Consider the following 57019-nt stretch of genomic DNA (forward strand, 5'->3'; position numbering starts at 1 on the left):
TTGGAGATGGCCCAGACCTTGAGGTTGTACTTCTCCAGCACGGCCAGCTTGGACTCGACGTAGCCGGGTTCGTCCCAGCGCCAGGCGTCCAGGTGGTCGCCGGAGACGGCGATTTCCAGGCCGTCGTAGCCCCAGCCGGAGGCCAGGCGGGCGACTTCCTCGAAGGGCAGGTCGGCCCACTGGCCGGTGAACAGGGTGTACGGGCGGGGCATGTCAGGTTCCTTCGGTAATCGTTTGGGTGGTCCGTGCGGACGGGGTGAGCTGGATGAGTGAACTTTTGGCCGCGGCGCTTTCCTCCACGGCGGCGAGGATCCGCTGGACGCTCAGGCCGTCCTCGAACGACGGCGACGGCTGGGTTCGGTTGCCCACCGCGGTGAGGAAGTCGCGGATCTCGTGCGTGAACGTGTGTTCCCAGCCGATCACGTGGCCCTGCGGCCACCATGCTTCAAGGTACGGGTGCTCGGGTTCGTTGACGAGGATCCGGCGGAAGCCCTGTTCGCGGACCGGCAGTGTGGCGTCCAGGAAGCCGAGCTCGTTCAGGTCCTCCAGATCGAAGAGCAGGGCTCCCTTGTCGCCATAGATCTCCAGCGTGAGCGAGTTCTTCCGCCCGGCGGCCACCAGGGAGACCTCCACCGAGGCGATGGCCCCGGAGGCGAGGGTCAGCGTGGCCCAGGCGGCGTCGTCGACCGTCACCTCCTCCAGCCCGGCAGCGCCCGGGCGTCGCGGCGTGAAAGTGTGCAGCCGGCCGGAGACCTCGGTGACCGGCTCGCCCAGGAGGAACAGCACCTGGTCGATCGCGTGGCTGGCAATGTCGCCCAGCGCCCCGGATCCCGCGGTCTCCTTGTTTAGCCGCCACGTCATGGGCGACTCCGGGTCCACGAGCCAGTCCTGCAGGTAGGCGGCCCGGACGTGCCGGACGGCGCCGAGCCGGCCCTCCGCGATCAGCTCCCGGGCCAGTGCCAGGGCCGGGACCCGGCGGTAGTTGAAGCCGATCATGGACTGCACCCCTCGCTCCCGGGCTGCCTGCGCTGCCGCGGTCATGGCCTCGGCCTCGGCCAGGGTGTTGGCCAGTGGTTTCTCGACCAGGACGTGCTTGCCGGCGGCCAGCGCGGCGATGGCGATTTCCGCGTGCATGAACCCCGGCGCGCAGATATCGACGATGTGGATGTCATCCCGGGCGATCACTGCGCGCCAGTCCGTGGCGGACTCGGCCCAGCCGTACTTTGCGGCCGCCTCGGCGACCCCGGCCGGGTCGCGGCCGACCAGGACGCGCCGTTCGAACGCCGGGACGTCGAAGTAGCTGGCAACATTCCGCCAGGCGTTCGACTGGGCCTTGCCCATGAACGCGTACCCGATCATGGCCACACCCAAACGTGAACCGGCGGCGGGGCCGGGGGTGGTTTCGTGGGAATTCATTGCTGGTCCCTAGAGTGTGGAAGCGGTGGGGTCCCAGTCCTCGGGGAGGGCTGCGGAGGTGCGCGCGGAGCTTTCCACATCGATGAACGTGCCGGAATCGACCGACTCGGAGATCGAGACCATGGTGTCCAGGACGTGGTAGGCGAGGTTGCCGGTGGCGCGGTGCGGAACGCCGGCGCGGATGGAGCGTGCCATGTCCAGCACGCCCATGCCGCGGCCCTGGCTGGGGCCGGTGGCCGGAATAACGGTCCATTCCTCGTCGCCGGCGCGCCAGAGCTTGATGTCGCCGTCGAAGTAGTTTGGATCGGGCAGCGAGATGGTGGCCTCGGTCCCGGTGATCTCCACGAAGCCCATCCGCAGCCGCGGGGACTCGAAGCTGAACACGCTGTGGGAGGACGCGCCGGACTCGAACTGGGCCGTGGCGGAGACGTGGGTGGGGACCTCGACCGTGAATTCCTCGCCGGCCTTGGGGCCGGAACCGATGACCCGGACCTCCTTTGCCTTGGATCCGGTCGCGGCCACGCGGCGCACAGAGCCGAACGTCTGCACCAGGGCTGTGAGGTAGTACGGGCCCATGTCGAACAGCGGCCCGGCGCCGTGCTGGAAGAGGAACGCGGGGTTGGGGTGCCACGATTCCGGCCCGGGCGTCTGGAACGTGGTCATGGCCGTCAGCGGGGTGCCGATGTCGCCACGTTCGATCAGCCGCCGGGCAGTCTGCAGCCCGGCGCCCAGGAACGTATCCGGGGCGCAGCCCAGCCGCAGCCCCGCGGCGTCGGCCGTTTTCAGCAGGCCCAGGCCCGAATCGCGGTCCAGCGAGAACGGCTTTTCCGTCCAGACGTGTTTGCCGGCATCGACGGCGGCCGTGGCCACTTCCACGTGCGCGGCCGGGATGGTCAGGTTGACGATGATTTCGACGTCGGGGTGGTTCAGGGCGGCGTCCACCCCGCCCCACTCCGGGATGCCGTATTCCTTGGCCCGCGCCCCGGCCGCCTCCTCGAAGAGGTCGGCGATCACGTGGACCTTAAGGTCGGGGAAGACGGTCAGGTTGTCCAGGTACTGCTTGCTGATGTTGCCGGCGCCGATGACGGCGACGCCCACGGGGCCGCGGCCGGCGGCACGGTTCGCTGCTACAGGGTTCGGTGCGGCGCTCATGCGTTCACGCCCTGCGCGCCGGCGGAACCGCTTTGCAGGTAGCCCAGGCTCTGGGCGATGCCGTCGAAGATGTCGCCGGAGTAGTCGTCGAATTCCACGACGCCGACTTCGAGGGACTGCGCCGCGGCGATGACGTCCCGCACGGCGATCTTGCCCTGCCCGGCCGGCTGCTGCGCCTTGGTGTCCGTGGAGACGGGGCCGTCCTTGATGTGGATGAATCTGACCCTGTCGCCGAGGCGCTGCAGCAGCTGCACGGGGTCCTGGCCGCCGACGGCGGCCCAGTAGGTGTCCACTTCCAGGACGAGCTCCGGGTCCAGGAGTCTCTCGAAGTACTCCAGGGCGGTCTGGCCCTCGATGCTGGACTCCAGCTCCCAGGCGTGGTTGTGGTAGCCGACGCGGATGCCGTACCCGGCGCCCTTCTTGGCGGCGGCGTTGAGCTTCGCTGCGGTGGCCTGGATGTCCTCGGCGGACTGCCAGTGCTCGGCCGGGAGGTAGGGGTCGATCACCGTGGTGATGCCCAACTCCTTGGCCGCGGCGAAGATTTCGTCCTGGTCCTGGCTCAGCAGCGGGGCGTGGCCGGACGGGGCGGTCAGGCCGTTCTCCTTCAGGGCAGCGCCGAGCTCAGCGGCCGTGGCGACGAAGTTGTAGGGCTCAACCTGGGTGAAACCGAGTTCGGCGACCTTTTTGATGGTGCCGGGCAAGTCTTCCTGGAGGGCGTTGCGGAGGGTGTACAGCTGGATTGAATAAGACACGGGATTCCTTTGCACGAGTTCGGCTTCGAAGGTGTGAGGGTCAGCCCTGACGGCGGGAAGGGGCGTCCATTCCGTTTGATTCTGCGCGAAGTAGGACTGCACGCCCATGGGCAGCGAGATGGTTTGTCTGGAGCGGAGGAACACGATGGCTCCAAACTAGGGAGACTTTTGCCGGGCGTCAAGCAAAAGTTGGAAACTACGTGTCAATCTTTGTGAAGCGTGACATGCAGAAGATCTTCGTGCTATCACTTACTCATGAGTACGCCCACCGGCACCGAGCCCGCAACCCCCGAGGCCGGCGGCAGCCTGTCCCGCGCCGGAGACCTCTTCCAGCTCCTGCGCGACGGCAAGGCCCGGACCCGCGCGGAGCTGGCCCTGACCACCGGGCTCGCCCGGTCCACTGTCGCTTCCCGCATCGACGCGCTGATGGTCTCCGGGCTCGTCGGCCCCGCCGGGGAGGCGAGCTCCAGCGGCGGCCGCCCGCCGTCGCGCTTTGCCTTCAACCCGGCGGCCCGCGTCGTCCTGGCGGTGGATGTCGGGGCCACCCACGTGATCATCGCCGTCACGGACCTCGGCGGGACGGTGCTCGCGGAGCGCCGGCTGGCGCAGGATGTCGCCGACGGCCCGGTGGTTGTCCTGGACCGGGTGATCGAGGAAGGGCTGCAGCTGCTCGGCGGGGCCGGCCGGGGAATTGGGGACCTGGCCGGCGCCGGCATCGGGCTCCCGGGGCCCGTGGAACACGCCACAGGCATGCCGGTGAAGCCGCCAATCATGCCCGGCTGGGACGGGTTCGACGTCGTCCGCCACGTCCAGCGGTCCCTTCCGGTGCCGGTCCTGGTGGACAACGACGTGAACATCATGGCGCTGGGGGAGCGCACGGCGCACTGGCCTGACGACGAAAACTTCCTGTTCATCAAGGTGGCCACCGGCATCGGGGCGGGCATCATCAGCAGCGGCCAGCTCCAGCGCGGAGCCAACGGGACGGCCGGCGACCTCGGACACGTCCGGGTTCCGCGTGGCGATGACGTGCTGTGCCGTTGCGGCAACTACGGGTGCCTCGAAGCCCTGGCGTCCGGGCCCGCTGTCGCCAAGGCGCTGACGCGGCAGGGCCTGCCGGCGCACGACGGCGGCGATGTGTTGCGCCTGGTCGCCGAAGGGAACCTGCAGGCCATCCAGGCGCTGCGGCAGGCCGGCAGGGACCTCGGCGACGTCCTCTCCATGGTCGTGAACCTGCTGAACCCCTCGGTGATTGTGATCGGCGGCAGCCTCGGCCAGGCCGGGGAGCATCTGATGGCCGGCGTCCGCGAGGTGGTCTACCGGCGTTCGCTGCCGCTGGCCACGGCGCACCTGCGGATCGGCGTGTCCCGGGCCGGTGACCAGGCCGCGATCCTCGGCGCCAGCCAGATGGTCACGCAGCACGTGCTCTCACCCGCGGTCATTGAGGCGACCCTGCAGGCCGTGGGCTAGGGGTGTCCGGGGAAGCGGCGCGCCCGGCAGGGGTGTCCCGGAAAGCGTCACATTCCGAAGGCGCGGCCGGGGCCCGTGATAGCAATGGGACTGATGAAATCATATTTCTGCCCGGCCGCCGGGCTACGGGCCGCCCCATGAGCAGCGTGGCCCGGGCGCCGCGCGGCTGGCTCCTCATGCTCGCGATCGGGCTGATCGCGCTGAACATGCGCGGCCCGTTGGTGGCGGTGGCGCCGGTGATCGCCCAACTGGAGGACGATCTCGGGTTCACCCCGGTGGAATTGGGATTCCTGACCGGCATCCCGGTCCTGTGCTTTGCCCTGGCCGCGCCCCTGGCCTCGCTGGCCGGGCGCAAGTTGGGGCCAGAATTCGCCATCACCCTGACCCTGCTCGGGGTGCTCTTCGGCGTCGTGGTCCGCTCGGCCGGCGGGGGTGCACTGGTCATGCTGGGCACGGTGATCCTCGGCGTCGCCATTACGATCGGCAACATCGTGGTCCCGCTGATCATCCGCCGTGACTTCACCCCCGCCCGGCAAGGCGCGGCGATGGGCACCTACACCGCGGCACTGAACATCGGCTCGTTCCTGACCTCCATGGTGTCGGCGCCGCTGGCTGAACTCCTGGGCTGGCGGCCCGCGATTGCCGCCAGTGGCCTGTTCGCGGTGGCGGCCGCCGCCGTGTGGGTGATCGCGGTTGGCCGGCGGGCCTTCACTCCGGCCGCCGTCGCCGCGGCGGACCCGCGGCGGCCCGGCAAGCTCACCTCCCGGTGGACCACGGCAGCGCTGACCTTCGGGTTCGCCGGGCAGGCGTTCTCCTACTACGGAGTGACCGCCTGGCTGCCGAGCCTGCTCTCGGACGAACTCGGCATGGCGCCCGCAGCCGCCGGGGCAGGGTCCTCGCTCTTCCAGATCCTGGCCATCGTGGGCGGACTGGGCGTGCCGCTGGCGGCCCGGTTCGCCAGTACGACGGCGGTGGGCCTCGCCCTGGGGCTGCTGTGGCTCACCGTACCCGTGGGCCTGCTGCTCGCACCGGAGCTGTGGTGGCTGTGGTGTTCCTTCGGCGGTGTGGCCCAGGGCGGCGGCATCACGCTGATCTTCCTGGCCATTATCCGGCTGGCGCGGGACCAGACCTCGGCGGCCCGGATGTCCGCCGTCGTCCAGGGGACGGGATACTCCTTCGGGGCAGTGGCGCCGACCCTGCTGGGCTACGTCCACGGGACCACCGGCGCCTGGACCGGACCGCTGCTGATGATCCTGGGCTCGGTGGCCGCGTTCATCCTGGGCACCTCGCTGTCACTGCGGCGGGTGCCGAAGCCCCACTGATTCGCTGTCGCGCGCCGGGGTGATGTCAATCGAGACGACAGGTAAGGCCCATGTTCGCGGGGAACATGGGCCTTACCTGTCGTCTCGACGCCGTTGTCGAGCACGGGGGGATTTTCCGTTGCTGGACTGCCACCCGGATTTCGGGGTGCCTGTTGCGAAGGGCCTGGCAGCCCAGCCAACGGAAATCTGTGCGGACCCGGTTGCCCGGGACGCGGAGTCCTACGCCGGAACCAGTGCGGGGTCCCCGCTGGCGGCGTCGGCGCCGTCGCGCGCTTCATGCAGGAAGCGGTCGTAGGCCGGCAGCGTCAGGAAGGCCGGGAACTCGGTGCTGAGGGTGACTTCCTCGAAGATGTCCCGCGCGTCGGCGAAACGGTCTCCTTCGAAGCGCTCCAGTTTGGCGAATTCCTCGTCCAGCATGTCCTCCACCCACTCCCGGGTGATTACGTCGCCGTGGTCGGTGATGGCCCGGGCGAAGATCCACTGCCACAGCTGCGAGCGGGAGATTTCCGCGGTGGCGGCATCCTCCATCAGGTTGTGGATGGCCACCGCGCCGTTGCCGCGCAGCCACGACTCGATGTAGCGGATCCCCACTTCGATGTTGTTCCGGATGCCCTGCTCAGTGATGGTTCCGGTGGTCGCGGAGATGTCCAGGAGCGCGCGGTCGTCCGCGGTGACGTCCTCGCGGAGGCGCTCGAGCTGGTTCGGACGCTCGCCGAGGACGGCGTCGAACACCTCGCGGCAGACCGGCACCAGGTCCGGGTGCGCCACCCAGGAGCCGTCGAAGCCGTCGTTCGCCTCACGGGTCTTGTCCGCGCGGACCTTCTCGAAGGCGATCGCGTTGGCGTCCGCATCCTTGCGGTTGGGGACGGCGGCGGCCATGCCGCCGATCGCCATGGCGCCGCGCTTGTGGCAGGCCCGGACCAGCTGCTCGGTGTAGGCGCGCATGAACGGCTGGGTCATAGTGACCTGGCCGCGGTCCGGGAGCACGAAGCGCGGTCCCCGGGTGCGGAAGTTCTTGATCAGGGAGAAGATGTAGTCCCAGCGGCCGGCGTTCAGGCCCGCGGCGTGGTCCCGGAGTTCGTAGAGGATCTCCTCCATTTCGAACGCCGCGGTGATGGTCTCGATCAGCACGGTCGCGCGGATGGTGCCCTGCGGGATGCCCAGCAGGTCCTGCGCCATGATGAAGATGTCGTTCCACAGCCGGGCCTCGAGGTGGTTCTCGATCTTCGGCAGGTAGAAGTACGGACCGTTGCCCTGGGCGATCAGGCGGCGGGCGTTGTGGAAGAAGTACAAGCCAAAATCTACGATCCCGCCGGCAATAGGCGTGCCATCGATGAGCATGTGCTTTTCCGGCAGGTGCCAGCCGCGGGGGCGGACCACGACTGTGGGCAGTTCCCCGGCCGGGCGCAGCTTGTACTCCTTGCCCTCCGGGGAAGTGAAGTCAATCCGGCGCTCCAGCGCATCGGTGAGGTTCAGCTGGCCCTGGATCACGTTGCGCCAGGACGGCGTGGAGGAGTCCTCCATGTCCGCGAGCCACACCTTGGCGCCGGAATTCAGCGCATTGATCGTCATCTTCTTGTCGACCGGCCCGGTGATTTCCACGCGGCGGTCCTCCAGGCCCGGGGCCGGGGGAGCAACGCGCCAGTTCGGGTCGTTGCGGACGGACTCGGTCTCGCGCAGGAACCGCGGGTCCTGGCCCTTGGAGATCTGCTGGCGGCGTTCCTGCCGTGCCTGCAGCAGCTCCCGACGGGGCCCTGCCGTGGCCTTGTGCAGCTTGGCAACAAACGCCAGCGCGTCCGGCGTGAGGACCTCGCTCTGCCGGCAAATCGGCTGCGCGGTCAACGTGATCCCGTTGATAGTGAAGTTGTCAGTGAAGCTGTTCATCTCAATCTCTCCTTGGAGAAGCAAAAGTTCGACGGCGGGTGGTGACGTGCGCTGAAGACGGCGGGCCGGATGCTCCGGAAGCGTGCGTAAAAGGGGCCCCATTGCCGCCCCGCCGAGGTGGGCAATGGCGAAGGCGGCAATGGGGAATAGCACGCGGAGGAGCGTTCGGTCCGCTGGCGGAGTTGCCGCCGTCGTGAGTTCTAGTGGAACTGGCCTTCTTCGGTGGATCCCACCAGGGCCAGGGTGGATGCGTTCGGGTTGAGCGCGGTGGCGATGTCGTCGAAGTAGCCGGTGCCGACTTCGCGCTGGTGCTTGGTGGCGGTGTAGCCGCGGGACTCGGAGGCGAATTCCTTCTCCTGCAGCTCGACGTACGCGCTCATGCCTTCCCGGGCGTAGCCGTGGGCGAGGTCGAACATCGAGTAGTTCAGGGCGTGGAAGCCGGCCAGGGTGATGAACTGGAAGGTGAAGCCCATGGCGCCGAGTTCGCGCTGGAACTTCGCGATCGTGGCGTCATCGAGGTGCTTGCGCCAGTTGAACGACGGCGAGCAGTTGTAGGAGAGCATCTGGTCCGGGAACTCGGCCTTGACGGATTCCGCGAATTTGCGGGCCAGCTCCAGGTCCGGGGTGCCCGTCTCCATCCAGATGAGGTCGGAGTACGGGGCGTAGGCCTTGGCGCGGGCGATGCAGGGTTCGATCCCGTTGCGGACCTTGTAGAAGCCCTCCGGGGTGCGGACCGGCTGGCCGCCTTCGCGGAGGATGAATTCCTGGTCACGCTCGTCGACGTCGGAGGTGATCAGGGTGGCCGCCTCGGCGTCGGTGCGGGCGATGATGACCGACGGGGTACCGGCGACGTCGGCGGCGAGCCGGGCAGCGTTCAGCGTCCGGACGTGCTGCTGGGTGGGGATCAGGACCTTGCCGCCGAGGTGGCCGCACTTCTTTTCCGAGGCGAGCTGGTCTTCCCAGTGCACGCCCGAGGCGCCGGCCTGGATCATCGACTTCATGAGCTCGTAGGCGTTCAGCGGGCCGCCGAAGCCTGCCTCGGCGTCGGCCACAATCGGGACCATCCAGTCCTCGACGGTCTGGATGCCCTCGGAGAACTCGATCTGGTCCGCGCGGAGCAGGGCGTTGTTGATGCGCCGGACCACCGTGGGAACGGAATTGGCGGGGTAGAGCGACTGGTCCGGGTAGGTGTGGCCGGAGTTGTTGGCGTCCGCGGCGACCTGCCAGCCGGAGAGGTAGATGGCGCGGAGGCCGGCCTTGACCTGCTGCACGGCCTGGTTGCCGGTCAGGGCGCCGAGGGCGTTGGTGTAGCCGCCGGTCTTGTGCTCTTCGGTGAGCTGCTTCCACAGCTTTTCGGAGCCGCGCCGGGCGAGGGTGTGTTCTTCGGAGACGCGGCCGCGGAGGCGGACGACGTCGGAGGCCTTGTAGTCCCGGGTCACACCTTCCCAGCGGGGGTTGGCGGCCCACTCGAGCTCCAGTGCGGCGGCCTGCTGCTCGGGCGTCTGCTGGGTGGGCTCAAATGCTGCAGTCATCTTTGTCTCCTTGGTGGGTCCGGGGCCGGTCAGTCTGCGTCTCTGCAGATCCTGGCTGGTTGTTCCCGGATAGTGAATCTTTCCGTGAGTTCTACTTTTCTGCACTTTCCAAGGGGTTTCTAGACCAAAACAATGGAAAGAAATGCACTTCTTCGCGTATTCTCAAGAAATGCACTCAACCAGCTGGAACCGCCAAGCCCTTGCGTCGTCCGCGCCCGCAGCGCCGGAGGTGGATGTCATCAGCCTGGGCCGGCGCGTCCGGCATCTGCGCAAGGCGGCAGGGCTCACGCTCGACGACCTGAGTGCCGCCGTCGGGACGGCCCCCAGCCAGCTGAGCCTGATGGAAAACGGCAAACGCGAGCCCAAGCTTGGTCTGCTCCAGCAGCTTGCAGCGGCACTCGGGGTGAGCATCGACGAACTGCTCGGCGCGGAGCCGCCCAACCGGCGTGCGGCGCTGGAGATCGAGCTGGAACGGTACCAGCGCAGCCCCATCTATGAGTCCCTGAACCTGCCCAAGATCCGCATCAGCTCGCGGCTTCCGATGGATGTGCTGGAGTCCATGGTGGGGCTGCAGCATGAGCTTGAACGCCGGCTCAATGAGCAGGTCGCGACGCCGGAGGAGGCCCGCCGCGCGAACGGTGAACTGCGCGCGATGATGCGCGAGAGGAACAACTATTTCCCCGAGTATGAGGCCGAGGCGCAGAAGGTCCTGGCCTCGGTGGGACACACCAGCGGTCCGCTGTCCCACCACGTCATTTCGGACATCGCCGGGCATCTCGGATTCAGCCTCCACCATGTGGGTGATCTCCCTCATTCCACGCGTTCGGTGACTGATCTTAAGAACCGCCGAATTTATCTCACGCAGAATGCCCGCAGCGATCACGACCCCCGGTCGGTGCTGCTGCAGGCGCTGGGCCATTACGTCCTGGGCCACCAGACGCCGAACAACTACGGCGATTTCCTGATGCAGCGCGTGGCCACGAACTACTTCGCCGCCGCGCTGCTGCTGCCCGAGCAGGCTACCGTGGCATTCCTGCAGGAGGCCAAGCAGGCCAAGGAAATCGCGGTCGAGGACATCCGGGACGCCTTCGCGGTGTCCTACGAGACCGCCGCGCACCGCTTCACGAACCTGGCCACCCAGCACCTGGGCATCCGCACGCACTTCCAGAAGACGCACAAGAGCGGCATCATCTACAAGGCCTACGAGAACGACGGCGTGACGTTCCCGCAGGACCACACCGGCGCCATCGAGGGTCAGTTCTCGTGCCGGAACTGGACGTCCCGGGTGGTGTTCGACGTCCCGGACAAGTTCAGCGCCTACAACCAGTACACCGACACCCCGGCCGGGACGTACTGGTGCACGGCCCGGACGGAACGCTCCGCGAACGGGGAGTTCTCGCTCTCCGTGGGTGTCCCGTATGCGCACGTGAAGTGGTTCCGCGGCCGCGACACCACCGAGCGGTCCAAGTCCACCTGCCCGGACGAAAGCTGCTGCCGCCGCCCGCCGGCATCGCTGACCGCCGAATGGGCCGGGAACGCCTGGCCCTCGGCCCGGGCCCACTCCCACCTGCTGGCGGCCATGCCGCCGGGCGCCTTCCCGGGCGTGGACGAGACCGAGGTCTACTCCTTCCTGCAGGCGCACTCGGGGAACTGACCCTCCCGCAGCTTCTGCAGGATTTTCCCAGACGCTCCCCCAGGTCCTGCGGTTTTTGGCGGGACGCTCCCTCAGATCCGGCCCGAAGCTCCCCGGCGCTCCCTCAGATCAGGTGAGGAAGCGTTCGGCGATCTGTTGCCAAAGCTGAGGGAGCGTTCCGTGGGGGGGCGGCTGGCAGGCGGGCGGACTATATTGGCCTGTGTCAGCTCATCGATCCATCTCGCGGGAGCGTGCGCCCATGGCCAAGGAACTTGCCACCCAGCTCATCGAACAACTCCAGGCTGCCGGCGTGCAGCGGATCTACGGGATTGTGGGGGACAGCCTCAACCCGATTGTCGACGCCGTCCGCAAGACCGGCGGCTCGCAACAGGGCGGGATCGACTGGATCCATGTCCGGCATGAGGAGGCGGCCGCCTTCGCCGCGGCGGCGGAAGCCCAGCTGACCGGCCGGCTCGCGGTGTGCGCCGGCTCCTGCGGGCCCGGCAACCTGCACCTGATCAACGGCCTGTACGACGCCAACCGTTCCGGGGCGCCGGTGCTAGCCATCGCCTCGCACATTCCCAGCAAGCAGATCGGCAGCAGTTTCTTCCAGGAAACCCACCCCGACCGGCTCTTCAACGAGTGCTCGGTCTACTCCGAGCTGATCAGCACCGCGGAGCAGGCGCCCCGCGTCATGCACAGCGCCATCCAGCACGCCGTCGGCCTCAGGGGCGTCGCCGTCGTGACCCTTCCCGGTGACATCGCCGGCCTGGAGGCGACGGCCGAAACGCCGGCCCCGGCGACCTTCCGGCCGGCGACGCTGATGCCGGACCCCGCGAGTGTGCAGGAACTGGCCGACGCCATCAACGCCGCCGGCAAGGTGGCCATCTTTGCCGGTGCCGGCGTCGAGGGCGCCCACGACGAGGTGATTGCGCTCGCCGGGCTGATCGCGGCGCCGATCGGCCACAGCCTCCGCGGCAAAGACTTCATGCAGTACGACAACGCCTATGACATCGGCATGACCGGGCTGCTGGGTTACGGCGCCGCGGCCGAGGGCATCGAGGACGCGGACCTGCTGATCCTGCTGGGCACGGACTTCCCCTACGACCAGTTCCTTCCCGGAACCCGGACGGCGCAGGTGGACCGGGCCGCGCACAAACTGGGGCGGCGGACCGACGTCGACGTCGCAGTGCACGGCGACGTCCTCCCCACCCTTGCCGCCCTCATGCCGTTGGTCACGGCCAAGAAGAGCCGCCGTTTCCTGGACGCGATGCTGAAGAAGCACGACCGGCTCATGAACAAGGCCGTGGGGGCATATACCCGCAACGTCGGGACGAAACAGCCGATCCACCCGGAATATGCGGCCTCGCTGCTGGACCAAGTGGCGGCGAGGGACGCGATTTTCACGGCGGACACCGGCATGTGCAATGTCTGGACCGCCCGGTACATCAACCCGCTGGGCACCCGCCGGCTGATCGGCTCGTACCTGCACGGGTCCATGGCCAACGCGCTGCCGCACGCGATCGGCGCCCAGCTGGCATACCCCGGCCGGCAGGTGGTTTCGGTCTCCGGCGACGGCGGCCTGTCGATGCTGCTGGGCGAGCTCATTACGGTCGCCGCGCACCGGCTGCCCGTGAACGTGGTGGTCTTCAACAACTCCACCCTGGGCATGGTGAAACTCGAAATGCTGGTGGACGGGCTCCCGGACTTCGGCGTCGACGTCCCGGACGCCAACTACGCGGACGTTGCCCGGGCCCTGGGCTTCCACGCCGAGCGCGTCACGGATCCGTCCCGCATCGAGGCCGCGTACCGGGAAGCCTTCGCCCACCCCGGCCCGTCGCTGGTGGAGCTCATCACGGACCCCAAGGCGCTGTCCCTCCCGCCGAAGATCAAGGGCGCGCAGGTCCTGGGCTTCGCCACGGCGATGTCCAAAGTGGTCCTGAACCGGGGCGCTGGCGAGGCCGTCAGTATGGCACGGAGCAATCTGCGGAACGTCCCGCGGCGCTAGGGGCGGGCCCGGCGAGTTCGCCGGAAGCTGCCCGGCTCGCCGGACATGTCCGGCGAACTGGAGACATTCCGGCGAACTGCGCACCAATCGAGGCGAAGGGGGTGGCCATGAAAGATCACCGCATGGCGAAAATTGTGGCGGCGGGAACCATCGCCGTGCTCACGGCTTGTGCGCCCCCGGTACCAGGGCTTGTGAAGGCCGACGGCGTCGAACGGGTGCCGGTGGACCGCGCCGCGTACGCTGCCGAATTTCAGGCATTCCGGGCCTCCGCCCTGACGTTGGGAGCCGCGCTGCTGGCCGACGGCGGTGAAGGGGCCGAAGGGAACGTGGTGTCGTCCCCCGGCAGCCTGCTGATCGCGCTCGCCATGCTGCGGGCAGGGGCGTCCGGGGAGACCGCCGTCGAAATGGACCAGGTGCTGGGGCTCCCGGACGGCAACCGGGATGAGGCCATGAACGCCCTGCTCGATTCGCTGGCTGCGTACGACGGTGATCCCGGCTCGGTCGACGAAAAGGATCCGCCCCGGAAGCCGGTCATGCATGCGGCCAACGGTCTGTTTGTGGACAAGGACGTACCAACCGGAAGGAACTACCTGGAAACCCTTGCCCGGCACTACGGCACCGGGGTGTACCCCGTGGACTTCCGGGATGAGGCCGCCACGGGGCCGGCCCTGGATGCCTGGGTGGACCGGAACACGGGCGGCCGGATCAAGAAAGCACCTGCGGAGTACGATCGCGACAACACGTTCAGCCTCCTCAATGCCTTGTACTTCGCCGCGGCGTGGCTGTCGCCATTCGATCCCAACGACACCTCGGACAGCCCCTTCACCAAGTCCGGTGGCGAGGAAATCAGCGTGCCGACCATGCACGACTCGCTGCAGCTGGCCTATGCGGAGGGCCCTGGCTGGCGGGCGGTCGAGCTGCCGTACGCAGAAGGTTTTGCCATGCGGCTGGTGCTGCCCGGTCCTGGCGTTGGGCCGGAGAGCCTCACGGCGGCCAAGCTGACGGCAATTGCGGCGGCCCTGGACACGGCCCCGGAGGTCTCCGCACTGATCTCCCTGCCCAAGTGGGACCACAAGAGCACCTTCGACCTGCGGAAGGTATTTGAAGCGCTGGGGCTGGCCAGGACCCTGGTCACCACCGAAGACTTCGACGCCATCCAGCCGAAGCTGACGCTCACGCAGGCCGCCCAGGCCGCCAACGTCACCGTTGCCGAGAAGGGAACGGTGGCCGCCGCCGTGACGCAGATCAACGGCGCCGTGACCGGTGTGCCGCCCCTTCCGGACCAAACCATCGACTTCGACCGGCCGTTCCTCTACCAGGTCGTGCACACCGAAACCGGGCTCCCGATCTTCATGGGGAAGGTCGCGGACCCGCGCTGAGGGGCGGCCTACCGGGACCCACATCGCCGGAAGCCCTCCAGTTCGCCGCAAACTTCCGGCGAACTGGAGGGACTCCGGCGAACTCGACGGCTTAGGGCGTCCCGCTCCGGCGCTCTTGTGCCAGGGCCGCCGCCACTTTTCCAATCAGCTCGTACGGGACAGGCTTCCGCAACGGGAACTTCAGGGTGCCCTTCGCGGCGCGGTAGGGGGCGAGTTCCGTGCTTAGCGATTCGTCGCCGTCGGGCACGGGGTAGACGGAGATGTGGTGCGCCCAGCCCGCGAAATATACGACGTATCTGCCCCCGAGCGTGATCGTCGGGATGCCGTAACTGATCTTCTCCCCTGATCCGGGTACCGCCGCATGGCAGCATCGCCGGATCTCCTGCAGCGCCTCCTGCACGTCAGCAGGAAACGAGGCGATGTATTCCTCCACGGACTCAAAGTGCTGTGCCATTGCCGTTCCCTCCAACGATCCCAGCAACGAGTTAGCGCGGGCCGCCCTGCCACAAGGCATCGAACGGCGCGCCCGAGGCCACACGGTTCCGGATGCCGGCGGTCACAAACGCCTTCGCCGTCCGGGCGGCGGCCAGCGGCGTCGCACCCTTGGCGAGCTCGGCCGTCACCGCCGCGGCCAAAGAGCACCCGGCGCCGGAGACTGCCACCTCGCCCACCTTCGGGGCGGACAGGACTTCCAGAGTTTCGCCGTCGTAGTAGACGTCGACGGCGTCGGGGCCTTCGAGCCGCACGCCGCCCTTGGCGAGCACCGCGGCGCCGCTGAGCTCATGGATGCGGACCGCGGCGGCCTTGAGGGACTCGACGTCGGTAATCTCCAGCCCGGAGAGCGACTCGGCCTCGAAATGGTTGGGCGTGACGAAGGTGGCCAGCGGCAGGATGTGGGACTTGAGCGCCTGGTCGGTGTCCAGGGCGTGGCCCGGCTCCTGGCCCTTGCAGATCAGCACCGGATCCAGCACCACGTTGGCGAACTGCCCGGCCGCCAGCGCCGCGGCCACGGTCGAAATCGTCGCCGGGCTGCCCAGCATGCCGATCTTGACGGTGTCCAGCACGGCCGGTGCGCCGGACGCGGCACCGTAGGCCGCCGTCGTGGCTTCCAGCTGGTCCGCGATGACCTGCTGGTCCACCGGGACAAAGCGGTGGTTCCAGTTGTCCTTGGGGTCGAAGGACACGATGCAGGTCAGGTTCGCGATCCCGAAGACGCCGAGTTCCTGGAACGTCTTCAGGTCAGCCTGCGCGCCGGCGCCGCCGGTCGCTTCGGAGCCTGCGATGGTCAGCGCGACGGCGGGGGAGGAGGCGGGCTCGGTAGCTGTATCGGAAGCAGCAGCGCCATCCGCCAGGGCGGTGGAATCGAATGCGGTAGAAGTCATGGTCCCATCCTGCCATCCCGCCAAAACCGCGCGCATTGTGCTCATGAACAAGCGTTCCATGAACAGTATGAACAAAACCTGAGTGTTCCGGATCACGCGGACTAGGGTGGCGGACGGTGTTGCTTACAGGCGGCGCCGGATCCAGGAAGGTTCATTGATGAGCACCCAACTGACCGAAGCGGCCCAGACCCGGAAAGCCGTCGGCAACATCCTCAAAGGCTCGGCCGGCAACCTTGTTGAGTGGTACGACCTCTACGTCTACACCGTGTTCGCGGCCTACTTCCAGGCGCACTTCTTCAACTCCAAGGACGAGCTCCAGGCCGGTCTCGAGGCGATGGCCGTCTTCTCGACGTCGTTCCTGATGCGCCCGATCGGTGCCTGGTTCTTTGGCCGGTACGCCGACCGCAAGGGCCGCAAAGCCGCGTTGACACTGAGCGTGACCATGATGTCCGCGGGCTCTTTCGCGATTGCGGTGCTGCCCACCCAGGACGTGATCGGCCTGTGGGCCCTGATCCTGCTGGTCCTCATCCGCGTGATCCAGGGCTTCTCCGTGGGCGGTGAGTACGGCACCAGCGCCACGTACATGTCCGAGGCTGCCACGTCCAAGCGCCGCGGCTTCTTCTCCAGCTTCCAGTACGTCACGCTGATCGGCGGACAGATGCTGGCACTGCTGGTCCTTGTGGTCTTGCAGAACGCCATGCCCAAGGCTGAGCTGACCGAGTGGGGCTGGCGCATCCCGTTCGCGGTGGGCGGCGTGGCCGCGCTGGTGGTCCTCTGGCTGCGGCGCTCCATGGAGGAAACCGTCTCGGCCGAACAGCTCGAGGCCGCAAAGGCCCCTGCCGGGGGAGGCCAGGCGCAGCCCGGGACCATGAAGCTGCTGTTCACCAGCTACTGGAAACCGCTCATGATCTGCATCGGAATCACCCTTGGCGGCACGGTGGCGTTCTACACGTACACCAACTTCATCCTGAAGTTCATGAACGATACCTCCGGCATCGCCAAGACGGACACGTCGGTCATCAACTTCTGGGCACTGTTCATCTTCATGCTGCTCCAGCCGGTCTACGGCATCATCTCGGACAAGGTCGGCCGCAAACCGCTGCTGCTGTGGTTCGGCATCACCGGCGTCCTGTTCACCTGGCCGCTCCTGTCCGCGCTCGCCGGGACCAAGGATCCGATCACCGCGTTCCTGCTGATGATGGGCGGTCTGCTGATCGTGGGCGGCTACACCTCCATCAACGCCCTGGTGAAGGCCGAGCTCTTCCCCGCGTCCATCCGCGCCCTCGGGGTGGGCCTGGGCTACGCGATCGCCAACTCTCTCTTCGGCGGCACCGTCCCGCTCATCGGCGCTGCTCTGCAGAAGACCGGGCAGGAAGAGCTGTTCTTCACCTACGTCACCGTGGCCATCGGCATCTCCCTGCTGGTGTACATCTTCGCCTTGAAGAACAAGAAGTCCACGCACCTGGACCACGAACAGGGCCACGCCTGGGCGGCCGCTGGTCCGGACGCGGCTGCGGGGACGGCTGCTGGTGGTCCGAGCGCGGCTGCTGGTGGTCCGGGCGACGGCGGCAGGGACGAGGACAAGGACCTCATCGACGCCTCGCGCCGCTAGGGCAGGCCGCAAGCCGTCCTCGAATTCGCCGGAAGCGCGCCGGGTCGCCGTATGTTTACGGCGACTTGGCGCGTATCCGGCGAACTCGCGGCCTAAGGAGCGAATGGACGGCGACAACGACGGCGGCCCGGTCCCACGCTATTGGGCGTTGTCTGCGAACCGCAGCTGCAGGATCGTTGCAGCGGTGCCCGCCACGAACGTTCCCGCGAGCACAACATAGCTGCCTGGCTGGAGCGAGCCGACAGGATCGGCCACCATGCCGATCAGCAGCGGGACGATCGAATAAGGGAACCACTCCGCCCAGCCGGTCTTGCCGAACAGATTGCCCAGGGCCAGCATAACGAGCGAGAAAGCGATGGGGGCCACTTCGCCTCGGCTCCACACAGCGATCCAGGCGACCACTGGCGCGAGCAGGAATGAGATCGTCGCAGCGAGGAGCACGTGTGCGATTCCCGCCGCGGCCAACTCTGCCGAGAACCCCGGCAGCCCCAACACCAGTCCGATCGCCATGGCCTCGACGAGGACTATGACGATGAGCGCCATCCACCACACGGCCGCGACCGCCAGCTTGGCGACGGCGAACCAATGACGGGCCACGGGCAGCGCGAGCATGTTCTTGGCGGTGGCATCACCGTACTCCCGGCCAAACAGGTAGGCGATGATGAAGGTCAGCAGCAGCATCCCGCCGACACCGAAGACCAGCGTGAGCATGTAGAAGTATTGGAGCCACGTCGCCTCAAGCCCGGCAACGCTCGCTTTGGTACCCAGAAGCCCCAGCTGGGCCGCCCGCCCCGGTTCGCGCACGATCCACATGAAAAGCGCAATACCGAGCGGCATGATCGCGAGCACCGCCAGCGTGGCCCACGTCGCCTTGGCACGGTGGAGCTTCATGAACTCGGTGCCAAGAACCTGACCGAACATCAAACCGCGCCGCCTTCGGACGAAGGGCCGGTCCTCCGGCCATCGGCACCGCCCGCATCGCCCGTCCGCGCCAGGAAGTAGCGCTCCAGATCCAGTGTGAGCAGCGCCTGCTCGCGCTCTTCCGGGGTGTAGGCGTCGGTCGCGAACGCGCGCGCCTTCGCGGCGAGTTCGTCGCGCGACGACTCCTCGATGAGACGGCCGTCGTGGACGATACCGATGCGGTCGGCCAAGTGAGCGACCTCGGCGAGGATGTGGCTCGACATGAAGACGGTGGCGCCGCGCCCGTCGGCGAGCGAACGGAGCAGCTCGCGGATCTCGACAATGCCAGCCGGATCAAGGCCGTTGGCGGGCTCGTCGAGCACGAGCAATTCGGGGGAGTGCAGCAGCGCGCGGGCGAGAGCGAGACGCTGTTTGTTGCCGAGCGAGAGCTGCCCGGCACGCCGATCGGCATAAGGATCCAAGCGCAGCAGCGTGATCGAGTCGGCGACCGACCGCGGCGGCGAACCGGTGAGCCGGCGCTGGATGTCCAGATTCTCGCGCACGGTGAGGTTGGGGTAGGCGGTCGCGGTCTCGACGAGGAAGCCAACGCGGGCGAACACAGCGGTCTCGCCAGGGATGATGCGCTGGCCCAGGACGGTCACCTCCCCGCTGCTCGGCCGGATCAGGCCGAGCATCATACGGATGGTGGTCGTTTTGCCCGCCCCGTTCCTGCCGAGGAACCCGTAGATCTCGCCCCGGCGGACGTCAAGGTTGAGCGAGTCGACGGCGGTGACGTCGCGGTACCGCTTGACGAGGGCGCGCGTGGAAACCGCGGAGTCAGGCATGGGGCTCCTCCATGGCCCCATCCTGCCACCACGCCCGGAGCGTTCACAGGGTGAAGCTGCGGCTGCATCAGGCTCCCGCACCGTCGGGTGCGAGAATGGAGGCGGTTCCGGCTGCTTGTGTTACCGGGGCCGTCCAGTGCTAATACAGCCGGCCACCCAGCGTGTTCCCCTTGCGGGTGCGGGCCGCCGAGCGAACCACTACGAATGGAATACCCATGACTTCCGCCAAGACCTTCCCGGCGTCAGCCGCACCAAGGTTCGCCTCGATCGGCTCCCCACATTTCGGCATCATGCTCGCTGTCATGGCCGTGGTGCTGATCCTGTCCAACATCGGGGCGTCCAAGGGCGTGGCGATCGGCCCCGTGATCACCGACGGCGGCTTCTTCCTCTTCCCGCTGGCGTACATCCTGGGCGATGTCATCAGCGAGGTCTATGGCTTCAAAGTGGCGCGCAAGGCCATCATCACCAGCTTTGCGCTGTCCGTCTTCGCGTCGCTCTGCTACTGGGTCATCATCGCCCTTCCGGGGTTCGACGACGAATACGGTTCCTCCAAGCAGGCAGCCTTGGAAGGCGCACTGGGACCGGTCCCGCAGATTGTGCTGGCATCGCTGCTGGCCTTCCTCGCCGGCCAGACCATCAACTCCTGGATCTTGGTGAAGATGAAGGCGCGGACCGGGGAAAGGTCCCTGTGGGCGCGCATCATGGGCTCCTCCGTGGCGGGTGAGTTCGTGGACACCCTGATTTTCTGCAGCATCGCCGCATCCGTGATCGGAATTACCGACGCCGCGATGTTCATGAACTACGTCCTAGTGGGCTTCCTCTACAAGACCCTCGTGGAGTTCGCCTTCGTCCCGCTGACCTCGCTCGCCATCGGCTGGGTCAAGAAGCGCGAACCGAGCTACGGCGCCTAGGACTCCTCCTCATCCTCCGGCCGCCGGCCAGTTGGGAGCCGGCCAGTTCGGAGCCAGCAGCCGCCCAATTCGCCGGATACCCGCGGTGTCGCCGTAAGTTTCCGACGACGTGGCGGGCTACCGGCGAATTCGAGTCGTTGGGGTGCGGGGTGTGGGGTGCCGGGCGCCGCAACGCATTCGACGCTCAGGGGTGCCGGCGGCCGGCCAGCGCACGAAGCAGACGGTGTTTGAATTCCTGCTCGCGAAAGAGGTCCTTCCACTCCACGCGGACGAACCGCCAGCCCTCTTCAACCAGGGCCTTCTCCCGGCGCCGTTCCTCGAAGAGCACCTCGGCCGTGGGACTGTAGTCGAAGTACTTGATTTTGCCGTCGAACTCGAGGGCGACCTTTTCCTCCTTCCATGCAAAGTCCAGGCGATGGCGCCCGGCGCGGCTCGACACTTCCAGCTGCGGCTCAGGTGCCCGGATCCGCAGCCGCAGGATCAGGTCGCGGGTCAGGGTCTCGCCGGGAGATTCGGAGCGCGGATCGGCCGCGGCCAGGACACGGCGGAAAGTCCGAATGCCCCGGCGGCCGTCCAGGTCATCTGCCATGGCCTGCAGGGCGCCCGGGTCCGCGCCGAGTCGAAGCGCGTGGTCCGTGAGGATCAACGCCTGCCTGTAGGGCAGCAGCATGGCGCAGTCGGCCGTCGTGCGCTCCAGGGACGTGGTCCGGAGGCCGTTCACCACGGCGACGTCGTGGTCGGCGAAGGGGCGCGTGTGGCAGCGGACGTCACTGCCGTGACGCTCGTTCGAGGGCCGTACCTTCTGGAGGACATGGATCATGTCATCCACTTCCCACAGGTGGAGGAGGCGGAGGCGCGCCGCGGAAGTGTGGCTGTAGTGGAAGGCTCCTGTCGACGTCGTACGCGTTCCGTGGGCGTGCGCGTAGATGAGCTGCCGGCTCCGGACAGTATGCGACTGGGCGTTCCAGAGGCTGGCGCGGATGTAGCAGCCGTGCCGAAGCCGGACGAGGGTGCCTGAATCGAGGAGCGAGCGGATGGCGCGCGAGCTGAAGCCGAGATCCAGGAGCTGTTCGGTGCGCCAGAGGTTACCGGTCTGCGGCAGCTCCAGCACGGGTTATGCGTCATGCCACCAGCTTCGGCCGCTGCAGGAGCAGGCGGGAGGCCCCGCCGTCGCTATGTGGAAAACACGAGGGCGCCGCACCTTGGCTTCTTTGGGGGACGGCCGCTTTGGACGCCGCCCAATTCGCCGGAAAGCGGCGAAGGCGCCGCAAAGTTACGGCGAACTCGGTGGTTTCCCGCGAATTCGGCGGGGCGTCAGCCGGGAACGCGGGCGGTGGTTCCGCGGACGATGAGGTCCGGCTCGATCAGCTGGCGCTCAGGCTCGAGGGCCGGGTCCTGGATCCGTGCCAGCAGGGCGCTTGCGACGCCGGACCCGACAATGTCGCTCCGGTTGTCCACCGAGGTCATGTCCAGATACCGCGACTTGGCCAGCGGGGAGTTGTCGTAGCCGATCACGGAGAGCTCTTCCGGGATGGACAAGCCCCGGGCCTTGGCTGCGGCGAAGGCGCCCAGGGCCATGGTGTCATTGGCGGCGAACAGGGCGGTCGTGTCGGGGTGGTGGTCAAGGACCCAGCAGGCGGCCGCATAGCCGTCCTCCTCAGAGGTGCCGCGGGATTCGCCGGCGATCCGGGCCTCGACGCCGGCCTCCAGGATGCGGCGGCGGAAGCCCTGCCGCCGGTGGGCCGCGGCGCCGCCGGAGCCCGAGAGGTGTCCGATGCGTGTGTGGCCGAGCCCGATCAGGTGCTCCGCCGCCATGCGGCCGCCGTCGTCGTCGTCGTTGGTGATGAGCCCGGCGCCGGCGGGAACGCCGTTCCGCCAGCCGGCGACGACGGCGGGAACCCAAGTGCCGGCCATCATGGACTCGCTCGGCTCGGCGGCGATGACGAGGCCCTCCACATGCATGGACAGCAGGCCGTCCACGGCCTCCGTGATGCGGTTCTCGCCGGGGCGGGAATCGGCGAGGGTGACCTGGTAGCCGTGGGGGGAGAACACGGATTCCATGCCGCGCAGGAGGTCCACGAACCAGGGGTTCCGGAAGTCGTCAATGACCAGCCCGATGCTTTTCGTCTGGCTGCTGGCGAGCGTGGTCGCCGCCCGGCTGGGGCGGTAACCGAGCTCCGACATGGCCGCCCGGACGGCCTCCCGACGCTTCTCGCTGACCTTTGACGGGTTTTGAAGCACGAGCGAGACCAGTGACGGGGAGACGCCAGCGCTCTTGGCGACGTCGTAGATCGTCGGGCGGCGGGTTCTGGGGGTATTCAACGACATCTGCAGGGCCTTTCACGTCTCATCCGAGGATAACCGGTCAACCATTGACAGGACATATGGACATAGCTACGCTTTTGTTCAGCGCCAGATTTTGTAGCGCTCCAATTTCTACAGTCGGGCCGTCGGCCTGACCGAATTTCAAAGGAGAAATCGATGGCTGACAGTTTGGGAGTTGCCGTAATCGGCGCCGGAATGGCAGGAAAAGCGCATGCGGCCGCGTACCGCACGGCGTCGGCGCTCTACAGCCCGGTTCTTCCTCCTATCCGGCTGGTCTCCATCGGCGACGTCAACGCCGAGTTCGGTTCCCTGGCCGCGAAGCGTTTCGGCTACGAACGCCACGACACCTCGTGGCAGGCGATCGCCGAGGCCGATGACATCGACGTCGTGAGCGTCGTGATCGCGAACTCCCTCCACCGCGAAGTCGTGGAGGGCCTGCTGGCCGCCGGCAAGCACGTGCTGTGCGAGAAGCCGCTGAGCGACTCAATCGAGGACGCCCGCGCCATGGCCGAGGCGGCCCGCAGTGCCAGTTCGATTGCCCGCATCGGGTTCACCTTCCGCCGCACGCCGGGCATCGCCTACATCCGGGACTTGATCCGCACCGGCGTGCTGGGGAACGTCCTGCACTTCAGCGGCCGCTACTGGACCGACTACGGGTTCAGCCCGTCGGCGCCCATGAGCTGGCGCTACAAGGGCGGCCCGGGCTCCGGGGCCCTGGCCGACGTCGGCAGCCACCTGACGTACGTCGCTGAGTTCCTCTGCGGCGACATCAAGTCCATCAGCGGCGGACGCCTCAGCACCGTGATCGACAAGCGCCCGCTGCCGCTGGGCGCCGTCATGGGCCACGACCACGCCGCGGTCAGCGACACGTTCGAGCCGGTCGAGAACGACGACTACGCGGTGTTTTCCGCCGAATTCGAGAACGGTGCAGGCGGCTTCGAGGTCTCCCGTGTCGCCGCAGGGCACGCGAACAGCCTCATCTTCGAGGTCTTCTGCGAGAACGGCGCCGCCCGGTTCGACCAGCGGCGCCCCGCGGAGATCGAGCTGTTCCTCAACGACGGCCCGGCCAACGAAAACGGCTACCGCCAGGTGATCCTCGGCCCCGGACACCCCTACATCGCCGGCGGGCTGGCCATGGACGCGCCCAGCGTCGGCTTCGGCCAGAACGACGCCTTCGGCTACCAGGCCCGGGCCTTCCTCGAGGAGGTCGCCGGCCTCAGCGGGGCGGACTCCCTGCCCCGCTGCGCCACGTTCGACGAGGGCGTGCGCAACATGGAGCTGCTCGGCGCAGTCACCGAATCCGCCCTCAACAACGGAAAGAAAATCACGCTATGAAACTCGGCGTCTACAACGCAATCCTGCACGACCGGCCCCTTCCCGAGGCCCTCAAGGTCATCGCCAACCTCGGACTGACCGGCATCGAAATCAACACGGGCGGGTTCCTGCCGGCCGTTCACGTCCCCACCATGGACCAGATCCTGGAAAGCGATGCGGCCCGCGATGACTACCTCGCGATTTTCGAGGGCACCGGTGTCTCGATTGCCGGCCTGAACTGCAATGGCAACCCGCTGCACCCCAAGCGTGAGATCGGCGGGAAGCATGCCGAGGACATCCGCCGCTCCATCCGGCTGGCGCAGCGGCTGGGACAGGACCGTGTGGTGACCATGTCCGGCCTGCCCGGCGGCGAACCCGGGGCCACCACGGTCAATTGGGTGGTCAACGCCTGGAACTCGGCGGCCCTGGACGTGCTCGACTACCAATGGGGCATCGCGGCCGACTTCTGGAAGGAAACCGACCGCCTGGCCGCCGACCATGGCGTGAAGGTGGCCCTTGAGCTGCACCCGCAGAACATCGTGTTCAACACCGCCGATGTCCACAAGCTCGTTGAGCTTACCGGCGCGACCCATGTCGGCGTCGAGCTTGACGCCTCGCACCTGTTCTGGCAGCAGATGGATCCGGTCGCGGTGGTCCGCGAACTCGGCCCGCTGGTCTTCCAGGCCGCGGCGAAGGACGTCCGCATCAATACCGCGAACGCAGCGCTCTACGGTGTCCTCGACAACAGCTTCCGGCGGCTCTCCCCGGACGAAAACCGCACCAACCTCGGCGGCGACGAGTGGGCCAACGAATGGCCCAAGGACTCCGCCTGGGACTTCGTTGCCCTGGGCCGCGGGCACGACACGGCCTACTGGACCGAGTTCCTGCGCGCGCTCTACGAGGTGGACCCGGAGATGCTGGTCAACATCGAGCACGAGGACGTCTCCCTGGGCCGGATCGAGGGCCTCCAGGTGGCGGCCAAGGTCCTGCGGGACGCCGACTCGGCACTCGCGGCGTCGCTGCACCTCACCAACTGACGGCCTGACGGCCCGGCACCCGAGTCCTGCCGCCGAGGTCGCCGGAACACTGCGGGGTCGCCGGAAACTTCCGGCGACCCCGCAGTGTTCCGGCGACCTCGACGCCGGGGCCGCACCGACGCCGGGGCGACCTCAATGTCCGGGGCCGCACCGACGCCGGGGCGACCTAGGAGTAGTAGTTCGCCAGGGTCTCGGCCTTGAACTCGAAGAAGTTGCCGGCCTCGATGGCGAGCCGGGCGTCGTCGACCATCTTCACCACGAAGCGCTCGTTGTGGATCGAGATCAGGGTGGCCGAGACCATCTCCTTGGCCTTGAACAGATGATGGATGTAGGCCCGCGAATAGTTCAGGCAGGCGTAGCAGTCGCAGCCCTCCTGCAGCGGGCCGAAGTCGCGTTTGTACTTCGCGCCGGAGAGGTTGTACCGGCCGGTGGGGTGGTAGAACGCCGAGTTGCGGGCCACCCGGGTGGGGGAGACGCAGTCGAAAGTGTCCGCGCCGTTTTCAATGGCCGTGAAGATGTCGTCCGGTTCGGAGATGCCCAGCAGGTGCCGCGGCTTGTTCTCCGGCAGCTCCTCGTTGCACCAGCGCACGATCGTGCCGAGGTTCTCTTTCTCCAGCGCCCCGCCGATCCCGAAGCCGTCGAAGTTCATGCCGCCGAGGTCGCGGCAGGCCTTGCGGCGCAGGTCCTCGTACTGGGCGCCCTGGATCACCCCGAACAGGGCCTGGTAGGGCTTGCCGGCGCGCTCGTCCGTGAGCCGGAAGTGCTCGGTGATGCACCGCTCGGCCCAGCGCCGGGTCCGCTCCAGGGACTCCTCCTGGTAGCCGCGGGAGTTCTGCAGCGTGGTGAGCTCGTCGAACGCGAACATGATGTCCGCGCCGATCTGGTGCTGGACGTTCATGGAGATCTCGGGGCTGAAGCGGTGCCGGTCGCCGTTGAGGTGGCTCTTGAACCACACGCCTTCCTCGTCCACGTGGGCCAAGCGTTCTTTGCCGGGGGCGACGGCGTCGTCCGGCCCCGAATGGTCCACCGATTTCATGTCGATGACCTTCTTGAACCCCGAGCCCAGGCTCATCACCTGGAAACCGCCGGAATCGGTGAACGTCGGACCGCGCCAGTTCATGAACGCCCCTAGGCCACCGGCCTCGTCCAGGATGTCCGCGCCCGGCTGCAGGTATAAGTGGTAGGCGTTGGCCAACACCGCCTGCGCGCCGAGTTCGGCAATGGATTCCGGCAGCACGGACTTGACCGTGGCCTTGGTGCCGACGGCGATGAACGCCGGGGTCTGGATCTCCCCGTGCGGGGTGGCGATGGTGCCGGCCCGGCCCAGGAACTCACCGCCGTTGGCGGCAACCTGCCCGGCCGACGGCGGGCACGTCTCGCTCAGGCGTTTGCCCACGCGGAAGGAGAACTCGGACTGCCGGGCAGGCGCGGGGGACGAAGACGCGAAGTCAGGATTGGCTGGCACGGTTCAAGTGTGCCAGCTAACGCAGCTCAGGACTCAGTGGACGGGATCCGATGTGGGGTAGTTCTCAGCCCGCCACTTGTCCCAGTAGTCGCGGACCGCCTCCAACTGGTGGGCCCCGAGGTCGTAGGTGGAGACGATTGCGAGGGATCCGCCGTCGGGCCGGACGTCGGCGATGGCGGGCTGGTCCGCCACGATCAGCAGGCCGTCCCCGTGCTCGGCATAGTTGTGGACGGTCAGACCCACCTGGTGGTTGCTGCGGAACCACACTTTGCCGGAGATTTCCTCGCCCGTGGGCAGGGTGAGCGAATACGGGTCCCCCGGCGCCGGGACATCGCTCAGCCCCAGCCTTTCGATCGCGGACCCGCCTGAGCCGGGAACGGAGAAGAAGAAGGTCCGGCGCTTGCCGTGCGGGTGCCGTTCGAGGGCGAAGCGCAACTGGTGGAGGAATGTCAGCCAGCCTTGGGTGATGTCCTCGTCCCAGGCCGCCCACTCGGAATTGTGGTCGATTGCCGCCCGGGTGACGCTGACCTCCGTGCCCGTGGGGACAGGTTTCAAGGTGAAAACGTCGCCGCCGTCGACCACCAGGGAGGTGTGGTCGGCGCCTTCGACCACATTGGGGCCGAAGTAGATTTCGTTGATTTCGGCCTCTTGGTCATCGGCCACCCAGCCGTGCCATTGGGCGATCTTGGCGGGTTCGCGCAGCATGGTCCAAACTTGCTGCGCGTCGGAATTGATCACAACGCTCAGATTGTTCGTCATGGGGTGAATCTACAACTCCGGGCCCGCCACGGGTAGGGCCCAACGCTAGACCTCAGGCGCGGACCGATTCGAGCTCGTTGGCGATCCGGCGTTCCAGCTCAACGGTGCCAATTGTTTCGGAGCCGCCGTGCGCGCGCAGGAACAGGAGCGCCTCGAGCCGCAGCAGGCGCCAGTCGCGTTCCGCATCCTGGTTCGCGTTGTCGATCGAGCGGAAGATTTCCTTGTCGTACAGGTTGGGCTCGTTGAGCGAGCGCTGGCGCACCTTGGCGTTGATCCTGGCCTTGAACGGGTCCGTTTCCATGGCCTCCGGCGCGCGGAGCAGTTTCTCGTAGATCCCGGCGCGCTGGTCCTGACCCAGCTGGCGGCAGATGTAGCTGGAGAGCGCCAGCGATGACTCCACGGAGGCCCAGCGGTCGGGGTTGCCGTCGAACGGCAGGACGTTGAGCAGGTCCGCGACCGCCAGGGCGTTGTCGGGGTCCTTGAGGGTGACGAAGAGCTCGTGCGCGAGGTCGCTGAGATCCTTCAGGCAGCTCCCGGACTTGGTGTTGATGCCCTTGGCGAGCCGTTCACTGAGCAGGAGGACACCGACGGCGCCCGGATGGTCCTCGGCCGCGGTCTCCACGACAGACTCCGGCGTGCCGTCGGGGGCCGGGATGAGTGCCAGGTCCGCTTCGCTGGGTCCGCTCACCGCGGGCGGCGCAACAGGCTGGGGAGGAACGACGACGGCGGCTGCCGCCGTATTGTCGGGCCCGGCAGCGTCGGATTCAGCTGCGTCGGACCCGACAGCGTCGGATTCAGCTGCGTCGGATTCAGTTGTGCCAGGCCCGGGTGCGACCGGCTCAGCCTCTTCCGGCGCGGGGGCGCCGCCATCGGAAGGAGTTGGCGTGCCGGGCGCGCCGCCGTCGGACACGGGGGTGCCGGCCCCGGCGTCGTCCGTGACGCGGACCAGTGATCCCGCCGCGATCCGCAGCACACCGCCGCCGCTGAGGGTCGTCAACACCATGGCGGGAGTCCCAAAATCGTCGGTTTCGACATCCACGCGATGGATCTCTGCGGAGCGGTTTCCGTCGGGCAGAATCAGGTGGTCGCCGGCCCGCAGAGATCCAGCCTGCTGTTCACTGTAGTTCCGGGAGGCTGGGGGGTGGGTCATCGGGAGTCCTTAAAGTTCTCTTGCGGTCCGCCCAACAGTCTACAAAATCGGCCGCACGAAGTCGGGGACGCAGGGGAGCCCCCGAGAGTCCCCGGCCGGCGCCGGGCCCAAGGGAACCGGCTAGTTGCCGACCCCCGCGAACGCCAGGGCCTGCCGGATCAAGGCCCCCCGGCCGCCGCTGAATTCGAGCTGCACGTCCGTGCCCATGACCTCCTGCGGGGTCATCCAGGTCAGTTCAAGGGCGTCCTGCCGCGGGGAGCATTCGCCGGTCACAGGAATGATGTACGCCAGGGCAACGGCGTGCTGGCGGTCGTCCGTGAAGCCGGTATGGGACGGGGACGGGAAGTACTCGGCCACGGTGAACGGCACCGGGCTGACCGGAAGCTGCGGGAAGGCGAGGGGGCCCAGGTCCTTCTCCATGTGGCGGAGCAGGGCGGCGCGGATGGTCTCGCGGTAGAGAACGCGGCCGGACACCAGGGACCGGACCATGGTGCCGTCCTCGTCGGCCTGCAGGAGGGTGCCGACCTCGTTCACGAACCCGAGGGGGTCCAGCCGGACCGGAACGGCCTCGACGTAGACCATCGGCAGCCTGCCCCGCGCTTCGAACAGGTCGTCGTCGGAGAGCCAGCCGGGATTCGGGTCAGGGGTGCGCACATTCATGGTTAAGTTCTACCCCATCCCTGACCCGCCGGGCGTCACGCCCAAGCGACGACGAGCCGGGCCGTCTGCGCCGGGACCGCCAGGTCCACGCCTGTCAGATCCTGAAAGCGGCTGATCCGGTTGAGGATGGTGTTGCGGTGGCAGAAGAGCTGCTGCGCTGTCGCCGTAATGCTCCCTGTTTCCAAGTAATGCTGGACGGTTTCTTTCAGCCGCTCCCGTTCGCCGCCGCGGCACCCGGACAGGCCGGTCTCAAGGTCAGCCAGGAGGTCCAGGCCGACGTCGAGCATTTGCTGCTTGGCCAGCCGGGCCCAGGCGGCCTCCGCTGACAGGGGCCCGGAATCGGAAGACCGCAGCAGGGAGGCGAGGCTTCCGGCCGTGCGGGCGGCCGCGGGCAGCGCCCGCAGCCCGGCGACGCCCGGAACATAACCGCATGGGATGTCGGTCAACGCGGCGGGGACAGAGTGCCGGGCGCCGTCCCGGTATGGCGGGAGCGGCCAGAACGCGTAGGTGTTCCCGCCGAATTCGTGGACGAAGAACCGGCTGCGTGTCTGTTGCCCGGAGCCCAGGCTGGTCGCGGCCGTTCGGAGACTCACTGCGGCGTCGCCACTGGCCGCCACGAGTCCGAAGCGGGCGGTCGAGTCCACGCCGAGGGCGGCGGCGACCTGGCTGACGGTCTCCGCGGTGGGGCTAGCCTGGTTGAAGAGCCGGGCAATGAATTCGCGGCGGATGCTGGACTCCTCCTGGGCCATCCGCACGCGTTCGGTCAGATAGCTCGTGTGGGTTCGCGTGGCGAATTGGTCCACGACGCGCCACACCCTGTCCACACTGGATGCCAGCAGCGCGGCGTCCTCGGCATCGGCGATCTGCAGCAGGCCTTCCCAGATGATGCTGAAGTCCAGCCGGACGGCCGAGATGAGCGCCTCCGGCGGGATGCCGGCCCGGGCGCGTTTGGCGCCCAGATCGGCAGCAAATTCGAGGAGCGACTCCATGGCCGGACCAAGGGGGGACTGCTGCCGGAGTTCCTGTCCGCGCAGCCCGTCCACCAAACGCCTGAATGTTTCGCGCGCAGTCACTTCGAGATCCCCGGAGCCCACCTGTTTTTCGGCATACTCGGGGATGTCACGGACCCTCGCCGTAAATGTTTCGGCCAGCGTGTCCAGCCGCCCGTGGAGCAGCTCCACCAGTTCGGCCCAGCGCAGGGAATCGCCCGGCGAATGAAAATTGTGCATTCACACATTTTAGGCATGGAAATGCGTGATGCAATGCTAGTTTTTTGGACGAAATGTACTGGCAGAATGGGACAAGAGAAATCGGGTGAGCGCAGTCACACCCCGTCGGCCTTATCGGCCGGTTCCATCCCTTCCGCATTATTTGGAGTAAACATGGCAAGCAGCGCAAGCAACGCCACCACCACCGCCGGCCCGCAGTTACCAGGGGTTGTCGATGAGAGCGTGGCCAAGAAAGTCGCCCTCGCGGCCCTCGTCGGAACGGCGCTGGAGTGGTACGACTTCTTCCTGTTCACCACGGCCGCAGCGCTGGTGTTCAACGCGCAGTACTTCGTGTCCCAGGACCCATTCGTCTCGGCCATGAGCTCCTTTGCCACCCTGGCCGTGGGCTTCGTGGCCCGCCCGATCGGCGGCTTCATCTTCGGGGCCCTGGGGGACAAGGTGGGGCGCAAGAAGATCCTGATGGTCACCATCGTGGGCATCGGCCTCGTGACCGGGCTCATTGGCCTGCTCCCGAACTACATGACGATCGGCGTCGCGGCCCCCATCCTGCTGGTTGCCCTGCGCATCCTGCAGGGCCTCGCCGTCGGCGGCGAGTGGAGCGGCGCGGTGATCATCGCAGTCGAAAACGCCCCGGTTGCCAAGCGCGCCCGCTACGCTGCCCTCCCGCAGCTCGGCTCGCCTATCGGCACCATCCTGTCCTCCGGCGGCTTCTTCGGAATGCTCTACCTGGTGGGCCAAGCCAACTTCGATGCCTGGGGCTGGCGCATCCCGTTCATCGCGGCGATCCCGCTGCTGGCCATCTCGATGTGGATCCGCAGCAAACTCAGCGAGTCCCCGGAATTCGAAGCCCTCATGGAGTCCGGCGAGACCGAGCACGCCCCCATCCGCGGCGTCCTGACGAAGAGCTGGCGCCAGATCCTGGTGGGCATGTGCTCGGCGCTGCTGGGCATCGGCGGCTTCTACCTCATCACCAGCTTCGTAGTCTTCTACGGCACCAAGGTGCTCAAGATGCCCTACGAAACCTTGCTTCTCGGCTCGCTCCTCGCGGCCGTCTTCGAAATCTTCGCCCTGATCTGGGCCGGCCGCATGGGCGAGAAATACGGCGCCAGCAAGGTCATCCTCTGGGGCGGCATCGCCTCCGCCGTCATCGCCGTGCCGGTCTTCCTGGCCATCGACACCGCCAACCCCGCCCTGGTCATCATCGCCATGATCATCGGCGTGTGCACCCTGTCCATCCCTTACGCGGTGTCCGGAACGGCCCTGACCGCACTCTTCGCCACAAAGGTCCGGTACACCGGCGTCGCCATCACCTCCAACAGCGCCGGCGTCATCTCCGGCTTCGTGCCGCTGATCGCCACCGCCCTCGTGGCCGCCAATGGCAACTCGTTCTGGCCCGGCGCCATCATCTTGCTGGTGGTGTCCGTATTGACCGCGCTGTCCGGCATTTTCCTCCCCGCACTGAGTATCGAAGAAAAGGGAATGAAGCATTGAGTACAACAACCACCGCCGGGCACCTGATTGTTGCCCAGCTGGAACGAGCCGGTATCCAGCGCGTCTACGGTGTTCCCGGGGAGAGTTTCCTGGATGTGCTGGACGGCCTGCACGGATCCTCCATTGAAACCGTGGTGACCCGCCACGAAGGCGGCGCCGGGTTCATGGCCCTCGCCGAAGGCCGGCTCACGGAGCTTCCGGGCGTGGCCATGGTGACCCGTGGCCCCGGTGCAGCCAACGCCTTCATCGCCATCCACACCGCGCACCAGGACGCCACCCCGATGATCCTGTTCGTGGGCCTCATCCCGGTCGCGGACCGCGGCCGGGAGTCGTTCCAGGAATTCGACATCAACGCCTGGTTCGGCAGCACCGCCAAGAAGGTCCTGACGCTCGACGACGCCGCCTCCGCCGCCCGCGTTGTGGACGACGCCATCTTCACGGCCCTCAGCGGCCGGCCGGGACCCGTGGTGATCGGCCTGCCCGAAGACGTGCTGGTCCACTCCATCGAATCGGCCACGGTGGAGCCCCGGACAGTCGCCCGGACTGAACCTGCAGCAGCCGATCTCGCCGGCCTCGAGACGCGCCTGGCCGCGTCCAGGAAGCCCCTGATCGTGGTGGGCGGCGAAGGCTGGGACCAGGGAGCCTCCGACGCGCTGGCCGGCTGGGCCGCACGCCACGGCGTCCCGGTGCTCGCAGACTTCCGCGCCTACGACGCCGTCCCGCACAACAGCGACGCCTACGCCGGCTACCTCGGCTACGCCCGCAGCGACGCCAACGCCCGCCGCCTCGACGAGGCCGACCTGCTGGTCTTCGTCGGCTGCGTCCGCGCCGACGTGCTCTCCGACGGCTACAAGCGCGGACTGGATGCCGTCACCGTCGTCGTCCACCCCGGCGCCGATCTGCTGGGCCACTTCGGCCGGCTGGACCAGCACATTCCGGCCCACGTCTCGTCCTTCGCCACCGCACTCGCCGCCACGGATTCCGCGGCGGATCCCGAGGCCGGCTGGCTGGCCGGGGCCCGCGCCGACTACGAGAAGTTCTCCACCGCGCAGCCGGACAGCGGGAACGGGGTGGACTCGAAATATGTGGACCTCGACGTCGTCATGGAAATCCTCAAACAGGAAATGGACGACGACGCCGTCATCACCTATGGGGCCGGGAACCACTCGCTGTGGCCGGCCCGCTACCTGAAGCACAACACCGCGAACTCGCTCGCCGCACCCCGCAACGGGGCCATGGGCATGGGGATCCCGGCGGCGGTGGCTGCCTCCCTGGCCTACCCCGGCCGCCAGGTGATTTCCGTGGCCGGTGACGGCTGCTTCATGATGAACGGCCAGGAAATGGCCACGGCCATGGGCCACGGCGGGAAGTTCATCGCCCTCGTGGTGGACAACGGCATCTTCGCCACGATCCGTGAGCACCAGGAAGGCCACTACCCGGGCCGGCCCTCGGGCACGCACATGACCAACCCGGACTTCGCCGCGCTGGCCCGGTCCTACGGCGGCTACGGCGAACGCGTGGAGAAGGCAGAGGACTTCGGCGCCGCTTTCCGCCGTGCCGTCGACTCCGGGCTGCCCGCGGTCCTGCACCTCCCGCAGGACCCCACCACCCGCTCACCCAAGACCGCCAGCAACTGATCGGAGCCCGTCATGATCACCCTGCACAACATCATCAACGGTGAGATCGTCCCCGGCAGCGCCGCCGACGGTTCGGACGCGGCCACCCTGCCGTTCTTCGACCCCGCCACCGGAGTCCAGCTCGGCACCGCCCCGGACAGCGACGCCGCCACCGTGGACCGCGCCTTCCAGGCCGCCCACACCGCCTTCCAGAGCTACAAGCGGACCACCCCCGCCGAACGCCAGGCCATGATGCTCAAACTCGCCGACCTCATCGAGGCCAACGTCGACAGGCTCCTGGACGCCGAGGTAGCCTGCACCGGCAAGCCGCGCCAGATCACCCGCGAGATCGAGATCCTCCGCGGCGCCGACCAGCTGCGCTTCTTCGCCGGCGCCTGCCGCGTTGTGTCCGGGACCGCCCAGACCGAATACGTCCGCGGCTTTTCCTCCACCGTCCGGCGTGAACCCCTCGGCGTGGTCGCCCAGATCACCCCGTGGAACTACCCGTTCATGATGGCCATCTGGAAGATCGGACCGGCGCTCGCCGCCGGCAACACGCTGGTCCTGAAACCGGCCGACACCACGCCTTGGTCCACCCTGGTGCTGGGCGAACTGGCGCAGGAGGCCTACCCCGCCGGCGTCGTCAACGTCATCTGCGGTGGCCGGGGGACCGGTGCCGCCATGGTGGATCACGAGATCCCGGAAATGGTGTCTATCACCGGCTCCACCAGGGCCGGGGCTCAGGTGATGTCCGCGGCGTCGAAGACCCTCAAGGACGTCCATCTGGAACTCGGCGGCAAGGCACCGGCGATCGTTTTCGCCGACACCGACATTGACGTGGCGGCCAGGGAGATCGCGCTCGGTGCGTTCTTCAACGCCGGGCAGGACTGCACCGCCGTGACCCGTGTGCTCGTCGAGGACTCCATCCACCAGGAGTTCGGTGCCGCGCTCGCCGCGGCAGCCGCAGCGCTGCAGGTGGGCGGCGACGCCGCGGACCTGGGCCCGCTGAACAGCGCCGCCCAGCTGGACCGGGTGGAAGGCTTCATGTCCCGGCTGCCCGCGAACGCCAGGGTCCTGGCCGGCGGCAAGCGGACGGGCGCCGGCTTCCACTTCGAACCCACCGTGATCGACGGGGTGTTCCAGGCCGACGAGGTGGTCTGCGAGGAAATCTTCGGACCCGTCGTCACCATCCAGCCCTTCCGGGACGAGGCCGAAGCCTTGGAGCTGGCCAACGGGACCAAGTACGCGCTGGCCTCCAGCGTCTGGTCCAACAACCACGGAGTGGTCACGCGGGTCTCGAACGAGCTGGACTTCGGCGCCGTCTGGATCAACTGCCACCAGGTGATCCCCGCCGAGGCGCCGCACGGCGGTTTCAAGCACTCCGGGACCGGCAAGGACCTCTCCGTCTTTGGCCTGGAGGACTACACCCGCATCAAGTCAGTCACCACCTCCCACCGCTAAAGAACCACGTAGGTAACCCTTGAAACTCGATCTGCTGCTGCGCAACGCGGACATCATCACCATGGATGAGCGCCGCCCGCATGCCACCTCGCTGGGCATCTGGCAGGGCCGGATTGTGGGCCTCGACGACGACCTGGCCGGCCTGGACGCGGCCGAAGTCCTGGACCTCGGCGGCGCCACCGTGACCCCCGGCTTCATCGACGCCCACTGCCACACCACCTGGTTCGGGCTCGGCCTGGGCGAACTGGACGTCTCCGCCGCGCGCGGCCTGCACCAGCTCTACGCCCTGCTGGAGGCCGGCATGGCGGCAGACAGCGCGCAGCCTGAGGCAGGGCCAGAGTCTGAGGCAGGGCCAGAACCCGGGACCGGACCGGCACCGGACTGGCTGCTGGCCACCGGCTTCAGCCAGCAGCAGCACGGCGGCGAGTTCCCGGACATCACCGTTTTGGACCGGATCACGGGAAACCGGCCGCTGTTCATGCGGCACAACTCCGGGCACATGGCCGTCGTCAACACGGCCGCCCTCCGGCTGGCCGGCGCCGAACCGGCGTCGTTTCCGGACCCCGACGGCGGCGTCATTGTCCGCGACGCCGACGGCCGCCCCACCGGGCTGGTCCAGGAAACCGCGCAGCAGCTGATCCAGCAGCTCATCCTGCCGTACTCGTCCGAGGCGATCGAAGCCGCACTGGACCGGGCTACCACCTACTACGCCGCGGAGGGCATCACGAGCTTCACCGAGGCCGGGATCGGCGGCGGCTGGATCGGCCACAGCCCCGTGGAGCTGGCCGCCTACCAGCGGGCGGCAGCCGCGGGCAGGCTCCACGCCCGGGCGCAGCTGATGCCCGTCCTCGATGTGCTTCACCCGCTCGGTGGAGAGCACCCGCCGGGTCCCACGCCAGCCGGGCTGGACCTGGGCATCACCAGTGGCTTCGGCGGCGACTTCCTGTCCCTGGGCCCGGCGAAGGTGTTCTTGGACGGGTCACTGCTCGGCGAAACGGCCGCGGTCAGCCATGACTACTGCAGCCATGGCGGGACGGACAACACCGGCAACACCGGCTACTTCCAGGCGGAACCGGAGGCGCTCCGGGCAAAGATCGAGGCTGCCTATGCGGCCGGCTGGTCGATCGCGGCGCACGCCATCGGCGACCGTGCCGTTGACCTCGCGATCGAGATCATCACCGGCTGCGCCGCGAAATACGGCCCCCGGGCCGTGCCCAACAGGATCGAACACGCCTCGATGACCCGGCCCGAGCAGCTCCCGCGGCTGGCCGCCGCCGGCATCGCCGTCACCCCGCAGGCCAGCTTCTTCTTCGACGGCGGGGACGGCATGACGCTTTCGCTCGGGCCGGAACGGCTCGGCTGGGCCTACAGGGCCGCGTCGTTCCTTGCCGCGGGGGTGACGCTCGCCGGCAGCTCCGACCGCCCCGTGGCCGACGGCAACGTGCTCCGCGGAATGCAGGCCTTCGTGGACCGGGGCACCGCCTCCGGGGCCGTTTTCGGGAACCCGGACGAGCGGCTGAGCCCGTTCCAAGCCCTGGCGGCGTACACCACCGGAGCCGCCGTAGCCACGGGCACGTCCGGCATCAAAGGCTCACTGACCACCGGGAAGCTGGCCGACTTCACCGTCCTGTCCGGGTCCCCGCTCACCGCGGGCAGCATCGCCGACCTCGCGGTGCTGGCAACCGCCGTCGGGGGGAGCTTTACGTTCCGGACCCCCGGCCTCACATTCCCGGTTGCGGCCGATTCGGCCGCAACCGGTCCACTCTTCAGCGCAGCTACCAACCGTTCATAGGGGAACACCGTGACTACTGAGACCACTTTCAGCACCCGCGACGCCGCGTTCGTGCGGGACTTCCACAACATGAGTGAATTCGGCGCGACCGAGAACGGCGGCGTGGACCGGCAGGCGGCCAGCGTGCCGGACGGCCAGCAGCGGCAATGGCTTACGGGCCTGCTGGAGGCCAAGGGCTTCACCGTACGGTTCGACCGGGTCGGCAACCAGTGGGGCCTCTATGAGGCCGTGCCGGGTGCCCCCTTCGTGGTGGTGGGATCCCACATGGATTCCCAGCCGACGGCGGGTCGCTACGACGGCGCGTACGGCGTGCTCGCCGCAACCCACGCGGCCTTCCGGCTCGTGGAGCAGTGGGCCGCGGCCGGAGCAGCCGGGCAGCCCCGGTTCAACATCGCGGTGGTCAACTGGTTCAACGAGGAGGGCTCCCGCTTCAAGCCGTCCATGATGGGCTCCTCCGTCTACACCGGAAAGCTCGAACTCGAGACCGCGCTGGCCACCACGGACGCGGCCGGAGTCTCGGTCCGCGAGGCCCTGGACGCGATCGGCTGCCGCGGCAGCTATGAGGGCCCCGAAGCCGCGTACTGCGCCGAAATCCACATTGAACAGGGCCGGAGCATGGAACGCGAAGGCATCACCATCGGCCTGGTGAACTCCAACTGGGCGGCCAACAAATACGAGTTCGTGGTCCACGGCGAGCAGGCCCACACCGGATCCACCGTGATCGCGGACCGGAAGGACGCGCTGCTGGGTGCGTCCATGATGGTGGTCGCCGCCCGGGAACTCGCCGACACCTTCCCCGGCGTGCTGCACACGTCCGTGGGGCAACTGAATGTCTACCCCAACTCGCCCGTCGTGGTGCCGTCCCGGGTGAGCCTGCTGCTGGACCTGCGCAGCGCCGATGAAGCTGTCCTAGCCGAGGCCGACGCCCTGCTGGACGAGCGCATCGCCGGGATCGAGAGGCTGGCAAACGTCACGGTGGAGCGCAACCACGCCCACACCTGGCCCGTGACCCCCTACCAGCCCGAAGGCGTGGAACTCGCGGCCAAGGTGGCGGCGGACCTGGGCCTTGCGAACAAGCAGGTCATGACCCTGGCCGGGCACGATTCGACCAACATGAAGGACCTGGTCCCGACGGTGATGCTGTTTGTGCCCAGTGTGGACGGGATCTCCCACAACGAGCACGAATACACCACGGACGAGGACATCGTGGCGGGCCTGGCGATGCTCACCGAGGTAGTGAACCGGCTCTGCAACGGGGCGCTGGAGGACTGACCGCGGCCACCAACGGCTGAACTCCACAGGTCCTCCGCGGCCGCCCCGGAAACCCCCGGGCGCCTGGCGAGTGCCTTCTCAGGCGCCTTCGGGCTTCTGCGAGATCCAGAGCATCGCCCCGTGGGGGTTCTCCGGTAGGTCAGCGGCGTCCGGGTTGGCCACGTGCAGGGTCCGGCCGAAGGCCTCTTCCGTCAGGCTGACCCGGTGGCCGGCGGCCGCGAGGCGGTCCCGCAGGCCGGCGAGGTCACCGGTGTATTCAAACCCCAGGCCGGTCCGGGCCGCGCCGCTGGCGGGCCGGACCATCAGCACGCCGCCGTTCTTCGCCGTGAAATCCGCGGTTTCGTCGTCGTCCGGGGCCGGCCGCAGCCGGGCGCCCATGTTCCGCAGGGTTTGCGCGGCGGCGGCCGCGTCCGGCGTGAACCAGACTTCGACGACGGCGAGGGCCGGATCGGCGTCCGCGCACTGTGCGCCGTGGGCTGCCTTGTCCGCGAAGAAAGCGAACCCGTCCGCGCCCGTGATCCGGCAGGTATCGCCGTGACGGGCGCTGACCAGCTCGGCCGGGGTGGTCCCGTCCTCCGCGCCGGCCAGATTGGTGCGGCGCGCGAATTCTGCCAGGTCTCCGACCTCGACGCCGAAGTCCGTCTTTCCATCCAGCACCATTCCGGCACCGGCACCGTCCCCGGCATCAGCCCCGGCGGCACCCGCCGCTACCCGGTGCAGCGCGAGGCGGCCCGAGCCGGCGTCGAACTCCTGCCAGTTGCCGTCGTCGACTGTGCGCACCATGCCGAGGGCGGACAGCAGGCCCTCCCACTGGTCCATGCGGGAGGTGTAGTGGATCGGGCGGACGCGCAGCATGGGATCTCCTTGCGAGGGACGGTTTTTGGCTCCTCCTGACATGGTGCCACCAAAGCACCCCTCCGGTCAGCACGGCAGGGCACAATGGGGCCATGGCTGTTGAACTGGAGGAACTGCTGGTGAAGGACGCCGCCGAGTGGCGCGCCTGGCTGGAGCAGCACCACGCGCAGAGTCCCGGGGTGTGGCTCGTGCTGCACAAGAAGGGCGGATCGGTGACGGAGCTGGACTACGAGGCCGCGCTGCAGGAGGCGCTGTGTTTCGGCTGGATCGACGGGCAGGGGCGGCGCCGGGACGAGGAAAGCTCGTTCCAGCGGATGACCCGGCGGGGACCCAAGAGCGTGTGGTCGGCCCGGAACGTGGAGCGGATTGACCGCCTGGAGGCGGCAGGGCGGATGGCCCCCGCCGGGCAGGCGGCCGTCGCCGCCGCCAAGGCGGACGGGCGCTGGGAGGCCGCCTATTCGGGCGCGGCGACGGCGGAGGTCCCGGATGACCTCGCCGCCGCCATCGCGGCGGAGCCGCGGGCGCAGGCGATGTTCGAGGTCCTGACGTCCGTGAACCGGTATGCCCTGATCTACCGCACCAACTCGGTCAAGCAGGCCTCGACCCGGGAGCGGAAGATCGCCGGGTTCGTGGAGATGCTGGCCAGGTTCGACACGCCGTACCCGCAGACCAGGCGTCCCCCGGAACCGTAGCGCTCGCCCGCCGCGCATCCCAGAGAATTCCCAGCGCCCTTGCTGGCTGCGGGGAGTTGCCTCTGGCAGGATTGGGCGAATGCTCCTTGCCCAGCGTGCCCCGCGACCCCCTGCCCGCCTGCCGCTGCCGTCCCAGCAGCGGCTCTTCTTCGTGGCAGCGGGCCTGTTAATCGCGGGCGAGACGATCTTCTGGACCGTGCTCGCCGCCGTGCAGTCGAACAGCGGCGTGGCCGACCTGGACGGGCCCGTGCACGACGGAATCGTGGCGTCCCGGACCCCCCTGGCCACCGCCATCCTGGCGGCCGTGACCACGGTGACGTCGCCACTGTGGATGACGGTGATCGGCTGCGCCGTGGCGCTGGCCTGGGCGGTCTTCAAGCGTGAAGTCTGGCGTCCCGCCCTGCTGGTCGGCGCCATGGCGGCCACCTTCGCGGTGTCCACGCTGGTGAAGCACGACGTCGGCCGGAGCCGGCCCGCCGCCAGCGGCTTCATGCTGGGACCGGACGACGCCCTGTCCTTTCCCTCCGGCCATACCTTCGGGGCCGGCGTCTTCCTGTGCGTCCTCAGTTACCTGCTGCTGGCGGCCCGCGGCACGCGGACGGGCAAACGGACGACGTCGGTGCTCGGCTTCGCGGCAGCGGCTGCCGGGACACTGGTGGTTGCCTTCAGCCGCCTGTACCTGGGGTACCACTGGCTGACGGACGTGCTCGCCTCCATGGGCCTGGCGCTCGCCGTTACCGGGATCGTTATCCTGGCCGACGGGCTGCGCGCCGCCGCGGCCCCGTCCGGGCAACACTCAGTGGAGGCGGGACCGTCAGAGTCCGACGCCCATCGCCTGGGCGATCACCACCGCCGAGGCTGAGGACCACGCCTGCGGGTGGCACGACGCCGGATACGGTACCGCGACGCTCGAGTCCTCGGCCCGCACCCCGGCGAACACCTCCGGCAACCGGTGCCCGAAGGAGGCCGCCGCCGCGATCAGGCCGTCGGCGAGGGTGCGTGCCTCTGCGACAAAACCGTCGGCCAGGAGGCCGCGGATCGCGATGGCGGTGTCGTGGCTCCAGACCGAGCCGCAGTGGTAGCTGAAGGGCCAAAACCCTGCGGCCCGCCGCGAAATCGTGTGCACGCCGTAGCCGGAGAACAGCTCGGGGCTCACCAGCCGGTCCGCGACGATCCGGGCTTCGGCCGCGTCCAGGATGCCCGTGCCCAGCAGATGTCCCATGTTCGAGCCCGGGATGTCCAAGGGGACCCCGTGCCCGTCCAGGGCCATTGCCGGGAACGGCCCGCCGTCGTCCTCAACCCAGAAACGCTCCCGGAACCTGAGCCGCAGGGCCGCGGCGAAGTCGCGCAGCGCCTGAGCGCCCGGTTCCCCGAACGCGTCGAACAGTTCCGCCGTCCCCATGGCTGCCTGGTACGCGTAGCCCTGCACCTCGGACAGGGCGATGGGCCCCTCGGCCTGCCGGCCGTCGCGGAACTGCATGGCGTCCCGGGAATCCTTCCAGCCCTGGTTGCTCAGGCCGTGGCCCGTGGAGTCACGGTAGCTGAGGAACCCGCCGTTGCCGGCTGCGCCGTCCGTTCCGGCTGCGCCGTCCGCTGCGCCGTCTACCGGGGAGCCGGCGGCGAGCAGCCACTCCGCGGCGCGTGCCGCGTTCGGCAGCAGCGACCGCACGGCGTCCTCGTCCCGGCCGGTGCGCCAGAGTTCACCGAGCAGGCAAAGCCACAACGGGGTGGAATCCACCGCCCCGAAGTACACCGGCGGCAGGCGCAGGTTCTGGCTCTCAAGAACCAGTTCCTTGGACCGCAGTTCGTGCAGGATCTTGCCGGGTTCCTCGGCGGCCGCCGCGTCCGTCCGGGTGCCCTGGAAAGCAGCCAGCGCGCGCAGGGTGCCCGCCGCCAGCCCGTTGTCCGCGCCGGTGTCCAGAGGCAGCAGCAGCCGCGCAGCCCACAGCGAATCCCGTCCGAACAGCGTGAAGTACCAGGGCGCCCCGGCGGCGATGAACGGGGCGTCCGGCAGCTGGCGGGTGGCCATGCGGAGCCCGGCCACGTCATCGAGGGAGTTATCCAGGAGCAGGCCCAGGGCCCCGGCCGGTCCGGTCCGCGGCGGCCTGGCCGCGGGCGGGCGGGCAGCCACCACGGCGTCGTCGTCATCGGTGAGGACGGCCTGCCATTCGGCCTCGAACGGCCGGCCCCGGCCCAGGGTTCCGCGCCAGGCGAGGTGGCCTTCCGGGGTGACGGCGCCGGGGGCCGCGACCGCCAGGGTCTTGCCACCCTCCTGCCAGCGCAGCGTGGACCCATCGGCAGAGACCGGCGCGGACGGGTCACGGAAGCGGCTGAGGCGGATCTGGGCCATGTCGGTGAAGTCGGCCGCGAGGGCTACGTCGATTTCGACGTCGAGGGAATCCAGCGAGGTGCGCAGCTGCAGGGTGTGCCGCACCACGCCCGGCGTCACTGTCCAGGTCTGGAGGAGCTCGACGGCGGGATCCTCCGTGGGTCCCGGGATGCCCCGGACCAGGCCCCGGACGCGCAGGACGCCGCCGGGCTCGGCCTCGACGGTGGCCGGTTCGGGTTCCAGTCCGTTGACGCGCACGAGCGCCCGGCAGAGCATCCGGGTGTCGCCGTGGAGCAGCCCGGTGAACCCGGCCGGATCAGCGGAGTCACCGGCTCCGGGCGGTTTGACCTCGCCGGCCAAGCGGCCGTCAGGATCGAGCCACAGCTGGGTGGGGGCGGCAACGGAGCAGAGTTGGCGGTGCAGGCCGGGCTGAACAGTCATCCGCCTACCCTATGCCGGGCACTGGGCGGTCTCAATGCGCCACAGCCCGCTGCCGACCGCCTAGGAGGTCATGGCGTCGGCCGCCGGCCGCCGGCTGCCGGGCTGCCGGGCTGTGGACTGCGGCCGCGTCGAAACGCGTGCGTAGCCGATTAGCTTCGTCGTGTGTCCGACCTACGGGACGCTTCCATCGGGTTCATCAGAACCATCTTGGCGGTCGCTCTTCGTCACGTTGCCATGGTGGCCAAAGATGATTTGCCGAACATCAGAGAGAACTTTTCGCTTCCGCTCGATCGCTTATTCTTAGCGTGGTGGCCCGACTAAGTGGGGGAACGAACGGGGAGGGAAGTTCTAATCATGGAAAATAACAGTTCTACGTGGGTCCGGTTTTGGAACCGGGGGACGTGGTGGAAAGCGCTCCTGATCGTCGCCGTGTATTGGGGCGTGTACGAACTGATCGGGCTGGGAATAGGTGCACTGGTTGGGGGCTCCATCGACCTGGGAAGCCCCCTGAGCGATCCGCTCAGCGCATTCCTAGGTTTAGCACTCCCTATCTTGCTCTCGGGAATACTCCTCTTTCTCTTCGCTCGCTCCCTCGGCTGGGTCAAGGAAATCTTCGGTCCCCAACCCGTCCGCGGGAAGGCCTGGATGCGGGTCGCAGTCCTCCTCGTCGTCGTCCCAATCTTCCTACGGCTGATGGCAACCAACTGGTCCGCCTACTCCATCGGGCTTGTTCTGGTTATGGCGTTCTTCGGATTGTGCGTGGGGTTCACTGAAGAACTCGCCACGCGAGGAATAGTAGTGAACATGCTCCGAAACGGCGGCTATGGCGAACGACTGGTTTTTGTCTTGTCATCCCTGTATTTCGCGCTGCTGCACAGCGGAAACCTCCTCACCGGAATGGCCCCCCTGGTTGTTGCCGTTACCGTCGTCTACACCTTTGGATTCGGTGCCATGATGTACCTCTCCATGCGCGCGACGGGCCGGATCACGTGGGCCATCCTGCTGCATGCCGCCACAGACCCCACAACGTTCCTCGCCACCGGTGGGATCGACGCCACCTCAGCCACAGCTGGGGCGGAAGAACTGATATCACTCGCGGGGCTCTTCAACTGGGCCTATATACTCCTGGCGCTCCTTGCCATCTTCCTCGTCAAGGGCCGCGCCAACCGGACACACGACATCCCCCCAGTCCCCGCCGTGGCCTGACCTGAGGGGCCAGCTCAACAACTCGCTCGGTGTCGCACTAGCGCCCGCAAGCCGATCCCCAAACTGGACGGAAATGCTCCAAGACTGCGGTCGTGCAAGAATCGCGGCATGGATGAGCATGACCGGCAGATGAGGGAACAGCAGTTGATGATCGTCGAGGCTCTGGTGCAGGCGATGGATCGGCGGGACGAGGTCTTCCAGGTGATTGAGGATTCAGAGGACTTGGACGAAGCAATCCGTCGCGTGGGTCAACTGTTGGGCGTGGGAGAAGTGCCCAGCCGGGCAGTCCTCGACATGCAGGCCAGAAGATTCACCCGAGACCAGCGTCAGGCCATCGCTTCCCATGCAGAAGAACTTAGATCAAGGTTGCCCGATGGACACTGAACCGCGCCTGACGGCGGCATCGGTGGTCGCATGGGTTCTGACTGGCGCTCAGCCTGGCCAATACGAGATCGCTCCTGAGGACTCTCAGAAGCGGTCTCGTTCCGAGGCCACGCCAGATCGTGGACCAGGTCGGCTAACTAGTGGACGATTCTCATCTCGTGCGAGGTCTGATTGAGTCGCCGTCCGCCGTCGGGAACGACCGTCACAATGTCCTCGATCCGTACGCCGAACCTGCCCGGCAGGTAGATTCCGGGTTCGATCGAGAAGCACATGCCGGGGTGGAGGATCTGGGTTTCGCCCTCGACCATGTACGGCGGCTCGTGAGTCGTCAGCCCGATTCCGTGCCCGACGCGGTGAATGAAGTAGTCGCCGTAGCCGGCTTCAGTGATCACCGCCCGGGACACGCGATCGATCTCCTGGCACTCGACGCCTGGACGCACGGCCTCGAACCCGGCCTGCTGCGCGAGTCTGACGATGTCGTGAACCTCGCGCTCCTCGGCGGTGGGCTCGCCGACGTGCACGGTCCGCGTCGTGTCTGATCCGTAGCCGTGTTTGAGGCCGCCGAAGTCGAGCACCACCATGTCCCCGTCCTCGATGATCCGCGGGCCGATCTCGTGGTGAGGGTTGGCCCCATTCGGACCCGAACCGACGACGGTGAAGTCCACCTGCGAATGACCGAACTGGCGAAGCAGGTCGGCGAGATCAGAACCGACGTCGGTCTCGCTGCGCCCAGCGAACCGCACGGTGACGATCTCCTCATACGCCTGGTCTGCGGCCGCGCCGGCCGCCGCCAGCCGCTCGATCTCGTCGTCATCCTTGATCGCCCGAAGCATCGGCAGGGCGGTCGTCATCGAGACGTAGGACGACTTGGGCAGTCGATCCTGCAGGCCGAGGAGGTGCATGGCCCAGGCCGAGTCAGAGACGGCATAACGTCCGGTGCCGGCCATCAGCGTCGCAGATTCCGTGTAGGGGTCGCTCCCGTCGGTCCAGTCGGTGATCCGCAGATTCGAGGCGCCGGCGGCCGCTTCCGCGTCGGGCCTCTCGAGCCTCGGAACGATCATGGCGGGCTCGGCGTCGACGGGAATCACGAGCATGGTGATGCGTTCAGTGATGGCCACGGGTGCATAACCGGTGAGGTACAGCAGGTCCGGTCCGGGAGTGACCAGGATGCCGTCGAGCCCGGCATCCTGGGCGGCGTGGGCTGCTCGCCGCAACCGTTCGGCGAAGTCATCGGCGGTGAACGGAGCCGGCCCGGAAAGGCCGCGGTGATCACTCATGGTTCGCATTCTCGTGCGCGGGGCATCACCGGTCAACCCATCGCCTGGACAGCCGATGCAGTAACTCTGGAATCACCCGTCGCGGGTGAGACTTCGGGGCAGAGAGGCTTCAGGACGCCGAATCTCGCCGTTACGGCTGCTCATCCATCGGAAAGGCGACGGCCTCGCCCACGACGCGAAGCCGCAGCTCCGTGCCGGGGCGGGCGATCGAGGCGTTCCAGTGCCGGATGGTGATGATTTCCCCGCCGCCGGGGTAGCGGTGGTCCGGGATGGCGCCGGCGGCAAGGACCGGCGGGACGGGGAGTTGGAGCCGCACCGTGGTTTCGGGGCCGAAGTAGTCCGTGTCCACCACCGTGCCGCGGATGGGGCCGTCCTCCGAAATGCGGATCTGCTCGGGCCGCAGCATCAGCTGGACCCGGCCCTGGGCCGGCGGGCGGCGCACGGGGATCCCGCCGAGCGAACACGTGGCCAGGGAGCCTTCCATCCAGGCATCCAGGATCACGGCGTCGCCCAGGAACTCGGCGGTGGCGCGGTCAGCCGGGCGCGTGTAGACGACAAACGGGTTGCCGATCTGGGCCAGCTTGCCGCCGCGCATCACGGCCACCTGGTCGGCGAAGGACAGCGCCTCGGCCTGGTCATGCGTGACGAGGATCGTGGTGACGCCGGCGTCCTTCAGCACCTGGGCCACGGCGCGGCGGGTGGCCACCCGCAGGCCGGCGTCCAGGGCGGAGAAGGGCTCGTCCAGCAGCATGAGCGCGGGCTTGCGGGCCAGCGCCCGGGCAAGGGCAACCCGCTGCTGCTGGCCGCCGGAGAGCTGGTGCGGGCGGCGCTTGGCCATGGCCGGGTCCAGTGAGACCATTTCCAGCAGCTCGCCCACCCGCGCCTTGACGCCGCGGCGGCCGCCGGGAAGCTGGGCGGCGTCCAGGCCGAAGGAGATGTTCTGCCCAACCGTCAGGTGCGGGAACAGGGCGCCGTCCTGGGCGACGTAGCCGACGTGCCGCTTGTGTGCGGGGACCCAGGCGTTCTCCCCGGCCACCTTGCTTCCGTTGAGCGAGATGCTGCCGGTGTCCGGGTGCTCGAAGCCGGCAATCAGGCGAAGGAGCGTGGTCTTGCCGGAGCCGGAGGGTCCCACGATCGCCGTCGTTCCGCCCTTGGCGACGGAGAGGTTGACGCCCTTGAGGACGGCCTGGGGCCCAAAGTTCTTGGTGACGGCGTCGATTTCCAGGTGGCTGTTGGTGCTGGTGGCCACGGAAGCCGCGACCCGCGGCTCGGGGAGGCGCGAGGGGGCCTCACGCGACGGGTAGACATCGGTCACTGTCCGGCTACTTTCTTGGACTGCTGGAAGAGGAGATAGGTCATGGGCGCCGAGATCAGGATCATCAGCAGCGCATAGGGGGCGGCGCCAGCGTAGTCGATCTCGCTGCTCTTGCTCCAGAACTCGGTGGCGAGGGTGCGGGTCCCGTTGGGCGAGAGCAGGAGGGTGGCGGTGAGCTCGTTGACAATCCCCAGGAACACCAGGGCCGCGCCGCCAGCCGCGGCGGGGGCCGTGAGCCGCAGCGTCACGCGCAGGAAGGCCAGCAGCGGCGGCTTGCCGAGCACCTGGGCGGCCTCGTCGAGTTCCTTCGGTGCCTGGGACAGCCCCGAGCGGATGTTCACGAGGGCCCGGGGGAGGAACAGCAGCACGTAGGCCGCGATGAGCAGCGCTGAGGTCTGGTACATGCTGGGCACCATCCGGATGCTCACGGTCACGAAGGCCAGGCCCACCACGATCCCGGGCATGGAGCTGGTGATGTAGTTGGACAGCTCCAGGGACTTGCTGAACCAGCCGGGGCGCCGCACGGCCAGGTAAGCCATGGGGAACGCGACCACGGTGGTGGCGACGGCCGCCGCGAGGCCGTAGGCCAAGGTCTGCAGGAGCGCCGGCATGAATTCTTCGGCAGCCCAGATTTCCGGGCCGCCGGCGACGATCCAGCGCAGCACGAACGTCAGCGGCAGCCCGAACGCAAGCCCGGTGAGGGCGATCAGGGACAGCTGGGCGGGGAGCTGGTAGGCGTGCAGGGGCAGGCGCAAGGCGCGTGCCTGGGCCCCGGAGCCGATCCTGGCGTACCGGGCGCTGCCGCGGCTGCGGACCTCCACGAGCAGCAGGATCAGGCAGAGGAACACCAGCACGCTGGCCAGCATGTTCCCGGCGGTGCCGTTGAACGTGGACTGGTACTGGACCATGATCGCGGTGGTGAAGGTGTCGAAGCGGATCATCGCGAAGGCCCCGTATTCGGCCAGCAGGTGCAGCGCGACCAGCAGCCCGCCGCCGGTCATGGCGATGCGCAGCTGCGGGAGCACCACACGGAAGAACGCGCGCCAGGCGCCGAGGCCGAGGGAGGCGGCGGACTGTTCGATCGCCGGGTCCAGGCGGCTGAGCGTCGCGGCGGCCGGGATGTACACGAGCGGGAAATAGGACAGGGTGGCGATCAGGACCCCGGACCACAGCCCGCCAAGGGACGGCACCGCGGAAACCCACGCGTAGCTGTTGACGAAGGCGGGGATGGCCAGCGGGGCGGCGAGCAGCACGGCCCACCACTTGCGGCCCACAAGGCTGGTGCGTTCGACGAGCCACGCGCCGCCGACGCCCAGGACGAGGCACAGCGGCACCGTCACCACGGTCAGCAGCACCGTGTTGAGCAGGAGTTCGCCCACGCGCGGGCGGAAGATCAGGGCCATTGCGGTGTCCCAGCCGGTGGAGGCTGTCATGAAGACCACGTAGGCCAGGGGCACCAGGGAAAACAGGGCGATGAGGACCGCGATGATGGACACGACAGAGACGCCGAAAGGCGGGCGGGGGCGTTTACCCCTGCCCGCCGTCGTCGTGTCAGTCGTCAAATCCCCAGAGGGACCGGGGACCGCCAGCTTGTTAGTCACTGCGGCTACAGCAGTCCTGCCTGGGTCATCAGCTCGGTGACCTTGGCGGAATTGAGTTTGGCGGGATCCACGGTGGGGGCCTGCAACTCCTTGAGCGGAACCAGCTTGTCGTTGGACGGGACGTCCGAGCCGACAGCGTATTCGAAGGAGGTGCCCTTCTGGAGCACTTCCTGGCCCTTCTTGCCGGTGATGAACTTCAGGAAGGACTGGGCCGCTGCGGCGTTCTTGGAAGACTTCAGCACGCCGCCGCCGGAGATGGAGACGAAGGCGCCCGGGTCCTGGTTCTTGAAGTAGAACGGCGTGACGTTCTTGGAGTTCTCGCCGGTCTTGGCCTGGTCGCCGTAGTAGTAATAGTGGTAGATCAGGGCGGCGTCGACTTCACCGGCGTTGACGGCCTTCATGGCCGTGCTGTTGCCCTTGTACGGCTTGGAGTTTTCCTTCATGCCCTTGAGCCAGGCCTCAGTGGCGGCTTCGCCCTTGAGTTCCAGCAGGGCCGAGACGATCGCCTGGAAGTCGGCGCCCGACGGCGAGGCAGCCCACTTTCCCTTCCACTCGGGGTTGGCCAGGTCCAGCATGGACTTGGGCAGCTTGTCGGCGCTGATCTTGTTCTTGTCGTAGACCAGCACGGTGGAGCGGGCCGCGATGCCGGTCCACTTGTTGGTGGAGGGGCGGAATTCGGCGGGGACCTGGTCCACGGTGGCCTTGTCCACATCCGCGAAGAGGCCGGCGTTTTCCACCTGGGCCATGGCGGGGGAGTTCTCGGTGAGGAAGACGTCCGCCGGTGAGGCCTGGCCTTCCTGCACGATCTGGTTGGACATCTCGGTGTCGTCGCCCTGGCGCACGGTCACCTTGATGCCGGTCTCGGCGGTGAAGGCGTCGATCCACTCTTTGGTCAGGGATTCGTGCTGGGCGTTATAGACCGTGATCTCGCCGGCGGCGGAGCCGTTGGCGGCAGCGCTGCTGCCGGCCGTGGAGGAGGAACCGGAGCCGCAGGCGGCCAGGCCCAGGGCGGCAGTGGCGGCCAGGGCGATGCCCGCCAGCGCGTTGGTGCGGATCTTCATGGGGCTACTTTCTACAAGGAAGTCGTCGTAGTGCCCTGCCCCCCGTGAGCGGGGAAGTTAGGGCATGCTCACTAAGAAAGACTGTAGGTTAGCCAAACCTAAGCGACCAACCTGAGGCTGGTTTAAGTGATGAGGATCACATCAATTACGATACTATTGCGTGACGTAATTGTCGCCGGGTTATCGGGCGGGCGCCTGCGCGATCGAGGCGGCCGCCTCCAGCACCATCCAGGCCTGCAGCTGCGTGGAGAGCTCGACGGCGGCGCCTTCCGGGTAGCTGCGGCGTGCCGGCGCGTCGGTGCGGTCGGAGAAGACCAGATGGCTGCCGCGGCGCGCGAGGCGGTCGTTCGGAGGGAGGATCCGGCGGCCCTCCCAGAGGGCCTCCGCCGTATCGTTCACGAGTGCCGCCGCCGTGGCCCGGGTTTCGGCTGGGAGGCGTTCGTCGACGGCGGCGAGGGCCAGGTAGCGGACGAGGATCCCCGTGAAGAGCCCGCCGTCGCCCGTTCCCTCGCAGCGCAGCACCGCGGCGGTGCGGCCCAGCAGCGGGGCCGGCTGCGTGAGGTTGGCCGCCACGGCGTCCACCAGTGCGGCCGCACGCCCGAGGTTGGGCTCGCCCCCGAGTTCCAGCAGGGCGCCGAGGACGGGCCCCTGGTTGTAGGTGTAGATGGTCTCTTCCAGCACCGCCTCGCCCGTTCCCGAAATCCGGAGGCCGTCGCGGTACAGGCCCTGTCCGGGCTCGTAGAGCCTGGCGTCCAGCCAGTCCAGCAGGGACTGCGCCTTGGTCCGGTTGCCGGTCCGCGCGTAGTAGAGGGCCACGGGTGCGGTGGCGGGGGTGTTCTTGAAGTCGCGCTTCGTGCTCCAGAATGTACCGCCGCCGAGGTCGTCCGTGGAAGCGGAGTCGAACTGCAGGGTCAGGCTTTGCAGGACCTTGGCGTTGCGCTCCCGGCCGGTGTGTTTGCGGGTGTCCTCGGCGAGCTTGTCCAGCCGGAGCGTGGCAAGGGCCAGCCAGGCCATGTCGTCGTAGTAGTTGTTGACCACCGTGAGGAAATTGCGCAGCCGGATGCCTGTGACGAGCCGGGAGGCGAGCCGGCCGGCGCTGGGCCGGTTCTCGCCGTCGAACTTGGCGCCCGGATGCCCGGGGGACCCCAGTTCCCGGCGGCCGGCGTCCACGAGGCAGTCCAGGTAGTGTGCCTGCCACCAGTAGTGCCAGGGCCGGGACAGGTTCTTCAGCCGGCCCGAGGGCCGGAGGATCGCGGCGATGTGGGTGCCGGGGAGGAAAAAGAGCCGCTGCCCGAAGAGTCTGGTCACTGAGCGGGCGGCCTCGTCCGCACGGAAGGACCAGTTGGGGGCGGAGGCGTCGGCTCGGGTCATGGCTCAAGCGTAATCGCGGGAGCCCGTCCGGCCCGCGACTGTGACTGCGCCCTCGGCGTGTGCGGCCCAAAGGTGCGCATTGGCCGCATTCCAGTTAACATTCACTAACTAATGTTCCCCGCGGGCCGCCTCTGCGGGCGCCGCCCGCGTCGAGGCTTCGCCGCCGGGGTTCGGTTCCACATCAAGGAGGATGGATGGACATCAAGGGTACTGTCGCGCTGATCACGGGCGGGGCCTCCGGTCTCGGAGCGGCCACGGCCAGGCGCCTGTTCGACGCCGGCGCGTCGGTGGTCCTCGTGGACCTGCCGGGTTCCGCCGGGGACGCCTTTGCCGACGAACTGACCGCATCCGCCGCTGCCGGCGCTGGAGAAGCTGCTGCCGGAGGCGGCCGCAGGGCCGTCTTTGTCCCGGCCGACGTCACGGACGAGGCGCAGGTGCAGGCCGCCGTCGACGCCGCCTCAGCATTGGGCCCGCTGCGCATCGTGGTCAACTGCGCGGGGATCGCCACCCCCGGCAAGGTCCTGGGCCGCGGCGGCGTCCTCCCGCTGGAGGCCTTCAACCGCGTCATCCAGATCAACCTCGTGGGCACCTTCAACGTGATCCGCCTCGCCGCGGCCGCCATGGCAGCCACCGAGCCCGCCGCCACGGAACTCGGCGGCCCCGAACGTGGCGTCATCATCAACACCGCCTCCGTTGCCGCGTTCGACGGGCAGATCGGCCAGCCCGCCTACGCCGCCTCCAAGGGTGCCGTCGCCGCCATGACGCTGCCGATTGCCCGCGAACTCGCGCGCTCGCTGATCCGGGTGGTCACCATCGCGCCGGGCATCTTCGAGACTCCCATGATGGCCGGCCTGCCCCAGGAGGCGCAGGACTCCCTGGGCCAGCAGGTGCCGCACCCGTCGCGGCTGGGCCGGCCGGCCGAATACGCGAACCTCGCCGCGCACATTGTGGAGAACGCCATGCTCAACGGCGAGACAATCCGCCTCGACGGTGCCATCCGCATGGGCCCGAAATGACCGGGTCTGAGATGGCCGCTGCCGAAGTGACCGCGGCAGGGCCGGCCGCCACGGCGGCCCTGGCCGCACCGACAGTGGCCGCACCGTCTGTGGCGGGGCTGCCCACGGCGGACTTCTTCGACTACGAAGCCCTGCTCAGCACGGCGGAGCGGGCCAAGCTGGCACAGCTGCGCGAGTTCCTGGCCGCCGAGGTTGCCCCGTTCGCCACGGACTGGTGGAACAAGGCCGAATTCCCGGCCCACATCCTGCCCAAGCTGGCCGCCTTGGAGCTCAGTGCCCCGGCCCAGCGCGGCTACAGCAACCTGTTCGCCGGGATCGTCATCGCCGAGATGACCCGGGTGGACACCTCGCTCGCCACCTTCTTCCTGGTCCACCATGACCTCTTCGTGGAGTCTCTCTACGGCTTCGGCTCCGAGGAGCAGAAGGCGCGCCTGCTTGAGGACGCGGCAAGCCTGCGCACCACCGGTGCCTTTGCCCTCACCGAACCGGACCACGGCTCGGACGTTGCCGGTGGCATGGAAACCCGGGCCCGCCGGGTCCCCGGCGGCGCGGCCGGCGGCGGCGACATCTGGGTGCTCAACGGCGCCAAGCGCTGGATCGGCAACGGCACGTTTTGCGACTACATGCTGGTCTGGGCCCGGGACGAGGCCGACGGCGGCATCCGCGGCTTCATCGTCGACGCCACCTTGCCGGGCGTGAGCCGGAGCCGGATCGAGAACAAGATTGCCCTGCGCACGGTGCAGAACGCGGACATCGTCTTCACCGACGTCCGGGTGGCCGAAACGGACCGCTTCGCCGGGATCAGCAGCTTCGAGGACACCAACGAGCTCCTGCGCGGTTCCCGGATCATGGTGGCCTGGCAAGGTGTGGGGCAGCAGCTCGCGGCGTTCGACGTCGCCCGGCAGTACGCCGTCGAACGCCAGCAGTTCGGCCGCCCGCTGGCAAAGTTCCAGCTGGTCCAGCAGCAGCTGGTCACCATGCTCGGCAACGCCGTGGCCAGCATGGGCATGATGGTCCGGATCGCCCAGCTGCAGGACGCCGGCGCCGCGGACATGCCGCAGGTGGCCCTCGCCAAGTCCTATGTCAGCGCCCGGATGCGCGAAACCGTCGCGATGGGCCGGTCCCTGCTGGGCGGCAACGGGATCGTCACCGACTACCGGATGGCCAAGATCTTCTCCGACGCCGAGGCGATCTACACCTACGAGGGCTCGTTCGAGATCAACACCCTGATCACGGGCCGCGCCGTCACCGGGGTGTCCGCGATCGTCTAGAAGACGGCTTTGACCGTTTAGACCGTTTAGACCCGTTTAGAAGAGGCCGGGTTCCTTCTCGCCGGCCTCAATCTTCACATCAAGGCTGTTGTTCCGCACCGGCATGGGGCAGGTGCCGTACGGGGTGAAGGCGCTGGGGTAGTTGATGGCCCGGTTGAAGTCCAGGACGACGGTATTGTCCGGGCGGGGTTTCGCGGTGGACACCTTCCGCCACTCGTCCGTACTTTCCCCATTGGTCTCGTCGTGGAACGTCACCGTCAGGGCACCGAGCTTCTCCTCCTCGGCCTGCAGGTGGATCTCGTGGTCCGCGCCGGGAAGCCGGAAGACCAGCTCGCCGACCGAGCGGTGGACCCCGTCCACGAGCGGGTTGGCCGTGCCGATCGGGACATCCACAGGCTCGGGGTAGGGCACGAACCGGGCCTCGATGACCAGGTCCGGGCGGAAGCCGAAGGTGGGCACGCCATCGAACTCCGTGAACACCGGCGACTGGGAGTCGCGGGTGCGGATGGCGTACTTGTCCGCCCGCATGGCGAGCTCCACCACCACCTGGCGGCCGTCGTCGCCGCCGTACCGGACCCACATCAGTGATTCCTCGTCGGCGAGCACGGCGCTGATGGTCCCGTCCACGGGTTCGCCGGTTTCGACGAGGGTCAGGCCGTCGGACGCGGCGGCCGTGAGGAACGCCGCGGTGCCGTCCGTGGACCAGAGGCCGGGGGCGAGCTCGACGGCGGCCGGCTCGCCTTCCAGCCACTGGAAGGAGGTCAGCGTGAGCCAGCCGTGCTCGCTGGCGAGGGCCGTGTTGCGGCTGTTCCGGAAGCGTTGCCAGCGGGCCAGCTGCGGGTTCTGCACTGCATCAGGCGTGGGCTTCGAGCCAGTCCCGGGTTCAGGGGCGGTCATGGGCACCTCCAAGGGGTTTCAGCTGGTGGCGGGTGGGGTGTTGAGGCTGGCCGCAACGAGCTGGGCGGCAGTAGTTCCGGCTGCGGCGGCCGCGGCCGGGTCGCCGTCGAGCACCCCGCTTGCCAGGCCGCCGTCGAGTACCAGTGTCAGGCTGCGGGCGAGCTGGTCCGGGTCCCGGGCGCCCGCGCGCGCGGCGAGGTCCCGGATCCAGGCGCGGATCTGCCGCTTGTGGGCCACGGTCCGGTCGTGGACCCGGGTGCCGGCGGCCGACTCGGCGGCCGCATTGATGAAGGCGCAGCCGCGGTAGCCGTCGCGCCGGCAGGCGGCTGTCAGGGCATCGAACAGGCCCACGAGCTGCGCGGCCGGGTCCTCGCCGGCGGCCTCGGCGGCGGCGTGCAGCTGCCCGGTCCAGACGCTGTCCACCTTCTCCAGGTAGGCCAGCATGAGGTCGTCCTTGGCCGGAAAGTACTTATAGAACGTGGCTTTCGCGACGCCGGACTCGGCGATGATGGTGTCGATGCCGGCGGCCCGGAAACCCTGCGCGTAGAAGAGCCGGAAGGCAGTCGCCAGGATCTTCTCCCTGGCATGCCCGGCGGGGGTGCGGGCAGCCGGGGCGGCAGTGGCTGCTGGCGAGGTCATGGCTCAATCGTACACAGACAAGTCTGTCTACGCCGCAATGTCATTCGCGTTGTACCTCGTCAATGACGTCCCGCCGGCCCGCCCCCGCCTGATCCGGCGGCTACGGGCGGGCGGCCAGACCCCGCACGAGCAGCCGCCAGACCTCGCGCAGCTCGGCCCCGATGGCGGGGTCCGACCATTCCGAAGCGTGCAGCGGGTGGTGGAACCGCGCCGTGGCGTGCAGGACGGCGCGGCCGGCCGGCACCGGATCCGGGACGGCGAATTCGCCGCTGCTGACGCCGTCGGCAATGATCTCGGTGAGCGCTGCGGCCAGGTGGTCAACGTGGGCCGCCACCACTTCCCGCGCCTCGGCGGTCAGCTGGCCGAACGTGGCAAACAGCTCCGGATCGTTCAGCGCCATGCCCTGCTTGATGGCCGCGAGGCGTTCGAGCCAGCGGAGCAGGCGTTCCGCGGCAGGGCCGTCCGTATCGCGGGCGGGATCCAGCGGCTCCGCGAGGCGGTCCAGCCAGCGCCGGGCTACCGCGTCCCGCAGCGCCACCTTTGTGGGGAAGTGCCGGTACACGCTGCCGTGGCTGACGCCCAGGGCCTTCGCGACGTCAACCACCGTGGCCTTGGCCGGCCCAAAGCGCCGCAGCACGTCTTCCGCGGCGTCGAGGATGCGCTCTTCCGTCAGGACGACGGCGGCAGGGGTCACCGGCGTTCGCTGTCGAGCATGGCCATCTGGCCTGCGTCGTAGCGGGTGCCCGCGGCGGCGTCGGCCGGGACGGCGGCCTCGATCTCCGCGAGGTCCGCGCCGGAGAGGACCAGTTCGGCTGCTCCCAGCGATTCGGTGAGCCGCTCGCGGCGGCGCGCGCCGACGAGGGGCACGATGTCCTCGCCGCGGGAGAGGACCCAGGCGATGGCGAGCTGGGCGACGGTCGCGCCCTTGCGGTCCGCGATTTCGCGGAGCCGTTCGACGAGCTCGAGGTTCCGCTGCAGGTTCTCGCCGGAGAACCGGGGCAGGTGGGCCCGGAAGTCGCGCCGGTTCCCAGTTCCGGCGGCCGGCCAGTGGCCGGAAACCAGGCCGCGGGACAGCACGCCGTATGCCGTGATGCCGATGCCCAGCTCCCGGGCCACCGGCAGGATGTCCTGCTCGATGCCACGGGAGAGGAGGGAGTACTCGATCTGGAGGTCCGAGACCGGGTGGACGGCGTTGGCGCGGCGCAGGGTGTCGGCGCCGACCTCCGAGAGGCCGATGTGGCGGATCAGGCCCTGCTGCACGAGCTCGGCCAGTGCTCCCACGGTCTCTTCCACCGGAACGGACGGATCCAGGCGGGCCGGCCGGTAGATGTCCACGTAGTCGGTGCCGAGGCGCCGGAGGGTGTAGGCCAGGAAGTTCTTGATGGCCACCGGACGGGTGTCCACGCCGTTCCATCCGCCCCGGGCATCGCGCAGGACGCCGAACTTCACGCTGATCTGGGCGCTCTCGCGCCGACGGCCGCGGATCGCCTCGCGCAGCAGCATTTCGTTGTGGCCCATGCCGTAGAAGTCGCCGGTGTCCAGCAGGGTCACGCCGGCGTCGAGGGCGGCCTGGATCGTGGCGACGCTCTCGGCGTCGTCGGCGGGGCCGTAAAGATCGGACATTCCCATCAGGCCGAGGCCGATGGCGGCGGTGCTGGGGCCGGTGGAGCCCAGGGTGCGGGGGGTGCCGAGAGTAGAAGTTGTCATGCGATGACCATACAACAATCAGCTGACAGATTTCAAACTTTGTCAGCTGAAACGGGGTGGACGGGGCGTCGGCATGCGCTTATTGCCGTAGACAGGTCTGTCTGATAGCGTCATGCCAACACATAGACGAACCTGTCTACTCCACGACTTCAGAATGAGGACGCCATGAAGATTGCAGTACTGGGAACCGGCATGGTGGGGCGCACGATTGCCGGCGCACTGGCAGGGCTGGGGCATGACGTCGTGATCGGCACCCGCGACCCGCAGGCGACGCTCGCCCGGACCGAGCCGGACATGATGGGCACCGCGCCGTTCGCCGAGTGGCACGCCGCAAACGCCGTGGTCGACGTCGCCGCCTTTGCTGACGCGGCATCCGGCGCCGAGCTGATCGTCAATGCCACCAACGGTGCCGGCTCGCTGGCCGCGCTGGCCGCAGCGGGGACCCCGAACCTCGCCGGCAAGATCATCATGGACATCGCCAACCCGCTGGACTTCTCGCAGGGCATGCCGCCGTCGCTGAACCCGGTGAACACGGACAGCCTCGGCGAAGAGATCCAGCGGTCCTTCCCGGAGGCCAAGGTGGTGAAGACGCTGAACACCATGACCGCGTCCGTGATGGTCGATCCGGCCCGGGTGGCCGGCGGTGACCACACGGTGTTCGTCTCCGGGGATGACGCCGGCGCCAAGGCGGCCGTGACGGAACTCCTCAAGGGCTTCGGCCACCGCGACGTGATCGATCTCGGCGACATCACGAGTGCCCGCGGGGCGGAAATGATCCTGCCGATCTGGCTGCGGATCTGGGGCGCGCTGGGAACCGGCGAGTTCAACTTCAAGATCGCGCGCTAACCCCCTCACCCGCCAAGCCCGCAGCAGGGGCCGTTCCGGGCGCTCAGAACGGCCCTGCTGCGAACTGGTTGGGGTCTCGGGGGAGGGACGTCGGGGCGGCGCGGCGGGGCCTGACACTATCTGAGACGGAATTCCAGCAGGGAGTGCCTGCGGGTAACATCCCATGGGAAGAAGTAATCGGGCTCACAGTATCCAGCGCAGTGTACGAGCCAAGTCGACCCCTCGAAAGATAGTTTCCATGGCTGACACTGCAATGCATTCTGACACCGATCTTGCCGCCGAACTCCGGGCTGATGTCCGCCGGGTCTCCACCCTCCTCGGCGAATCCCTGGTCCGCCAGCACGG

General features: G+C 68.1%; 49 protein-coding genes and 1 pseudogene (1 of these 50 cut by a window edge). 22 read left to right on the forward strand and 28 right to left on the reverse strand.

Features of this window, described 5'->3' with window-relative positions; genetic code table 11:
• The 4 genes and pseudogenes from AC1DGD_RS18850 to AC1DGD_RS18865 form a co-directional block, all read right to left on the reverse strand.
• Positions 1-212: pseudogene (locus tag AC1DGD_RS18850) on the reverse strand (sugar phosphate isomerase/epimerase); the annotation flags it as partial.
• 1 nt (position 213) lies between these two features.
• Positions 214-1416, reverse strand: coding sequence for a Gfo/Idh/MocA family protein (locus AC1DGD_RS18855; protein WP_476857826.1), 1203 nt, complete (start codon positions 1414-1416; stop codon positions 214-216).
• 9 nt (positions 1417-1425) lie between these two features.
• Positions 1426-2568, reverse strand: coding sequence for a Gfo/Idh/MocA family protein (locus AC1DGD_RS18860; protein ID WP_476857827.1), 1143 nt, complete (start codon positions 2566-2568; stop codon positions 1426-1428).
• Entirely contained in the window at positions 2565-3320 is a 756-nt protein-coding gene (locus AC1DGD_RS18865; protein WP_476857828.1) for a sugar phosphate isomerase/epimerase family protein, read from the reverse strand. Before AC1DGD_RS18865 ends, AC1DGD_RS18860 begins: the two co-directional genes overlap by 4 nt.
• Before the next feature lie 255 nt (positions 3321-3575).
• On the opposite strand from AC1DGD_RS18865, the gene AC1DGD_RS18870 reads away from it, so the two are divergent.
• Both AC1DGD_RS18870 and AC1DGD_RS18875 read left to right on the forward strand, forming a co-directional pair.
• Positions 3576-4787: an ROK family transcriptional regulator gene (locus AC1DGD_RS18870; RefSeq protein WP_476857829.1), complete on the forward strand. Its 1212-nt coding sequence runs from the start codon at positions 3576-3578 to the stop codon at positions 4785-4787.
• 137 nt (positions 4788-4924) lie between these two features.
• On the forward strand, positions 4925-6109 hold the full coding sequence (locus AC1DGD_RS18875) for an MFS transporter (RefSeq protein ID WP_476857830.1): 1185 nt from the start codon (positions 4925-4927) through the stop codon (positions 6107-6109).
• A 219-nt stretch (positions 6110-6328) separates the two neighbouring features.
• Here the strand turns inward: AC1DGD_RS18875 and aceB are convergent, their stop codons facing one another.
• On the reverse strand, positions 6329-7993 hold the full coding sequence (gene aceB, locus AC1DGD_RS18880) for a malate synthase A (RefSeq protein ID WP_476857831.1): 1665 nt from the start codon (positions 7991-7993) through the stop codon (positions 6329-6331).
• A 200-nt stretch (positions 7994-8193) separates the two neighbouring features.
• Positions 8194-9525 carry an isocitrate lyase gene (gene aceA / locus AC1DGD_RS18885; protein ID WP_476850538.1) on the reverse strand — a complete coding sequence of 444 codons (1332 nt, stop codon included), beginning with the start codon at positions 9523-9525 and terminating at the stop codon, positions 8194-8196.
• A gap of 142 nt (positions 9526-9667) precedes the next feature.
• On the opposite strand from aceA, the gene AC1DGD_RS18890 reads away from it, so the two are divergent.
• The 3 genes from AC1DGD_RS18890 to AC1DGD_RS18900 all read left to right on the forward strand — a co-directional run bounded on the left by AC1DGD_RS18890 (position 9668) and on the right by AC1DGD_RS18900 (position 14545).
• On the forward strand, positions 9668-11179 hold the full coding sequence (locus tag AC1DGD_RS18890; protein ID WP_476857832.1) for a helix-turn-helix domain-containing protein: 1512 nt from the start codon (positions 9668-9670) through the stop codon (positions 11177-11179).
• Between the two features lie 238 nt (positions 11180-11417).
• Positions 11418-13166 (forward strand): pyruvate dehydrogenase, encoded by a 1749-nt coding sequence (locus tag AC1DGD_RS18895; protein ID WP_223914492.1) that lies wholly within the window; start codon positions 11418-11420, stop codon positions 13164-13166.
• A gap of 107 nt (positions 13167-13273) precedes the next feature.
• Positions 13274-14545 carry a serpin family protein gene (locus AC1DGD_RS18900; RefSeq protein WP_476857833.1) on the forward strand — a complete coding sequence of 424 codons (1272 nt, stop codon included), beginning with the start codon at positions 13274-13276 and terminating at the stop codon, positions 14543-14545.
• A 91-nt stretch (positions 14546-14636) separates the two neighbouring features.
• On the opposite strand, the gene AC1DGD_RS18905 is transcribed toward AC1DGD_RS18900, so the two are convergent.
• A complete protein-coding gene (locus AC1DGD_RS18905) occupies positions 14637-14999 on the reverse strand; it encodes an iron chaperone (RefSeq protein ID WP_476857834.1) in 363 nt (120 codons plus the stop codon).
• 31 nt (positions 15000-15030) lie between these two features.
• Entirely contained in the window at positions 15031-15927 is an 897-nt protein-coding gene (locus AC1DGD_RS18910) for a hydroxymethylpyrimidine/phosphomethylpyrimidine kinase (protein ID WP_476857835.1), read from the reverse strand.
• Between the two features lie 157 nt (positions 15928-16084).
• Between AC1DGD_RS18910 and AC1DGD_RS18915 the strand changes: the two genes are divergently transcribed.
• Positions 16085-17539, forward strand: a complete 1455-nt coding sequence (locus AC1DGD_RS18915; RefSeq protein ID WP_476857836.1) for an MFS transporter — start codon at positions 16085-16087, stop codon at positions 17537-17539.
• A gap of 138 nt (positions 17540-17677) precedes the next feature.
• Here AC1DGD_RS18915 and AC1DGD_RS18920 read toward each other — a convergent pair whose 3' ends face one another.
• Both AC1DGD_RS18920 and AC1DGD_RS18925 read right to left on the reverse strand, forming a co-directional pair.
• Positions 17678-18460, reverse strand: a complete 783-nt coding sequence (locus AC1DGD_RS18920; RefSeq protein WP_476857865.1) for an ABC transporter permease — start codon at positions 18458-18460, stop codon at positions 17678-17680.
• Positions 18460-19284, reverse strand: coding sequence for an ABC transporter ATP-binding protein (locus AC1DGD_RS18925; protein ID WP_476857837.1), 825 nt, complete (start codon positions 19282-19284; stop codon positions 18460-18462). Before AC1DGD_RS18925 ends, AC1DGD_RS18920 begins: the two co-directional genes overlap by 1 nt.
• A 215-nt stretch (positions 19285-19499) precedes the next feature.
• Between AC1DGD_RS18925 and AC1DGD_RS18930 the strand changes: the two genes are divergently transcribed.
• Positions 19500-20195 carry a queuosine precursor transporter gene (locus tag AC1DGD_RS18930; protein ID WP_476857838.1) on the forward strand — a complete coding sequence of 232 codons (696 nt, stop codon included), beginning with the start codon at positions 19500-19502 and terminating at the stop codon, positions 20193-20195.
• A 184-nt stretch (positions 20196-20379) separates the two neighbouring features.
• On the opposite strand, the gene AC1DGD_RS18935 is transcribed toward AC1DGD_RS18930, so the two are convergent.
• Both AC1DGD_RS18935 and AC1DGD_RS18940 read right to left on the reverse strand, forming a co-directional pair.
• The gene (locus AC1DGD_RS18935) at positions 20380-21306 is read right to left on the reverse strand and encodes a type IV toxin-antitoxin system AbiEi family antitoxin domain-containing protein (RefSeq protein WP_476857839.1); all 927 of its coding nucleotides are present in this window, start codon (positions 21304-21306) and stop codon (positions 20380-20382) included.
• Between the two features lie 203 nt (positions 21307-21509).
• Positions 21510-22523, reverse strand: coding sequence for a LacI family DNA-binding transcriptional regulator (locus AC1DGD_RS18940; RefSeq protein WP_476857840.1), 1014 nt, complete (start codon positions 22521-22523; stop codon positions 21510-21512).
• 153 nt (positions 22524-22676) lie between these two features.
• Between AC1DGD_RS18940 and AC1DGD_RS18945 the strand changes: the two genes are divergently transcribed.
• Together AC1DGD_RS18945 and AC1DGD_RS18950 are read left to right on the forward strand one after the other, a co-directional pair.
• Positions 22677-23855 carry a Gfo/Idh/MocA family protein gene (locus AC1DGD_RS18945; RefSeq protein ID WP_476857841.1) on the forward strand — a complete coding sequence of 393 codons (1179 nt, stop codon included), beginning with the start codon at positions 22677-22679 and terminating at the stop codon, positions 23853-23855.
• Entirely contained in the window at positions 23852-24871 is a 1020-nt protein-coding gene (locus tag AC1DGD_RS18950; RefSeq protein ID WP_476857842.1) for a sugar phosphate isomerase/epimerase family protein, read from the forward strand. Before AC1DGD_RS18945 ends, AC1DGD_RS18950 begins: the two co-directional genes overlap by 4 nt.
• A gap of 166 nt (positions 24872-25037) precedes the next feature.
• On the opposite strand, the gene tgt is transcribed toward AC1DGD_RS18950, so the two are convergent.
• The 5 genes from tgt to AC1DGD_RS18975 all read right to left on the reverse strand — a co-directional run bounded on the left by tgt (position 25038) and on the right by AC1DGD_RS18975 (position 30134).
• A complete protein-coding gene (gene tgt, locus AC1DGD_RS18955) occupies positions 25038-26336 on the reverse strand; it encodes a tRNA guanosine(34) transglycosylase Tgt (RefSeq protein ID WP_476857843.1) in 1299 nt (432 codons plus the stop codon).
• A 33-nt stretch (positions 26337-26369) separates the two neighbouring features.
• Positions 26370-27095, reverse strand: coding sequence for an SRPBCC family protein (locus AC1DGD_RS18960; RefSeq protein ID WP_476857844.1), 726 nt, complete (start codon positions 27093-27095; stop codon positions 26370-26372).
• Between the two features lie 52 nt (positions 27096-27147).
• A complete protein-coding gene (locus tag AC1DGD_RS18965) occupies positions 27148-28245 on the reverse strand; it encodes a DUF6707 family protein (protein WP_476857845.1) in 1098 nt (365 codons plus the stop codon).
• A 120-nt stretch (positions 28246-28365) separates the two neighbouring features.
• Positions 28366-28905 (reverse strand): NUDIX hydrolase family protein, encoded by a 540-nt coding sequence (locus AC1DGD_RS18970; protein ID WP_079551800.1) that lies wholly within the window; start codon positions 28903-28905, stop codon positions 28366-28368.
• Positions 28906-28940: 35 nt separating this feature from the next.
• Positions 28941-30134, reverse strand: coding sequence for a PucR family transcriptional regulator (locus AC1DGD_RS18975; RefSeq protein ID WP_230008747.1), 1194 nt, complete (start codon positions 30132-30134; stop codon positions 28941-28943).
• Between the two features lie 153 nt (positions 30135-30287).
• On the opposite strand from AC1DGD_RS18975, the gene AC1DGD_RS18980 reads away from it, so the two are divergent.
• From AC1DGD_RS18980 to AC1DGD_RS19000, 5 genes are read left to right on the forward strand one after another with little or no spacing between them, the layout of a single operon-like run.
• Positions 30288-31625: an MFS transporter gene (locus AC1DGD_RS18980; protein ID WP_476857846.1), complete on the forward strand. Its 1338-nt coding sequence runs from the start codon at positions 30288-30290 to the stop codon at positions 31623-31625.
• Entirely contained in the window at positions 31622-33262 is a 1641-nt protein-coding gene (locus AC1DGD_RS18985; RefSeq protein WP_476857847.1) for a thiamine pyrophosphate-dependent enzyme, read from the forward strand. The genes AC1DGD_RS18980 and AC1DGD_RS18985 overlap by 4 nt, the downstream gene beginning before the upstream one ends.
• Positions 33263-33274: 12 nt before the next feature.
• Entirely contained in the window at positions 33275-34702 is a 1428-nt protein-coding gene (locus tag AC1DGD_RS18990; RefSeq protein ID WP_476857848.1) for a gamma-aminobutyraldehyde dehydrogenase, read from the forward strand.
• Positions 34703-34721: 19 nt separating this feature from the next.
• Positions 34722-36494 (forward strand): amidohydrolase, encoded by a 1773-nt coding sequence (locus AC1DGD_RS18995; RefSeq protein ID WP_476857849.1) that lies wholly within the window; start codon positions 34722-34724, stop codon positions 36492-36494.
• A gap of 9 nt (positions 36495-36503) precedes the next feature.
• A complete protein-coding gene (locus AC1DGD_RS19000; RefSeq protein ID WP_476857850.1) occupies positions 36504-37766 on the forward strand; it encodes a M20 family metallo-hydrolase in 1263 nt (420 codons plus the stop codon).
• Positions 37767-37844: 78 nt separating this feature from the next.
• On the opposite strand, the gene AC1DGD_RS19005 is transcribed toward AC1DGD_RS19000, so the two are convergent.
• On the reverse strand, positions 37845-38621 hold the full coding sequence (locus AC1DGD_RS19005; RefSeq protein ID WP_476857851.1) for a VOC family protein: 777 nt from the start codon (positions 38619-38621) through the stop codon (positions 37845-37847).
• Positions 38622-38713: 92 nt separating this feature from the next.
• On the opposite strand from AC1DGD_RS19005, the gene AC1DGD_RS19010 reads away from it, so the two are divergent.
• Both AC1DGD_RS19010 and AC1DGD_RS19015 read left to right on the forward strand, forming a co-directional pair.
• A complete protein-coding gene (locus tag AC1DGD_RS19010; protein WP_476850563.1) occupies positions 38714-39313 on the forward strand; it encodes a YdeI/OmpD-associated family protein in 600 nt (199 codons plus the stop codon).
• 79 nt (positions 39314-39392) lie between these two features.
• A complete protein-coding gene (locus AC1DGD_RS19015; protein ID WP_476857852.1) occupies positions 39393-40175 on the forward strand; it encodes a phosphatase PAP2 family protein in 783 nt (260 codons plus the stop codon).
• Here the strand turns inward: AC1DGD_RS19015 and AC1DGD_RS19020 are convergent.
• A complete protein-coding gene (locus AC1DGD_RS19020; RefSeq protein ID WP_476857853.1) occupies positions 40128-42083 on the reverse strand; it encodes a glycogen debranching N-terminal domain-containing protein in 1956 nt (651 codons plus the stop codon). The two genes, AC1DGD_RS19015 and AC1DGD_RS19020, sit on opposite strands and share 48 nt — an antisense overlap.
• 354 nt (positions 42084-42437) lie before the next feature.
• Here AC1DGD_RS19020 and AC1DGD_RS19025 point away from each other — a divergent pair, with 354 nt between their 5' ends.
• Positions 42438-43289, forward strand: coding sequence for a lysostaphin resistance A-like protein (locus AC1DGD_RS19025; RefSeq protein WP_476857854.1), 852 nt, complete (start codon positions 42438-42440; stop codon positions 43287-43289).
• A 108-nt stretch (positions 43290-43397) separates the two neighbouring features.
• Positions 43398-43673: a DNA gyrase subunit A gene (locus AC1DGD_RS19030; RefSeq protein ID WP_476850567.1), complete on the forward strand. Its 276-nt coding sequence runs from the start codon at positions 43398-43400 to the stop codon at positions 43671-43673.
• 137 nt (positions 43674-43810) lie between these two features.
• On the opposite strand, the gene AC1DGD_RS19035 is transcribed toward AC1DGD_RS19030, so the two are convergent.
• From AC1DGD_RS19035 to AC1DGD_RS19055, 5 genes are all read right to left on the reverse strand, one after another.
• On the reverse strand, positions 43811-44950 hold the full coding sequence (locus AC1DGD_RS19035) for an aminopeptidase P family protein (RefSeq protein ID WP_476857855.1): 1140 nt from the start codon (positions 44948-44950) through the stop codon (positions 43811-43813).
• Positions 44951-45080: 130 nt separating this feature from the next.
• Positions 45081-46265 (reverse strand): ABC transporter ATP-binding protein, encoded by a 1185-nt coding sequence (locus tag AC1DGD_RS19040; protein ID WP_476857856.1) that lies wholly within the window; start codon positions 46263-46265, stop codon positions 45081-45083.
• Positions 46262-47761, reverse strand: a complete 1500-nt coding sequence (locus AC1DGD_RS19045) for an ABC transporter permease (protein ID WP_043436715.1) — start codon at positions 47759-47761, stop codon at positions 46262-46264. The genes AC1DGD_RS19040 and AC1DGD_RS19045 overlap by 4 nt, the downstream gene beginning before the upstream one ends.
• Positions 47762-47871: 110 nt before the next feature.
• On the reverse strand, positions 47872-48927 hold the full coding sequence (locus AC1DGD_RS19050; protein WP_476857857.1) for an iron ABC transporter substrate-binding protein: 1056 nt from the start codon (positions 48925-48927) through the stop codon (positions 47872-47874).
• 180 nt (positions 48928-49107) lie between these two features.
• The gene (locus tag AC1DGD_RS19055; RefSeq protein ID WP_476857858.1) at positions 49108-50298 is read right to left on the reverse strand and encodes a glycoside hydrolase family 76 protein; all 1191 of its coding nucleotides are present in this window, start codon (positions 50296-50298) and stop codon (positions 49108-49110) included.
• Between the two features lie 194 nt (positions 50299-50492).
• Here AC1DGD_RS19055 and AC1DGD_RS19060 point away from each other — a divergent pair, with 194 nt between their 5' ends.
• Together AC1DGD_RS19060 and AC1DGD_RS19065 are read left to right on the forward strand one after the other, a co-directional pair.
• Complete coding sequence (locus AC1DGD_RS19060) at positions 50493-51314, forward strand: SDR family NAD(P)-dependent oxidoreductase (protein ID WP_476857859.1); 822 nt, start codon at positions 50493-50495, stop codon at positions 51312-51314.
• An 89-nt stretch (positions 51315-51403) separates the two neighbouring features.
• Positions 51404-52585 carry an acyl-CoA dehydrogenase family protein gene (locus AC1DGD_RS19065; RefSeq protein WP_476857866.1) on the forward strand — a complete coding sequence of 394 codons (1182 nt, stop codon included), beginning with the start codon at positions 51404-51406 and terminating at the stop codon, positions 52583-52585.
• 36 nt (positions 52586-52621) lie between these two features.
• On the opposite strand, the gene AC1DGD_RS19070 is transcribed toward AC1DGD_RS19065, so the two are convergent.
• From AC1DGD_RS19070 to AC1DGD_RS19085, 4 genes are all read right to left on the reverse strand, one after another.
• On the reverse strand, positions 52622-53482 hold the full coding sequence (locus AC1DGD_RS19070; protein WP_476850572.1) for a DUF1684 domain-containing protein: 861 nt from the start codon (positions 53480-53482) through the stop codon (positions 52622-52624).
• Positions 53483-53500: 18 nt separating this feature from the next.
• On the reverse strand, positions 53501-54121 hold the full coding sequence (locus tag AC1DGD_RS19075) for a TetR/AcrR family transcriptional regulator (RefSeq protein ID WP_476857860.1): 621 nt from the start codon (positions 54119-54121) through the stop codon (positions 53501-53503).
• Between the two features lie 100 nt (positions 54122-54221).
• Positions 54222-54815 (reverse strand): TetR/AcrR family transcriptional regulator, encoded by a 594-nt coding sequence (locus tag AC1DGD_RS19080; RefSeq protein WP_476850574.1) that lies wholly within the window; start codon positions 54813-54815, stop codon positions 54222-54224.
• Positions 54812-55828: an aldo/keto reductase gene (locus tag AC1DGD_RS19085; RefSeq protein ID WP_476857861.1), complete on the reverse strand. Its 1017-nt coding sequence runs from the start codon at positions 55826-55828 to the stop codon at positions 54812-54814. The genes AC1DGD_RS19080 and AC1DGD_RS19085 overlap by 4 nt, the downstream gene beginning before the upstream one ends.
• A 165-nt stretch (positions 55829-55993) precedes the next feature.
• On the opposite strand from AC1DGD_RS19085, the gene AC1DGD_RS19090 reads away from it, so the two are divergent.
• Positions 55994-56674 (forward strand): NADPH-dependent F420 reductase, encoded by a 681-nt coding sequence (locus tag AC1DGD_RS19090; protein ID WP_476857862.1) that lies wholly within the window; start codon positions 55994-55996, stop codon positions 56672-56674.
• Between the two features lie 238 nt (positions 56675-56912).
• On the forward strand, positions 56913-57019 hold the beginning of the coding sequence (gene ppc / locus AC1DGD_RS19095; RefSeq protein WP_476857863.1) for a phosphoenolpyruvate carboxylase. It continues 2707 nt past the right edge of the window; the window shows 107 of its 2814 coding nt (coding positions 1-107); it begins with the start codon at positions 56913-56915; its stop codon lies beyond the right edge, outside the window.

It is taken from the genome of Arthrobacter sp. 05T45 (genome assembly GCF_056395875.1).

Bases quoted from the DNA above. Each gene is read 5' to 3' on its own strand.
- AC1DGD_RS19015 (WP_476857852.1), top strand. From the start codon at position 39,393: ATGCTCCTTGCCCAGCGTGCCCCGCGACCCCCTGCCCGCCTGCCGCTG.
- AC1DGD_RS18910 (WP_476857835.1), bottom strand. From the start codon at position 15,927: ATGACTTCTACCGCATTCGATTCCACCGCCCTGGCGGATGGCGCTGCT.
- AC1DGD_RS18940 (WP_476857840.1), bottom strand. From the start codon at position 22,523: ATGTCGTTGAATACCCCCAGAACCCGCCGCCCGACGATCTACGACGTC.
- AC1DGD_RS19055 (WP_476857858.1), bottom strand. From the start codon at position 50,298: ATGACCCGAGCCGACGCCTCCGCCCCCAACTGGTCCTTCCGTGCGGAC.
- AC1DGD_RS18945 (WP_476857841.1), top strand. From the start codon at position 22,677: ATGGCTGACAGTTTGGGAGTTGCCGTAATCGGCGCCGGAATGGCAGGA.
- AC1DGD_RS18900 (WP_476857833.1), top strand. From the start codon at position 13,274: ATGAAAGATCACCGCATGGCGAAAATTGTGGCGGCGGGAACCATCGCC.
- AC1DGD_RS18860 (WP_476857827.1), bottom strand. From the start codon at position 2,568: ATGAGCGCCGCACCGAACCCTGTAGCAGCGAACCGTGCCGCCGGCCGC.
- AC1DGD_RS18975 (WP_230008747.1), bottom strand. From the start codon at position 30,134: ATGCACAATTTTCATTCGCCGGGCGATTCCCTGCGCTGGGCCGAACTG.
- aceB (WP_476857831.1), bottom strand. From the start codon at position 7,993: ATGAACAGCTTCACTGACAACTTCACTATCAACGGGATCACGTTGACC.
- AC1DGD_RS19005 (WP_476857851.1), bottom strand. From the start codon at position 38,621: ATGCTGCGCGTCCGCCCGATCCACTACACCTCCCGCATGGACCAGTGG.
- AC1DGD_RS18895 (WP_223914492.1), top strand. From the start codon at position 11,418: ATGGCCAAGGAACTTGCCACCCAGCTCATCGAACAACTCCAGGCTGCC.
- AC1DGD_RS19010 (WP_476850563.1), top strand. From the start codon at position 38,714: ATGGCTGTTGAACTGGAGGAACTGCTGGTGAAGGACGCCGCCGAGTGG.
- AC1DGD_RS18990 (WP_476857848.1), top strand. From the start codon at position 33,275: ATGATCACCCTGCACAACATCATCAACGGTGAGATCGTCCCCGGCAGC.
- AC1DGD_RS18950 (WP_476857842.1), top strand. From the start codon at position 23,852: ATGAAACTCGGCGTCTACAACGCAATCCTGCACGACCGGCCCCTTCCC.
- AC1DGD_RS18965 (WP_476857845.1), bottom strand. From the start codon at position 28,245: ATGACCCACCCCCCAGCCTCCCGGAACTACAGTGAACAGCAGGCTGGA.
- AC1DGD_RS18960 (WP_476857844.1), bottom strand. From the start codon at position 27,095: ATGACGAACAATCTGAGCGTTGTGATCAATTCCGACGCGCAGCAAGTT.
- AC1DGD_RS19025 (WP_476857854.1), top strand. From the start codon at position 42,438: ATGGAAAATAACAGTTCTACGTGGGTCCGGTTTTGGAACCGGGGGACG.
- AC1DGD_RS18980 (WP_476857846.1), top strand. From the start codon at position 30,288: ATGGCAAGCAGCGCAAGCAACGCCACCACCACCGCCGGCCCGCAGTTA.
- AC1DGD_RS18905 (WP_476857834.1), bottom strand. From the start codon at position 14,999: ATGGCACAGCACTTTGAGTCCGTGGAGGAATACATCGCCTCGTTTCCT.
- AC1DGD_RS19020 (WP_476857853.1), bottom strand. From the start codon at position 42,083: ATGACTGTTCAGCCCGGCCTGCACCGCCAACTCTGCTCCGTTGCCGCC.
- AC1DGD_RS19075 (WP_476857860.1), bottom strand. From the start codon at position 54,121: ATGACCTCGCCAGCAGCCACTGCCGCCCCGGCTGCCCGCACCCCCGCC.
- AC1DGD_RS18890 (WP_476857832.1), top strand. From the start codon at position 9,668: ATGCACTTCTTCGCGTATTCTCAAGAAATGCACTCAACCAGCTGGAAC.
- AC1DGD_RS19030 (WP_476850567.1), top strand. From the start codon at position 43,398: ATGGATGAGCATGACCGGCAGATGAGGGAACAGCAGTTGATGATCGTC.
- aceA (WP_476850538.1), bottom strand. From the start codon at position 9,525: ATGACTGCAGCATTTGAGCCCACCCAGCAGACGCCCGAGCAGCAGGCC.
- AC1DGD_RS18915 (WP_476857836.1), top strand. From the start codon at position 16,085: ATGAGCACCCAACTGACCGAAGCGGCCCAGACCCGGAAAGCCGTCGGC.
- AC1DGD_RS18970 (WP_079551800.1), bottom strand. From the start codon at position 28,905: ATGAATGTGCGCACCCCTGACCCGAATCCCGGCTGGCTCTCCGACGAC.
- AC1DGD_RS18870 (WP_476857829.1), top strand. From the start codon at position 3,576: ATGAGTACGCCCACCGGCACCGAGCCCGCAACCCCCGAGGCCGGCGGC.
- AC1DGD_RS19085 (WP_476857861.1), bottom strand. From the start codon at position 55,828: ATGACAACTTCTACTCTCGGCACCCCCCGCACCCTGGGCTCCACCGGC.
- AC1DGD_RS18925 (WP_476857837.1), bottom strand. From the start codon at position 19,284: ATGCCTGACTCCGCGGTTTCCACGCGCGCCCTCGTCAAGCGGTACCGC.
- AC1DGD_RS19050 (WP_476857857.1), bottom strand. From the start codon at position 48,927: ATGAAGATCCGCACCAACGCGCTGGCGGGCATCGCCCTGGCCGCCACT.
- AC1DGD_RS19035 (WP_476857855.1), bottom strand. From the start codon at position 44,950: ATGAGTGATCACCGCGGCCTTTCCGGGCCGGCTCCGTTCACCGCCGAT.
- AC1DGD_RS19060 (WP_476857859.1), top strand. From the start codon at position 50,493: ATGGACATCAAGGGTACTGTCGCGCTGATCACGGGCGGGGCCTCCGGT.
- AC1DGD_RS18875 (WP_476857830.1), top strand. From the start codon at position 4,925: ATGAGCAGCGTGGCCCGGGCGCCGCGCGGCTGGCTCCTCATGCTCGCG.
- AC1DGD_RS19070 (WP_476850572.1), bottom strand. From the start codon at position 53,482: ATGACCGCCCCTGAACCCGGGACTGGCTCGAAGCCCACGCCTGATGCA.
- AC1DGD_RS18855 (WP_476857826.1), bottom strand. From the start codon at position 1,416: ATGAATTCCCACGAAACCACCCCCGGCCCCGCCGCCGGTTCACGTTTG.
- AC1DGD_RS18920 (WP_476857865.1), bottom strand. From the start codon at position 18,460: ATGTTCGGTCAGGTTCTTGGCACCGAGTTCATGAAGCTCCACCGTGCC.
- AC1DGD_RS19090 (WP_476857862.1), top strand. From the start codon at position 55,994: ATGAAGATTGCAGTACTGGGAACCGGCATGGTGGGGCGCACGATTGCC.
- AC1DGD_RS18930 (WP_476857838.1), top strand. From the start codon at position 19,500: ATGACTTCCGCCAAGACCTTCCCGGCGTCAGCCGCACCAAGGTTCGCC.